The sequence below is a fragment of the Ekhidna sp. genome (assembly GCF_040220215.1).
GTDB lineage: Bacteria > Bacteroidota > Bacteroidia > Cytophagales > Cyclobacteriaceae > Ekhidna.
In genome coordinates, this window is sequence record NZ_JAVJTR010000020.1 from 1 (window position 1) to 57671 (window position 57671).

General features: G+C 40.7%; 46 protein-coding genes and 1 tRNA gene (1 of these 47 running past the window's edge). 31 read left to right on the top strand and 16 right to left on the bottom strand.

The features are described from left to right. Positions 1–11767: T9SS type A sorting domain-containing protein (locus tag RIC88_RS13885; protein WP_350218154.1), on the top strand; the 11767-nt coding region annotated here is incomplete at its 5' end. Between the two features lie 144 nt (positions 11768–11911). Here RIC88_RS13885 and leuS read toward each other — a convergent pair. Then, a complete protein-coding gene (leuS, locus tag RIC88_RS13890) occupies positions 11912–14677 on the bottom strand; it encodes a leucine--tRNA ligase (RefSeq protein ID WP_350218155.1) in 2766 nt (921 codons plus the stop codon). 123 nt (positions 14678–14800) lie between these two features. Between leuS and RIC88_RS13895 the strand changes: the two genes are divergently transcribed. After that, entirely contained in the window at positions 14801–15565 is a 765-nt protein-coding gene (locus tag RIC88_RS13895) for a hypothetical protein (RefSeq protein WP_350218156.1), read from the top strand. 20 nt (positions 15566–15585) lie between these two features. Here the strand turns inward: RIC88_RS13895 and RIC88_RS13900 are convergent, their stop codons facing one another. The 5 genes from RIC88_RS13900 to RIC88_RS13920 all read right to left on the bottom strand — a co-directional run bounded on the left by RIC88_RS13900 (position 15586) and on the right by RIC88_RS13920 (position 21182). Beyond that, positions 15586–15945: an SdpI family protein gene (locus RIC88_RS13900; RefSeq protein WP_350218157.1), complete on the bottom strand. Its 360-nt coding sequence runs from the start codon at positions 15943–15945 to the stop codon at positions 15586–15588. Then, positions 15946–16713 carry a patatin-like phospholipase family protein gene (locus RIC88_RS13905; protein WP_350218158.1) on the bottom strand — a complete coding sequence of 256 codons (768 nt, stop codon included), beginning with the start codon at positions 16711–16713 and terminating at the stop codon, positions 15946–15948. It abuts the gene before it with no gap. Between the two features lie 87 nt (positions 16714–16800). Then, complete coding sequence (locus RIC88_RS13910) at positions 16801–18096, bottom strand: amidohydrolase family protein (protein ID WP_350218159.1); 1296 nt, start codon at positions 18094–18096, stop codon at positions 16801–16803. Between the two features lie 6 nt (positions 18097–18102). Next, positions 18103–19455: an amidohydrolase gene (locus RIC88_RS13915; RefSeq protein ID WP_350218160.1), complete on the bottom strand. Its 1353-nt coding sequence runs from the start codon at positions 19453–19455 to the stop codon at positions 18103–18105. A gap of 8 nt (positions 19456–19463) precedes the next feature. Beyond that, positions 19464–21182 carry an amidohydrolase family protein gene (locus RIC88_RS13920; protein ID WP_350218161.1) on the bottom strand — a complete coding sequence of 573 codons (1719 nt, stop codon included), beginning with the start codon at positions 21180–21182 and terminating at the stop codon, positions 19464–19466. A 258-nt stretch (positions 21183–21440) separates the two neighbouring features. On the opposite strand from RIC88_RS13920, the gene bshB1 reads away from it, so the two are divergent. Both bshB1 and RIC88_RS13930 read left to right on the top strand, forming a co-directional pair. Beyond that, the gene (bshB1, locus tag RIC88_RS13925; RefSeq protein WP_350218162.1) at positions 21441–22157 is read left to right on the top strand and encodes a bacillithiol biosynthesis deacetylase BshB1; all 717 of its coding nucleotides are present in this window, start codon (positions 21441–21443) and stop codon (positions 22155–22157) included. 110 nt (positions 22158–22267) lie between these two features. Then, complete coding sequence (locus RIC88_RS13930; protein WP_350218163.1) at positions 22268–23506, top strand: carbohydrate porin; 1239 nt, start codon at positions 22268–22270, stop codon at positions 23504–23506. A 5-nt stretch (positions 23507–23511) separates the two neighbouring features. On the opposite strand, the gene RIC88_RS13935 is transcribed toward RIC88_RS13930, so the two are convergent. After that, positions 23512–24702 (bottom strand): glycosyltransferase family 2 protein, encoded by a 1191-nt coding sequence (locus RIC88_RS13935; protein WP_350218164.1) that lies wholly within the window; start codon positions 24700–24702, stop codon positions 23512–23514. After that, entirely contained in the window at positions 24702–25346 is a 645-nt protein-coding gene (gene pdxH / locus RIC88_RS13940) for a pyridoxamine 5'-phosphate oxidase (RefSeq protein ID WP_350218165.1), read from the bottom strand. Before pdxH ends, RIC88_RS13935 begins: the two co-directional genes overlap by 1 nt. A gap of 67 nt (positions 25347–25413) precedes the next feature. Between pdxH and RIC88_RS13945 the strand changes: the two genes are divergently transcribed. From RIC88_RS13945 to RIC88_RS13960, 4 genes are all read left to right on the top strand, one after another. Further along, positions 25414–25998, top strand: coding sequence for a MiaE family protein (locus tag RIC88_RS13945; protein ID WP_350218166.1), 585 nt, complete (start codon positions 25414–25416; stop codon positions 25996–25998). Continuing rightward, the gene (locus RIC88_RS13950) at positions 25998–26576 is read left to right on the top strand and encodes a YqgE/AlgH family protein (protein WP_350218167.1); all 579 of its coding nucleotides are present in this window, start codon (positions 25998–26000) and stop codon (positions 26574–26576) included. Before RIC88_RS13945 ends, RIC88_RS13950 begins: the two co-directional genes overlap by 1 nt. A 51-nt stretch (positions 26577–26627) precedes the next feature. Continuing rightward, entirely contained in the window at positions 26628–28640 is a 2013-nt protein-coding gene (locus RIC88_RS13955) for a DUF349 domain-containing protein (protein ID WP_350218168.1), read from the top strand. A gap of 167 nt (positions 28641–28807) precedes the next feature. Next, positions 28808–28881: transfer RNA gene (locus RIC88_RS13960), tRNA-Thr, on the top strand. Positions 28882–28998: 117 nt separating this feature from the next. Here RIC88_RS13960 and RIC88_RS13965 read toward each other — a convergent pair. Further along, entirely contained in the window at positions 28999–29223 is a 225-nt protein-coding gene (locus tag RIC88_RS13965; protein ID WP_350218169.1) for a helix-turn-helix domain-containing protein, read from the bottom strand. Between the two features lie 45 nt (positions 29224–29268). On the opposite strand from RIC88_RS13965, the gene RIC88_RS13970 reads away from it, so the two are divergent. Further along, positions 29269–29850: a hypothetical protein gene (locus RIC88_RS13970; protein ID WP_350218170.1), complete on the top strand. Its 582-nt coding sequence runs from the start codon at positions 29269–29271 to the stop codon at positions 29848–29850. Beyond that, positions 29847–30626, top strand: coding sequence for a metallophosphoesterase (locus tag RIC88_RS13975; protein ID WP_350218171.1), 780 nt, complete (start codon positions 29847–29849; stop codon positions 30624–30626). The genes RIC88_RS13970 and RIC88_RS13975 overlap by 4 nt, the downstream gene beginning before the upstream one ends. Here the strand turns inward: RIC88_RS13975 and RIC88_RS13980 are convergent. Next, positions 30623–31093, bottom strand: coding sequence for a 5' nucleotidase, NT5C type (locus tag RIC88_RS13980; RefSeq protein WP_350218172.1), 471 nt, complete (start codon positions 31091–31093; stop codon positions 30623–30625). The two genes, RIC88_RS13975 and RIC88_RS13980, sit on opposite strands and share 4 nt — an antisense overlap. 335 nt (positions 31094–31428) lie before the next feature. On the opposite strand from RIC88_RS13980, the gene RIC88_RS13985 reads away from it, so the two are divergent. Beyond that, complete coding sequence (locus tag RIC88_RS13985; RefSeq protein WP_350218173.1) at positions 31429–32427, top strand: DNA/RNA non-specific endonuclease; 999 nt, start codon at positions 31429–31431, stop codon at positions 32425–32427. On the opposite strand, the gene RIC88_RS13990 is transcribed toward RIC88_RS13985, so the two are convergent. Beyond that, positions 32421–32552: a hypothetical protein gene (locus RIC88_RS13990; RefSeq protein WP_350218174.1), complete on the bottom strand. Its 132-nt coding sequence runs from the start codon at positions 32550–32552 to the stop codon at positions 32421–32423. The two genes, RIC88_RS13985 and RIC88_RS13990, sit on opposite strands and share 7 nt — an antisense overlap. A 91-nt stretch (positions 32553–32643) precedes the next feature. Between RIC88_RS13990 and RIC88_RS13995 the strand changes: the two genes are divergently transcribed. The 19 genes from RIC88_RS13995 (at position 32644) to RIC88_RS14085 (ending at position 50444) form a co-directional block, all read left to right on the top strand. Next, positions 32644–33219 (top strand): restriction endonuclease subunit S, encoded by a 576-nt coding sequence (locus RIC88_RS13995; RefSeq protein ID WP_350218175.1) that lies wholly within the window; start codon positions 32644–32646, stop codon positions 33217–33219. Between the two features lie 4 nt (positions 33220–33223). Then, positions 33224–33562: a hypothetical protein gene (locus RIC88_RS14000; RefSeq protein ID WP_350218176.1), complete on the top strand. Its 339-nt coding sequence runs from the start codon at positions 33224–33226 to the stop codon at positions 33560–33562. Next, the gene (locus tag RIC88_RS14005) at positions 33562–35076 is read left to right on the top strand and encodes a type I restriction-modification system subunit M (RefSeq protein WP_350218177.1); all 1515 of its coding nucleotides are present in this window, start codon (positions 33562–33564) and stop codon (positions 35074–35076) included. Before RIC88_RS14000 ends, RIC88_RS14005 begins: the two co-directional genes overlap by 1 nt. Further along, a complete protein-coding gene (locus RIC88_RS14010; RefSeq protein WP_350218178.1) occupies positions 35073–36509 on the top strand; it encodes a Fic family protein in 1437 nt (478 codons plus the stop codon). The genes RIC88_RS14005 and RIC88_RS14010 overlap by 4 nt, the downstream gene beginning before the upstream one ends. 25 nt (positions 36510–36534) lie before the next feature. Further along, positions 36535–37806, top strand: a complete 1272-nt coding sequence (locus tag RIC88_RS14015) for a restriction endonuclease subunit S (RefSeq protein ID WP_350218179.1) — start codon at positions 36535–36537, stop codon at positions 37804–37806. A gap of 2 nt (positions 37807–37808) precedes the next feature. Beyond that, complete coding sequence (locus RIC88_RS14020; RefSeq protein WP_350218180.1) at positions 37809–39074, top strand: AlbA family DNA-binding domain-containing protein; 1266 nt, start codon at positions 37809–37811, stop codon at positions 39072–39074. A gap of 16 nt (positions 39075–39090) precedes the next feature. After that, positions 39091–39636: a hypothetical protein gene (locus tag RIC88_RS14025; protein WP_350218181.1), complete on the top strand. Its 546-nt coding sequence runs from the start codon at positions 39091–39093 to the stop codon at positions 39634–39636. Between the two features lie 5 nt (positions 39637–39641). Further along, on the top strand, positions 39642–40427 hold the full coding sequence (locus tag RIC88_RS14030; RefSeq protein WP_350218182.1) for a hypothetical protein: 786 nt from the start codon (positions 39642–39644) through the stop codon (positions 40425–40427). Further along, a complete protein-coding gene (locus tag RIC88_RS14035) occupies positions 40420–43542 on the top strand; it encodes a type I restriction endonuclease subunit R (RefSeq protein WP_350218183.1) in 3123 nt (1040 codons plus the stop codon). Before RIC88_RS14030 ends, RIC88_RS14035 begins: the two co-directional genes overlap by 8 nt. Before the next feature lies 1 nt (position 43543). Continuing rightward, positions 43544–44242: a M48 family metallopeptidase gene (locus RIC88_RS14040; RefSeq protein ID WP_350218184.1), complete on the top strand. Its 699-nt coding sequence runs from the start codon at positions 43544–43546 to the stop codon at positions 44240–44242. Beyond that, positions 44243–45070 carry a hypothetical protein gene (locus RIC88_RS14045; protein WP_350218185.1) on the top strand — a complete coding sequence of 276 codons (828 nt, stop codon included), beginning with the start codon at positions 44243–44245 and terminating at the stop codon, positions 45068–45070. A gap of 79 nt (positions 45071–45149) precedes the next feature. Beyond that, positions 45150–45398 (top strand): hypothetical protein, encoded by a 249-nt coding sequence (locus RIC88_RS14050; protein ID WP_350218186.1) that lies wholly within the window; start codon positions 45150–45152, stop codon positions 45396–45398. 108 nt (positions 45399–45506) lie between these two features. Then, positions 45507–46400: a hypothetical protein gene (locus RIC88_RS14055; RefSeq protein WP_350218187.1), complete on the top strand. Its 894-nt coding sequence runs from the start codon at positions 45507–45509 to the stop codon at positions 46398–46400. Beyond that, positions 46397–47026: a hypothetical protein gene (locus RIC88_RS14060; RefSeq protein WP_350218188.1), complete on the top strand. Its 630-nt coding sequence runs from the start codon at positions 46397–46399 to the stop codon at positions 47024–47026. Before RIC88_RS14055 ends, RIC88_RS14060 begins: the two co-directional genes overlap by 4 nt. Further along, positions 47016–47909, top strand: a complete 894-nt coding sequence (locus RIC88_RS14065; protein WP_350218189.1) for a DUF8464 domain-containing protein — start codon at positions 47016–47018, stop codon at positions 47907–47909. The genes RIC88_RS14060 and RIC88_RS14065 overlap by 11 nt, the downstream gene beginning before the upstream one ends. 84 nt (positions 47910–47993) lie before the next feature. Further along, positions 47994–48308, top strand: a complete 315-nt coding sequence (locus RIC88_RS14070) for a plasmid mobilization protein (RefSeq protein WP_502880006.1) — start codon at positions 47994–47996, stop codon at positions 48306–48308. Beyond that, on the top strand, positions 48305–49021 hold the full coding sequence (locus tag RIC88_RS14075; protein WP_350218191.1) for a relaxase/mobilization nuclease domain-containing protein: 717 nt from the start codon (positions 48305–48307) through the stop codon (positions 49019–49021). Before RIC88_RS14070 ends, RIC88_RS14075 begins: the two co-directional genes overlap by 4 nt. After that, positions 49021–49572 carry a hypothetical protein gene (locus RIC88_RS14080; RefSeq protein WP_350218192.1) on the top strand — a complete coding sequence of 184 codons (552 nt, stop codon included), beginning with the start codon at positions 49021–49023 and terminating at the stop codon, positions 49570–49572. The genes RIC88_RS14075 and RIC88_RS14080 overlap by 1 nt, the downstream gene beginning before the upstream one ends. Before the next feature lie 182 nt (positions 49573–49754). Beyond that, positions 49755–50444 (top strand): GIY-YIG nuclease family protein, encoded by a 690-nt coding sequence (locus RIC88_RS14085; protein ID WP_350218193.1) that lies wholly within the window; start codon positions 49755–49757, stop codon positions 50442–50444. Positions 50445–50726: 282 nt separating this feature from the next. Here the strand turns inward: RIC88_RS14085 and RIC88_RS14090 are convergent, their stop codons facing one another. Both RIC88_RS14090 and RIC88_RS14095 read right to left on the bottom strand, forming a co-directional pair. Continuing rightward, positions 50727–51404, bottom strand: coding sequence for a thioesterase II family protein (locus RIC88_RS14090; protein WP_350218194.1), 678 nt, complete (start codon positions 51402–51404; stop codon positions 50727–50729). Between the two features lie 65 nt (positions 51405–51469). Then, complete coding sequence (locus RIC88_RS14095; RefSeq protein WP_350218195.1) at positions 51470–52081, bottom strand: 4'-phosphopantetheinyl transferase family protein; 612 nt, start codon at positions 52079–52081, stop codon at positions 51470–51472. A gap of 233 nt (positions 52082–52314) precedes the next feature. Here RIC88_RS14095 and RIC88_RS14100 point away from each other — a divergent pair, with 233 nt between their 5' ends. Continuing rightward, positions 52315–53295: a TauD/TfdA family dioxygenase gene (locus RIC88_RS14100; RefSeq protein WP_350218196.1), complete on the top strand. Its 981-nt coding sequence runs from the start codon at positions 52315–52317 to the stop codon at positions 53293–53295. A gap of 1 nt (position 53296) precedes the next feature. On the opposite strand, the gene RIC88_RS14105 is transcribed toward RIC88_RS14100, so the two are convergent. The 3 genes in view from RIC88_RS14105 to RIC88_RS14115 are tightly spaced (at most 31 nt apart) and all read right to left on the bottom strand, a layout consistent with a single transcriptional unit that may run on beyond the window. After that, positions 53297–54913: an MBL fold metallo-hydrolase gene (locus tag RIC88_RS14105; protein WP_350218197.1), complete on the bottom strand. Its 1617-nt coding sequence runs from the start codon at positions 54911–54913 to the stop codon at positions 53297–53299. A gap of 31 nt (positions 54914–54944) precedes the next feature. Then, positions 54945–56219 carry a diaminobutyrate--2-oxoglutarate transaminase gene (locus tag RIC88_RS14110; RefSeq protein ID WP_350218198.1) on the bottom strand — a complete coding sequence of 425 codons (1275 nt, stop codon included), beginning with the start codon at positions 56217–56219 and terminating at the stop codon, positions 54945–54947. Between the two features lie 19 nt (positions 56220–56238). Next, positions 56239–57671 carry the end of a non-ribosomal peptide synthetase gene (locus RIC88_RS14115; protein ID WP_350218199.1) on the bottom strand. It continues 12973 nt past the right edge of the window, so only the last 1433 of its 14406 coding nucleotides appear in the window; its start codon lies beyond the right edge, outside the window; its stop codon occupies positions 56239–56241.

Here is a 57671-nt window from a genome sequence, read left to right on the forward strand (position 1 = left end):
AACAGGATCGGTTTCCAGTGTAATAGTTGTTTTAGGAACAGAGTCAACAGTTGTTGATACAGAAGAGAATTCAGCTACTATAGCTGTTAATACTCAAAATGCATTCAGTCTTACTGATGGTACGAACACCAACAATACGCTAGGAGCTCAGGCTCAGGCTACATTCACAGATGGCGCAGCACCAATAGTAGCAGATCTTGAAATTTTTGATACCACTCTTGATGGCTTTATTGATCGGATTGATATCACATTCAGTGAAAATATTGATACAGATAATGGCGCAGCACCAATAACCTTAGATCTTGGAACATTGACATTGCCGGATGGAGAGGTGGTAAGCGAAGCAATTTCAGCCCCAACCATCTCTGTTCCTGCCGGGGCAACAAATATCGTTTCTGTGACCGGTATAGCAGACCAACTCACTGAAAACACCAGTATAGGATCTCTTGGTATAGACGGTTTGACAGGCCTGTGGGAAGATGCAAGCGGTAATGCAATTACTGCATCAGGAGATGATTTTGAAACGCTTACTGATGGTGCAAGTCCTGCACTTGTTAGTTCTTTCCCGGCTGATAATTCAGCCAGCTTTCCACCAGCCAACAATCTAACATTAACCTTTTCTGAGGATGTTGTTTTTGGTAGTGGAAACATTGACTTAAACAACATTACAACTCCTGCTTCATCTGTTTCATATGATGTGACTTCAGCTACAGAATTAAGCCTTGCTACAAATACGGTCACTATTGATCCGGCCACTAACTTGACATTAACAAATGAGTATGCTATTCAAGTTGCAGCAAGCGCTATTGATGATGCAGTTGGCAACTCATACCCTGGTATTTTGAATAATGATGACCTTGACTTTATAGCCAATAATACAGCACCTGTTGAGTGTACGTTCGATTATCAGACCACCTATGATGAACCAAATTCAGGGAGTGATAATGGCCATCTGGCTGCTTCACAATGTAATACAGATCCCGGAGTGATATCGAGTTTGATTGATTCCCAAACAGAAGCTGTGAGTGTTTTTCACTATCACTTACTTAATGGAAGCAATGGAAGGGAAAATGTAACCAGTGTTACATTCAGAAGAGGATCTGGAGATGACGTTGACTGGTCTGTCGCACTTGCAGGTGCCATACTTATAGATGAAAATGGCCAATCACAAGCCGGGGTTATCAATTCAGATAATATCGCATTTACTTCAATTCCTCATGGCAATGGTCAGCTGGGGGATTTACCAGGAAATGATGACGGGGACGATGGAACATATCTAGGTAAGGAATATGCTTTAAGAATTTGGTTTAACACCAACTTAGGCGTAGAAGCTGTTGATATTGATGGCAAGGACTTGATATTTGAGCTAAGCACGGCTGACATGGCTAATGTGGATAGGGTTTCATTGGCAGGAGCCCCTTATACCACTAGCAGTACACCAATTACAACATCAGTAACTGTAAATGTTGTAGCAACAGAATATGCATTTTTACAACAACCATCAGATGTGAGCGCAACAGCGGTAATGACACCAGCTGTAACATTGGAGGCCATCGATGAGAATGGCAATAGAGATCTTGACTATGACAATGTTGCTGATGCTGTTCAGATTACTTCAACAGGAACTCTATCGCCTGTTTACGCCACACCAAGTGTGGCTAACGCCTCAGATTGGGTTAATGGTGTTGGTACCGTAAGTGAAATTGTACACAATTTACCTGCTTCAGGCAGAGAGCTTAATACGACAGCCGGAGCTTTGACTGACGCGCCAACCAGTAGTACATTCGAAGTAACGGCGGATATGTCACCACCTGTATTTTTGAATGCCTATTATTATGATACCGATGGTGATGGTGATATTGATGAGGTAGCCGTAGAAATGGGAGAGGAGATCGACGAAACATCCGCTGATGAAAATAATTTTACCATAGGATCCGGAACAGTAGATGCAGCTGTTTTGAGTCTAGCTGCAGTTAACCCGTTAGATGCTACTGACAATGACCAATACTTTACGCTTCAGGTGACTGTACCTGGTACACAAGCAACCACATTAGCATACACGCAAGGCACCCTCGCAGATATATCTGCAAACCTGGCAAATTCCAATGCATCCATAACAACCGTGGATGTTGCCGATCCAATCTTTGTGGCAGCACATTTCTTTGATTCCGAAACAGTTAATGGAGTGATTGATGAAGTGGTCATTGAGATGAGTGAGCCGATTGAAGATGGCTCTATTGTTGCTGCAGATTTCAGTATTGACGGTGCAGCACCGACACTTGATGCATCCATATCAAATTCTCTGGACCCTGACGCAACAGATGACCAATATTTCACTCTCCAGGTAAGTCTGGTAGGAACGTCCACATTTTCAACTTCGTATAGTGCAGGGTCGTTGGCGGATATTGCCACCAACGCAGCTGCCTCAGATGCATCTATTACCGAAAGTGATATGGCATCACCGATCATAATTAATTCCCTTTCAATCGACTCAGATGGTAATGGAAATACGGATGCCATTGAACTGGAATTTTCTGAAAATGTGAAAGACATTACATTCGCTCTCTCTTTAAGCGATTGGATAGTTTCCTCTGATAATTTTGTGTCAGGACTTCAGGATGATGTGATTACTGGATTTTCTTCTGAAGTTACAGATTTAGCTGCTGTAAATGCATTTGATGATGAATATGTTCGGTTAGAATGGACTCCATCAAATACTTCAGGAACTGGAGCCTATCATTTGGAATATACCAATGGGGGTGACGATATCACCGATAATTCATCCAATCTAAATGCAATCGCTGATTTTTCTAATCTTGCAATTACGGATGGAGCGCTTCCAATTTTACTTTCGGCTAGTACTATTGACGATGGCAATGGATATCTGGATGGTATTCTGGTAAGGTTTTCTGATGTAATAGATGTAGCAGGGACTCTTGATGAAGATCCTACGGGAGGATTTGATGATTTTTTAGTCACCGGTGGCTATACCATTACGGCAGTTACCCCAGTTGCAGGGGCAGGGATAAATGATGATGAAATAATATTAACGGTTGCTGAAATGGGAGCTTTCGATACGGATGCCACACCAGACGTAACCGTGAATGGTGGAGAACTGGATGATACTGATGCAAACACCATTCCGGGAGCCACCTTAACGGCCTCTGACAATGCCGATCCAGTATTCATCTCTGCAACTACTGCTGATTCTGACTCAGATGGTCAAATTGACGAAATCACAATTCTATTCTCGGAAGATGTAGATGCAGGTACTATTGATGAAATTTCTGCTGGCGGATTTGACGATTTTTCAGTTGCCGGCTTCACCATAAGTGCTGTGACACCTGCTGCGGGTTCCGGAGTTGATGACGATGAAATTATACTTACAATCACTCAGAGCGGAAGTAATGATACAGGTGCAACGCCTGATGTAACCCTGAATGCAAGTCAGGTGAACGATTTAGTAGCTAATACAGCCTCTACAGCAACTTTAACATCCATAGATGGGGCTCCAATTTTGATTACAGATGCTACCTGGAATGATGTCAACACTGTGGACGGTAACATTGATCAGGTAGTATTAACGTTTAGTGAACCAGTAGATATTAGTGACGCTTTGTTAGGTACTGATGGGTTTGATGGAGTTCAAATTAACGGTGGAGCTAATGCCATAGATCTGGGCAATTATTCAGCAGATGGTGTAACCTCATTAACATTAAATTTTGACGGATCACCAATTACCGGTACAGGAATATCAGGACACACAGTAGCATATGTTGCAGCTGGTCTCAATGATATCATAGAGGATGGTGTTTCGGCCAACGAAATGCAAGATGCGCTAGCACCGATTGATTATACGGATAATGCAACCCCGATTGCCAATACAATATCAATTTCATCAAACAATGCAACAAATAGTACGCATGCCGTTACCGGAAATACGGTGACGTTAGCCTTTACGATTGATGATGATTTTAGTACCGATCCCACAGTGACTTTTAGAAGTGGAGGGGCTACTGTAGACAATGCAGTGACAATTGATAATTCATCAGCCCCTAACTATGAGGCAACTTATGATGTTAGCGCAATTGATAGAGACGGGAATGTGACTTTCACCTTAAACTTTACGGATGATGGTGGCAATGCAGGAACAACTGTAACTGCAGTTTCAGATGCAAGTTCGGTAACAGTAGATAATACCATCCCAACGTTAACAATTACAAGAAATGCACCTGCAGCTGGAACGGTAAATGGCACAAATAGCAATTCTGTTTCATTTGATCTTGCTTTTAGTGAAGTGATGGATGCAGGATTTACTTTCAATGATATTACTTTGAACACGAGTGGAGTCACTGCGAATGCATTGGTTGGTGGGGATTTGGTAGATGATGGCGGAGGCAACTATACGCTTACGGTATCGGGCATAACTGGTGATGGCACACTAGGAATCACTGTTTCAGGAACGGGCTCTCCTGACCCTGCCGGCAACACGCTGGCCGCTAATGTGGTATCCAGTGTCTTCGCCATTGATAACACAGCCCCTACAGCTACGATTACTAGAAATGCAGTAAGCAGCGGGTCATTTACCGGTACCAATGATGCTTCGATCTCTTTTGATATTGCATTTAGTACTGCCATTGACAATAGCACTTTTGTATTGGGAGATGTGACTATCAATAATCCGGGTGGTGTTACCCTTGGTGCTGCGTCCCTTACATCAGATGGAGACAATCAGAATTACACCTTTACTATTCCAATTACCAGTGGTAATGGAAACATAAGTATTTCGATGGCCGCCGGTTCTGTTGCTGATGCAGCCACAAATGGACTTGGTAGTGCAGCATCTTCAGGAACCATTACGATAGACAACACAGCACCTACAGCATCGAATGTGACGCTTACGTCAAACAATGCAGATGATACCCAAGCTGTTACCGGTAATACGGTTACGCTTTCATTCACTGTGGACGATAACCTGACCGGAAACCCTGCGGTTGTTTTCCGAAGTGGTGGTGTGGCTGTAGCCGGGACAGTAACTATAGGGGGATCAAATCCGAATTACACGGCAAGTTATATTGTGGACGCAAGCGATAGAGACGGTAACGTAACCTTCACGCTGAATTTCACAGATGATGCAGGTAATGCGGCCACACAGGTCACAAGTGTATCGGGATCGGGCGCAGGCACCAGTGTGAATGTTGACAATACGATTCCTACCCTGACGATCACAAGAAATGCTCCCGGAACCGGAAGCGTAAGTGGAACGAACAGTAATTCCGTTTCGTTTGACCTTGCTTTCAGTGAGGTAATGGATACAGGATTCACTTTCGCTGATATCAGCAGAAATCTGTCGGGTGTTACTACTAACGCATTGAATGCCGGTAGTTTGGTAGATAATGGAGGAGGCAATTACACATTGACAGTTTCCGGAATTGCGGGAAATGGTACATTGGGCATTACGGTTTCCGGTGCTGGATCGCCGGATCCTGCTGGTAACACGCTGGCCGCAAACGTGGTTTCTGAGCTGTTTACGATAGATAACACCGCACCGACCGCAACCATCACTAGAAATGCCGTAAGCAGTGGATCGTTTACCGGTACCAATGATGCTTCGATCTCTTTTGATATTGCATTTAGTACTGCCATTGACAATAGCACTTTTGTGTTGGGAGATGTGACTATCAATAATCCGGGTGGTGTTACCCTTGGTGCTGCTTCCCTTACACCAGATGGAGACAATCAGAATTATACCTATACCATACCGATCACAAGTGGTAATGGAGATATCAGCATATCGCTGGCTGCCAATTCTGTTGAGGATGCCGCCACAAACGGGCTAGGCAGTCTGGCTTCTTCAGGAACAATTACGATAGACAATGCAGCACCTACAGCTTCGAATGTGACGATTGTATCAAACAATGGCACGAATACAGATCAGGCGATTACGGGGAATACGGTTACGCTTTCATTCACAGTAAATGATGACCTGACCGGAAATCCAACAGTTGCCTTCCGAAGTGGAGGAGTATCAGTGGCTGGGACGGTGACCATCGGGGGATCAAACCCTAATTATACTGCAAGCTATAATGTGGACGCTGGTGACAAGGAAGGGAATGTGACTTTCACCCTAAATTTCACAGATGATGCAGGCAATGCGGCCACACAAGTCACAAGTGTATCAGGATCGGGTGCAGGCACAAGTGTGAATGTAGACAACACTATCCCAACGCTTACGATTACAAGAAATGCCCCGGCAGCAGGAACAGCAGATGGAACAAACAGCAATTCTGTTTCATTTGATCTTGCTTTCAGTGAGGTAATGGATGCGGGATTCACTTTCGCTGATATCAGCACAAACCTGACGGGTGTTACTGCTAGCGCATTGACTGCCGGTAGTTTGGTAAACGATGGAGGTGGCAATTACACATTGACAGTTTCCGGAATTGCAGGTGATGGCACATTGGGCGTTACGGTTTCAGGAGCAGGTTCTCCGGATCCTGCCGGTAATACGCTGGCTGCAAATGTGGTTTCCAACCTGTTTACAATAGATAATACCGCTCCTACTCTTCAAACTGCAACGGTGAACAGTTCAACCTCCATAACTGTCGCGTTTAGCGATAACATGCAGATTTTAAGTAACACACCAGGAGATTTCAGTATATCAGATGCACAGGGTACTGCTTTTACAGTAACAGGTGTTTCGGATGGAACTGCCGGAGATGCCAATTTGATTTTGACGGTCAATAATTTTTCAGGTTCTGTAGGCGATCTTACATTGACTTATGCTTCTAGCTCAAGTAATTATGCGGATCTCTCCACCAATTCACTTGCCGATGATGCAACAGGATTGTTGATAGAACGAGACCTCAATCTAACTCCCGCGCTATCTGAAAACTCAACCGGATTGACAGAAGATGTTGATTCTGACGTTGCTATGTACCGTACCAATACTAGTGGGGTAGAGACATCAACGCCGATCACAATTACACCAAATATTACCGGCACGAGTACCATTACGATTTATTCTGATGCTGCACTATCAACGGTAGTTTATCAGGAAACAAACGTGGCTGCAACCACTTCTCCAACGCTTGCAGACTTTTTCCCTGCCGTGGATTTCTCTGATGGCACTGAGGATCATGGAATCTACACTTTCTACATAACAGAGACGGCCACCAATAGTGTGGATAGCGAAGGACCTTCAGCTAAGTACTCGATTGCTTTACTGGATGCTGTTGAGCTTAGTCCAAACCTGACCGCCTTTAGTGAAGATGATAATAGCGGCACAACACTAACAGTAAGAAATCATCCATCTGATCAAACCCTGACTTTCTCAGGAAATGGGTTGACGGATTTTGATTATGGAACGACAGTTTCTGATGTACGATTTGTCCCGAGCAGTGCGGGTAATACAAATTCTCCACATAATATAAGATTGGAATTTGAGAATGCAGATGGAGAAAAGGCAAGGTTTATTGCGCAAACTCTTGTGGTGAACTCAGCAAATAATGTTTTCAATGCCGGACAGACCACCAGTTTTTGTCGGGTAGATGGTATTGAGGTGATCAATGTTAATAGCAATCCGTCCGGTATAGATACAGGCGAAGATGGAGATACTTCACAACCCGACTTCTATGATGTAGAGGTATACTACGTTAAAAATGGCAGTGCTTATACGAATTGGAAACCAAATAGTGCAATCACCACCGGAATAGCAGATGCAGGAAATATTGCAAGAATAATACTACCTTATGATAGAGATGGTGATGATGCAGATGATCGTGATGATGTTACATTGGGAATTACTTCGGGGATTCCAACTTTTGCATTGAATGGCATTTGGAAAATTGATCCTTCAGCATTAACCGATGATCTTTTTGATGTATCTACTGACAGATCTTCGGTTGACACACTTAGATTTATATATTATGCAACAAATAATTCGGGATCAGTATCTCAACGGATTAGTCAAGTTGATGTGTATTTCTACCCAGATCCGGTTGTGGAGATAACGAGTCCTAACGATGTAGTATGTGAAGACGAAGACCCATTTGCACTGTCTGCTACTTTGAATGGACTCTCCGTTACTGTTGATAGCTATGAGATTTCGCTGGGTGGAAGTTCTGCCACCATCACTGGAAACTTGTTTGATCCTGCGAACCCACTAGGTATGGCAACTGCTCCTGATGATCCATCTGGTGATTACCAAATTGTTTATACATCGGACTTGAGTGATGGTGGGAATGGCTGCACGGATACGGATACGATTAATGTTGAGGTACTTGCCAAACCGGATATTAGAACTCTTGATACTGATATCTCCGGAAGAGGAGAATTGGTGGGGAATGTTTATACACTGGAATATTGTGAGGGAGAAACTTTCGATGAGTTATCAATTACGATTGGTTTAAATGAGGAAATTAGATGGTTTACCAATCCATCTCTAACTACTTCACTAGATATTGTAGATGGAAATGCGGATGGTTCTTCAGTCACTGCAACTGATTTCTTCGGTTACTCCCAAGTTCAGGGTGGTGAAGATGAAGACTTCTTTTATGTATTAGTAGACAACACTGATAAAGGGGGTGTATGTCAATCAGATGCCATTCAGGTGAGGTTTATCGGACATAGTACGCCGGATATTCCAGAAGCTGACCTAACATCATCTACTGCTGGTGGATTAATCAACTCTTCTTCAGTAGAATACAATTATTGTGTGAACACCGGGGCTAGTGCCACAATCGAGGACATAGTTCTTAATCCACTTCCTGCCTCCGGAGAATCGTATTTTACTGTGCTGGCTGACGATACTGTACTGTTCGCTCAGTTGACCAACACAACCATGCAATTTGATTCGCTTTTGTCAGACCTGTCACCAGGGGCTTCTTATGAATTCGAAATCCTGATTGTGGATCACGATAATTCCTTCCCGGCGACTGAACCAGCGGAAGGCAGGGAATTTACCGGTTGCGCAAGCGATAAACTGACAATAACCATCAATGTTTTTGAGATACCAAATAAACCGGATCTTTCAGAATTTTCAGATAATCCAAATGACGTTAGTGGAGTTGTCGCGTACTATATGTGTGAAGGGGAGTCATTGCCGGATATTAGTATTAACCCACCAGATGGTGTCAATGAATATTTGTATGACTGGTTCCTCAATAGCGATGGTACCAATCAGGTAACGCTAAATGACACACAGGATGACCGGATTGTTGCTTCAGATTACAATAATGCCTTTGGTGTAGACGTACGTAACACTCCGGGGACATACACTTTATACATGCGATTAAATTCTAATGTTAGAGATGATGCCGGGTTTACAGGTTGTACATCAGGACTTACACAGGTTGACTTGATTGTATATCCAATCCCCGACACCCCAACAGTGAGTGCGCCAACAAACACGTCAACCGGGGCTTTAACAGGAGGTTTTGACTATTCATTCAATTATTGTGTGGATGCGAGTGCAGGTTTAGCATCAAACACCCCGTTTAACGTATCCGTGCTTAGCTCGCCAGCTGCAGGTAATGATGATCGGGTCATTTGGTTTACTGCCAGCGATGATGGGACGGCCATAGTTAATGCCAATCCTGTTGCATTCGGTACTAATGTAACAGCCGCGAATTTGGGTTTGTCCGGTGCTACCAATGAAACGTTCCAGTTTGCTTTAATCCATAATACGGATCTTGTGCCGGGATATGATGATTTTGAAGGATGTTTCAGTGATACCGTGTTTATGGAAGTATTGGTAAGTACCATTCCTGCAACTCAATTTAGAATAGATGGCATTACCGCCGGAGAGCCTACCACTTTTAGTTTTTTCGACGTGAATGCATCTACTATCGCAACAGATGGGGTTGTTTTTGAGGTTCGGGATGCATCAAATACTTTGGTAAATAGTGTGACACAGGATGATTTAACACCTGCTACCTTTTCCATTCCTACAGCCGGAACATTTACGGCCAGTTTGAGTATTAGCTCAGAAGCAGGCTGTGAATTGACGGAAACAAGAACCTTCCAGATTCTGGAAAAGATCACGGTAACAGGAATTTACAGCCAGGATTTTGAATCCTCCGATGGAGGCTGGTTAGGAGAGTTCCAAAGTGACGATGGTTTGACAGGCGACCTGAACACCCCTGCAAGGCAAAATAGCTGGGCATGGGGGGCTAAAACCAATGCCGGTGAGCCGGATATTGTCAATTTTACCAGTGGTGCTAATGGTACATCACGTGGATGGCATACCAATTTATCAGGAACCTATCAGGGAGGAGAAGAGTCTTATGTATACTCACCAACCTTTGACATATCAGCATTGGTAAACCCTGCTTTATCCCTTTATACATTTAGAAGCCTGGATAGCTCTAAGGATGGAGTAGTGATGCAATATTCTACGGACGGTGGTGAAATCTGGAAGAATATTGGTGATTATAATCCTGCAAATACAGTTCCATCTACCGGCAACAACTGGTACACTGAAAACGGTATCTCAAGTGCGCCTGGTGATCTGACAGTGGGGTGGGGTGCAGGGTTGAGCACAGATTATAATGATGGAGATGTGGGGTGGGCAAATCAGGAACCAAACCCTCAAAATCAAACTTGGCTGGAAAGTGTCCATGCATTGGAATTTGATGGAGTAGATGATCTTTCAAATGTACGGTTCAGGTTTGCTTTAGGAGCCTCCGGAGCAGTGACCGATGTTAAAGACGGATTGGGTTTCTCTTTTGATGAATTCACAATCTTCCAATTGGACAGAAATGTGCTAGTTGAGCAATTTTCAAGCTTACTCTCTGCAACCAGCAGAACAGTCAGTAATGCTGTAGAACAGTCTACTCCAAATATTCTAACCATTAACTATTTCACTGGTCTATCCAACAGTGGTACACGGTTTGATCAATTGAATAGAAGAAGTAAAGCGGGTCCTGCGGCCAGGTCTTCGTACTATGGCATTGATCAGGTTCCAAGTTCTGTTTTAGATGGCGAGCTTTATCCTCAGTCAGACCAGCTAAACTGGGATGAAAATGACATTGAGGTTAAATCCATTCAGCCAACCAAGTTTTTATTGCCACTTGGAGCAAGGGGTGTGCGGATTGATAATGATGGCACGGATGACCAGCGAATAGAAGCCTCAATTTCGTTTGTAGCGCAAAACTCTGTAGCTGAAAACCTTGATCTTACTTTCCATTTTGCAGTAGTGGAGAAAGAGGTTTTAATCGCAGACATAATTGCCGATGATCCCAATTTTGATATTGGGGTTTATCAACCGAACGATACCCTAAGGAATGTGCTGCGGGTCATGCTACCGGATGCTGCAGGCTATAGTTACAAGGGTGTAGTAAACCCTGGCCAATCATTCGATTATACAATTGAATGGGATATTACCAATGTTTATTCGCCGGATGAACTGAGGGTAATTGCCTTTGTTCAGAACAGAAAAACGAAGCAAATTTTACAGGCCGGATGGGGTGAAGTGAATGGTAAGTCCCAGTTGGCTCTTGGTCTGGAAGATCAGCTTGCTGAGATGGATATTTATCCTAATCCGGCAGATGGAGAAGTAACATTAGATTTTAAAGATCCTATTTTGGAGAATACAGAGTGGATTGTATTCGATCAGTCCGGTAGGGAAGTACTGAAAGGGCAGATAGTCAAAGGCACAAGAACCTTGACAGTTGAAACAAAAGATGTTCCTTCAGGACTATACTTCATCTATCTCTACGCAGAAGAACGAAAACGGCAGTCCAGAAGGATATTAATCGTACATTAAGGTTTGCAAATAGAAAAGAGAACCCCCTGATGAATTTCATCAGGGGGTTTGTTTAATTGTTATGCCGGACTTGATCCGGCATCTTCCAGCGTTTTTTGGATAATAAGTAGATTCTTTACTTCGTTCAAGGATGTCACTAAAAAATTAAACCACAATATTCACAATCTTCTTAGGCACTACGATCACCTTTCGAGGTTCTTTGCCGTCCATCCATTTCTGGATGGTTTCATTTGCCAAAGCTCCCGATTCCACTTCTTCTTTGCTGGCGTCAGCTGCAAAGCTGATTTTTGCCCGCATCTTTCCATTTACTGAAACCGGATATTCGATGGAATCTTCCACAAGGTACTTTTCCTCAAAAGCCGGGTAGGCTGCATCAACGACAGAAGTTTCATGACCTAGCAAATGCCAAAGTTCCTCCGCAATGTGAGGAGCGAAAGGAGAGAGGATGATCGTCATTGGTTCCAGAATCGCTCGCTTATTGCATTTCATTGAAGACAGTTCATTCACAGCAATCATGAAGGTACTCACCGAAGTGTTCAAAGAAAGTTTCTCCGCATCATCGGCTACCTTCTTGATCGTGCCATGAAGGACTTTAAGTTCTTCTTTTGTTGGTTTTTCTTCTGAAATGCTGAATGTATCGCCATCATGGAAAAGTGACCAGAATTTTCTTAAAAACTTGTAAACCCCTTCAATACCATTGGTATTCCATGGTTTACTTTGTTCGATGGGACCCAGGAACATTTCGTACATTCTTAATGTGTCAGCGCCGTATCGTTCGACCAGCTCATCCGGATTGACCACATTGAATTTGGACTTGGACATTTTCTCCACTTCCCATCCGCAGATATACTTGCCATCCTCAAGGATGAATTCAGCATTTGTTGCATCCTGTCTTGATTCTTTAAACGCTTCAATATCCAGAATATCGTCTTTAACAATATTCACATCCACGTGTATAGGAGTGGTATCGTATTGGTTCTTCAGTCCTTTCGAAACATACTTGTTCTCGCCGTTTATGCGATAGGCAAAATTCGAGCGCCCCTGAATCATTCCCTGATTGATGAGCTTTTTAGCAAATTCATCCACTTCAATGATTCCCATATCACAAAGGAACTTCGTCCAGAAGCGGGAGTATAGCAGGTGGCCGGTGGCATGTTCACTTCCACCCATGTAGAAGTCTACATCCTGCCAGTAGGCTCTGGCATTCTCACCGCAAAACTCATCTTCATTATGCGCATCCATGTAGCGGAAGAAATACCAACTACTGCCGGCCCAACCAGGCATGGTAGATAGCTCATACGGATGTCCATTGTAGTTCCAGTCTTTAGCTCTACCCAATGGCGGATCACCATCCTCCGTAGGAAGGTACTCATCTACTTTTGGAAGATTTAGAGGTAGATCTTCATCAGGAATGAGTTTTGGAATACCATCTTCATAGTATACAGGGATAGGTTCCCCCCAGTATCGCTGACGACCGAAAATGGCATCCCGAAGTTTGTAATTGACTTTTCTTACACCAATACCTCGCTTTTCTACTTCCTGGATTCCTCTTTCCATTGCTTCTGTCGGAGTGATGCCATTCAGAAAATCTGAATTGATGATTTTCCCATCCCTGGTTGGATCAGCTTCGGTTTCGGTTAGCTTTTGCGCATCGTTAATCAGAGGAATCGGTAGATCAAACTTTTTCGCAAAGTCAAAATCCCGTTGATCACCACTAGGAACGGCCATTACTGCACCTGTTCCGTATCCGGCAAGGACATAATCTGCGATATATATCGGAATTTTTTCCTCCGTAAAAGGATGTAATGCATAGCTTCCGGTAAACACCCCGGTTACGTTTTTCGCATCACTCATCCGTTCTCGTTCCGAACGATTCTTCGCAACGCTCACATATTCATCTACTTCTTTCTTTTGATCATCAGTTACCAACTCATTTACGAGTTCACTCTCAGGTGCAATGACCATAAATGAAACTCCGAATATGGTGTCTATTCGTGTGGTGAAGACTCGTATATTTTGTTCTGAATTTTCAACTTTGAAATCAACTTCTGCCCCATAGGATTTACCTATCCAATTGCGCTGCATTTCTTTGATTGGCTCAGGCCAGTCAATTTTGTCCAAGCCGGTCAATAGCCGATCAGCATAGGCAGTAATCCGCATGCTCCACTGAGGCATGGTTTTTTTGACCACTGGGTGTCCTCCGCGCTCCGAGTAACCATCTTTTACTTCGTCGTTGGATAACACAGTTCCTAATGCAGGGCACCAGTTAACCGTGGTTTCTGCCTGATAGGTCAATCTGTACTTGAGAAGGAATAGTTGCTGCTCTTTTTCAGAGAAGTTATTCCATTCTTCTGCCGTTATGATTGGTGTATGGGCATCACATGCCGCATCGATATTAACATTCCCTTCCTTTTCAAGAATAGCAATCAATACATCAATATGCTCCGCTTTGTCAGTTTCATTGCTGTACCAGCTGTTGTAAATGAGTTTGAAAATCCATTGCGTCCATTTATAGAATTTAGGATCGCTTGTTCGCAATTCTCTGGACCAGTCATAAGAAAAGCCAAGGGCCTTTAGTTGCTCTTTATATCTGGCGATGTTTTCGTCGGTGGTTATTGCGGGATGCTGGCCTGTTTGAATGGCATATTGCTCGGCGGGCAATCCGAAACTATCAAATCCCATTGGGTGTAGGACGTTAAACCCCTTTAGCCGTTTGTATCGTGAAACAATGTCAGAGGCTATGTAGCCCAGTGGATGACCAACATGTAGTCCGGCCCCTGACGGATAGGGGAACATGTCGAGCATGTAATATTTTGGTTTGTCGGATTCGTTGGGCACTTCATATACTTTCTGGTTTTTCCAGTATTGTTGCCATTTTTTTTCGATTCCCTGAAAATTGTATTCCGCCATTGTACAATTAAAATTTAAAGCTGGCAAAGGTAAAAGATGCAAATAAGAAATAGGTTTACAAAACGAGGAAACCATTCATTGTTTTTACTGTCTTTACCCCAAACACACTCAATTAAAAAAGGAATGAAGCATATTTTGATTTTGGCAATTGTTTTAATGACTGGTACAGCAATTGCCCAGGAAAGTGACAGTACAAAGACAGAACATAAACCAATACCTGCTGATACCATCCCAAAACCTTCACAAGAAGTGAAAAGTACGCCTGAAAGTGGGAATGACACACCTAAGATCATTTATTATCAAAGCTCAGAGCCGGATAGAAAGCGAGAGCGAAGACAAGACATTAAAACACTTAGTGGTTCCATGAGCCATAGCGGTGGTTTTGGTGCATTATCGTTTAGAAGCACGAAATTTCGAGAAGAGTCAATGGTTTTAGCAGGGCTAAGAGGTGGTTGGATCATTAACCGGACACTCGGGATTGGACTGGAAGGACATGGTGTAATTCCTACAGCAAAGTTCGATGACATTGAAACGGGGCAGGAAGTTAATATCCTGGGAGGGTATGGTGGAATGTTTCTAGAGTTGATCTTTTTTTCCAACGAGGTTGTCCATGTTACTTTTCCTGTATCCGGAGGTGCTGGATGGCTGGGATATCATAGAATTAATGAAGACAACACCATGCCCGGACCAATCGATAGTGAAGTTGATGGAGATGTGTTTTGGTACATAGAACCGGGAGCCGATCTTGAATTCAATATTAGCAGAAACTTTCGTTTAGCATTCGGGGTGAGTAAACGGTTTACCCAAGATTTAGAGCTGATAAATACGGAATCAGATTCCTTTGATGAACTTAACTATTTCATCACGCTAAAAATTGGCGGTTTTTGAAAGAATGAGAAACTTCAATTTTAAGGACTCTTTCGTTTTCCTTCCTGATCAAAGTTTTCTTTTAAGAATTTCTCTACTACAATAAGACTTAAAACCAGTAAAATACACATTAGACCGCAAGAAGTAAGTACTGCTATTTCTCTGGGAAAGATAAAATATAGAATTATCTGAGAAATTATGGTAATAATCGCCACATACATCATTAAATCATTAGCATACTTATTAGCAGCATTCCATGATTCCTGAGACTTCATGGATCGAGGAGTTCTGTAGCCATAAAGCCAATTGATCTTTTTTGGTGGAAAAGCCTTAAACAATAGTGCAAAGACTAATAATAGTGGTCCAATGACAAGATTGCTGATTAAAACGGCGGTATTCATTTAAAGATCTATCTCCATATTCTTCACATACTCATAGCCTATATCAAATATTTCCTGAGCATGTTTGGTATCCATGATGTCATAGTTGCAAAGGTCCGGCGGCTCTATAAATACATCACATTGCTTTTCTAATTCCTTTGTACTTGGGTTGACTGCCAGTTGAAACATACGGGTAGTTACCTGAATGAGACTGGTCAACTCTTTGATTTCCTGAATGGGGCTTATACTCACGCCGATTACTTTTTTGCAATGATTTTTGAGAGGTCTGATGGGGACATTATCAAAAATACCTCCGTCTGAATACAGCTTATCATTTATTTCGACAGGGCTGAAGAGTACGGGAATGGAAGCTGAGGCCTGAATGATGTCAGCCAAAGGGCCTTCAGTCAGGTATTCTGGTTTTCCATCCAGCATATTACTCACACATATAACAAGTGGGATTTCAAGGTCTTCCAGGTTTTTAGTCGGAATTTTTTTTAGCAGCCTTGACTTCATCTTGGCAGAACTTAGAAGGCCTGTTTTTGGAATATTCAGTTCTGAAATGCCGGTGAACCGGTACTGCTTAATAATGTCGAATGCTTCTTTTGGCGAGTGCCCTGATGCAATAAATGCCCCTGCGATAGCCCCGGCACTAACCCCTGAGATTGCATCAGGTTTGATCCCTTTTTCATGAAGAGCTTCCAACACACCTAAGTGAGCAAACCCTCTTGCACCACCACCGCCTAGTGCAATACCTAAATCATACTTTTTATCTCCCGATCCAAACATTCACCTAAATTAGATATACCTGATAAACAAATAAATATAAAACCCCTCGAAAATCTTCGAGGGGTTCAGTCTTGGATTGGTTAATTCCTATTTTTCAACTCCTGGCGCTCGTTCAAGGTACTCTTCATAGAGTTGAGTATGTCTGCTCACCATCGGAATGTTCCATCCTTCAATGAACACATATTTTACCTGCGTTCTGGTTTCGAAAGGATCCCCATCCGTCACAAACAAATTTGCTATTTTCCCTTTCTCCAGTGATCCTAGCTGATCCGAAACTCCAAAAATTTCTGCAGGAACGATAGTGACTGCTTTCAGCGCTTCGTCTTTGCCCATTCCATAAGTTGCTGCGAATCCTGCATGGTAGGGAAGGTTACGGGCATTTTCCACTTCATTGGTTCGTAAAGCTACTTTAACGCCCGCCTTTTGCATTGCTCCAGCATTAGCATATGGGCGATCATAGCGATCATAATCCCGGGTGGGGTTGCTGAGAACAGGTCCGGTTATCACAGGCACTCCTGCTTCAGCTATTTCATCTGCCACTCTCCAGCCTTCAGAAACGCCACAAAGAATTGCATCAACGCCATTTTCATCCAACCACTTCAGTGCCTCTTTGATATCGGCAGAGGAATTCACATTAACCAACATTTTCATTTCTCCCCTTACAACTGGTAGCAAAGCTTCCATTTCCGGATAATAGGGTTGATCTTTTCCACCGCTGGCAGAATCAATCTTGTGATATTGAATAGCTTTTGTCCAAACTTCATTCAGTTGTTTCAGTGCTTTCTCTGCAGCTTTTTTGATATCATCATCTGAACGTCGATCCCATCGACCTCTTCTTCCTGTTGTTGGAAAGTTCAAAACAACTCCTTTGAATCCAGCATACATTTGGTCTGGGGTGTAACCATGCAGGTTAATCAATGCGGCTGTTCCCGGAAATAAACCACCAGAAGGCATAGTCAAAGCAGTTGTAACACCATTCACTCGTGTTACCGGATGAATGGCTGAACTCGGGTTGACCGCAGTTAATGCCTGAATGTGAGGGATAACCTCGCCAATTTCATTGTTATCTCTGGTTCTTGGATCAGAGCTCACCTCAACCAAACCGAGTTGAGTACCTCCGTCGATCATTCCGGGATAGATAGTCAGTCCTGAGCAATCGATGGTTTTAGCACCTTGTGGAATGGATACTCCGGTTCCTACCTCGGCAATTTTACCATCAGAGATAATCAATGTGCCATTCTGAATGGTTCCGTTCGTTACTGTTTCAATGGTTGCATTCGTCAATGCGAACACTCCTGTTTCTGCACTTGGGATCTGAGCAAAGGTGAACCCGGCTACAGTGATAAGTGCGAGAGTTAATATGTTTTTTATGTTCTTTATCATGATATCTTATTTATCAGTGAACAAAAATTCAGTGTTTGCCATGCATCTGTCGTGATCCTCTGCTTCCCAAAGGGTCACGTCGATTTTCTCTTCGGGATCTGGATAGATACGTATATCGGCCGGGTCATTTTCCCGATCAAATCGAACGATTCCGTCTACAATCGTTACCATTGGAATAGCGTAGATGGATAGTGGGTGATTTTTGAAAATCGCCACATCACCTTCTTTTCCTACTTCTAGTGACCCCACACGATCTGAGATTCCAAGCTGCTTGGCCGGGTTGATTGTGATAAGCGAAAGTGCCTCATCATCTGTCAAGCCTCCATATTTCTGCGACTTAGCTGCCTCATGGTAAAGGTGTCTGATCAATTCACCGGAATCTGAATTTATTGAAGTAGTCACACCATTCTTGGTAAGAATAGCTGCATTATATGCGGTGCTATAATAAACCTCAAATTTGTATGCCCACCAGTCTGCAAATACCGAAGCACCAGCCCCAAACTTTGCAAGTTCAGGTGCTACTTTGAATCCTTCATTCACATGCTGAAACACCAATCTGTCAATACCAAAATCCTTACATACCTGCATTAGCATGTAGATTTCATCTGCACGATAGGAGTGACAATGAATGATAATATCGCCTCGCAGTATATCAGCCAATGTTTCCAGTCTTAGGTCATAAGCCGGAGCTTTGCCCTTAAAGCGTTTGTCATTCTTTTGAGCGTTATATGAATCCCATGCTTCCATGTATTCTTTTGCTTGTTGAAATGAACTTCTGATAACATGCTCAACCCCCATTCTGGTTCGAGGAAGAATTCCGTTTCCGCTACCATGTACACGGGTAGGATTTTCTCCCAGAGCAAATTTGATAGTACGCGGAGCGCCTTGCATACGCATTTTATCCGGATCAATCACTCCGTATCTAAACTTCACCGTTTCGCATTGTCCACCAATTGCATTGGCCGATCCATGCATAGAATGTGCTGATGTAACTCCACCTGCTAATGCCTGATAGATGCCTACATCCAAAGGATCTATTGCATCTCCCACCCAAACCTCGGCTGTAACCGGATTAGTAGCCTCATTCACTGCATCCAATGCTAAATGTGAGTGCGCGTCAATAATGCCGGGCATCACATACATGCCATTAGCATCAATGGTCTTTGCTCCACTCGGAGCGCTTAATCCTTGTCCGATCCTGGAGATTTTTCCATCTCTGATCAGGACATCTGTATTATCTAGTGTGCCATTGGTAACAGTGATAACTGTTCCGTTTTTTATTAGCACACTTCCTGTTTCCTGTGCCATCACAAATGTGATAGACAGAAGCATTGCTAGGTATATATTAAGTTTTTTCATGTCTAATCTCATTTTTGTGGTTCTCTAGATCCTTCCATCGGAAAACTACCGAAAGCTGCCACAGATAAGGTTCCTTCGAATGAATCACCATCAATATCCATACTGATATCAACTGTGATTTCTTCACCCATATTCATTTTGAAGGAGAAAGAAACATTGTTCCCATCTACTACTACATTTTCAAGATCGTTGGTACTTCCATTGAAACTCACTGTGATGGTTCCGCTGTAATCTCCTGGCGTACCTTTAATGGTAATCACACCACTACCATTTCCCTGAGGAGTTTCAGTTGTGTAGTTCCACACACCAGATGCATCGACCGCTTCATCACCGTTGCTTTTCTTTTTCTTCTTTGCTTTGGCCTCATAATCGTACTTCACACCATCCACAAAAACATACCGTACATTGGCATCTTTAGTGAAATAGGCAGTATCTGAAACGATCAGGTTGGCCATTTTACCTGACTCGATGGTCCCCATCTGACTCGATACCCCCAGAATACTTGCAGGCTCAGTTGTTAAAGCAGCAAGTGCTTTATCCTCTGAAAGACCATTTTCAATGACTTTCAAAAGGTTGGTTTTAAAATCCTTTGATTTTACCTCCAGGGTAGAGAAGCCAAACTTGATTCCATTATTATTGAATTTACCCGCTTGGGTATAATAATTTTTTATCATGGCATTTTGTCTTTCTTTCAAAGCCTTCTCTTCCAGCTCTGCTTCCGTAGGCTCTTTTTCTTCCTTCTCGCTTTCTTCTTCACCATCCTTTTTCTCTTCTTCTTTTTTCTCTTCTTCTTTCCATTCCGGATAATCTAAGGAAAGGAATACAGGTGCTCCTGCTCCCTTGATTGCTGGGATTGCATCCCAGCCCTGCTTTACTTCACCTAGCATCATTCTGAAACCAAGATCTCTTTGAAGGGCAATCACACGCATAATGTCTTTCACGCTTTCTGCTTTGAAAGCAACTGTCATCTGCTTTGAAACAACCGGATAAAGGGCCTCTAGTGTGGCATCTGTTGCCGGACGTTCCATTCCATTTGGATTGCTGTTGTATTTGGTTTGATAATCACGGGCCTGACTTGCCTTTCGGTAAAGGTCGCGATATTTAGCCATCACGCCGATCACGGTGTTTGGGTACACTCCATCAGCACCTGACAATTGAGAAAACATCGAAGTTTGATCTTTAACGACCATACTTTCACCATTGCTTCCTCCCAACAAGATGATTGCTCCCATACCAGGAAGCATGCCATTATGTGGTACACTGTGAGATGCTGTAAAGCCTAATTTTCTAAAATCCTCAACTGATTTTTCATCAGCCTTCAACATTTCTCTGGCAGTGCTTCCAGGAGTTATTCCAGCTCTTTCATAGGAAGGATTACCAGTTAACTTTCTGTCATCATTTTTATCCTCTTCTTTGGGCTTATCCACCCCGATGTTGGATAATCCACTAATGAATCCTGCATACACAAACATGGAATCTGCATCTACAACCCAGGCATCCGCCGGTATCGATACATTGGCACCTACGGCCTTAATTATTCCGTTTTCAATCAGGACGGTACCATTCTGTATGGTTTTTCCTGGTGCCTGCACAATGGTAGCATTCTTAATCGCATACTTATTGGTTACAGGCTTCAGGTCAGTATCCTGGGCCAAACCGATCATTGGAATTACACTGATCAGCAAAAGCCAAAGGACAGACCTGAACAAGCTGTCACATTTTTGCATTGGTTATTTACTTTAGGTTTAAATAAATCGAGCTGGAATTTAGGAAATTCTCAGGGTTAGAAAACCAATATTATATGAGTGGTGTTTCATGTGTTTTATTAGCTATTTTTCTAATAGGCCACATGGAATGCCAGGTTATTCTTATAATTAAAGGGAATGATTATGTTGGAGATTAGAACAGCCTAGAATGATCATATTAAATTTAAGGCATTTCTTTGCAGCATACGGCCAAAGTACTTTTGTAAATCACGACCATAAATGAAACTAGATATTCTCGCCATAGTAGCCCATCCGGATGATGTAGAACTATCGTTTGGAGGTACGTTGCTAACTCATCAAAAGCAAGGATTTAAAACCGGAGTTCTGGATCTTACTAAAGGAGAACTTGGAACTCGTGGCACACCAGAGATACGAGCGAAAGAAGCTGAAGATGCAGCCAAAATCCTAAAGCTCTCTGCACGGGAAAATTTGGGTCTGGCAGATGGTTTCTTTGAAAACACTAAAGAAAACCAACTAAAAGTAGCAGAGCAGATCAGACGCTTTCAGCCAAAGATTGTCATTGCCAATTCCATTTATGATCGTCATCCGGATCATACCCGTGGAGCACAACTGGTAGAAACTGCCTGTTTCATTGCTGGTTTGAAAGCTGTAGAAACAGAATGGGATGGGAAAAAACAGCAGGCTTTCCGCCCTGAAAAGCTGTATTTCTGCATTCAGAGTACGGCACATGAGCCGGATATATTGGTGGATATCTCAGATGTGATGGAGGAAAGAAGAGCAGCTATCAATGCATTCAAGTCACAGTTTTATGATCCTAATAGCAAAGAGCCGGAAACATTCATAAGCTCAAAAGGCTTCATGAGCATGCTAGAGTCACGCACCAGAGAGTGGGGCCAGCGAATAGGCGTGGAGTATGCTGAGGGATTTAAGGTTAAGCATTTTCTTGGGGTAAAGAGCTTTTTTGATTTGGTTTAATATTCCTGTTCAGTTCAGGTGTGGATGAAGGGGATTTTAGTCATAAACAAACAGTTTAAAATGTAATTAGGTTGTATATTCCTTAAGCAAGAATTTTAACCTATCCGCCATTGTATCAAAGAATTCTTATCAGCTTTATTGCTATTTACAGCCTTAACCTAAAAGCCCAATCGGACTCTACTAAATCCTGGCTGGAATTTGAAGCGGTGTATTCTGCTTTACCTTGGTATAATGCCAGTGGAGGAATAGAGACTGGCTTTGTCTACATAGATAATGCTGACGTAACAGCTAAGATTAACTTCGATCAGATTTTTAACCTAAAAGAGAATCTGACACTGTTTGTTTATGGATTAGGCAATCATGGAGGCAGGGCTACAGACCTGATGGGAGACTTTCAGGTTGCCAGCAATATTGAAGCGGTGGAGGCATGGAGGATTTTTGAGTTATGGTTTCAGCACAATTTCATCAATGATCGGATTTCAGTTTTAGCGGGATTGTATGATTTAAATTCCGAATTTGATGTGCTAAGACCTGGCACACTGTTTATAAATAGCTCATTTGGAATAGGCGCGGAATATGCGCAAAGTGGAGTCAATGGCCCTTCCATTTTTCCCATCTCTTCATTGGGTGTTCGCTTTTCCACGTTTGTTGGAGATAGAACAAGGGTACGATTAGCAATTCTGGATGCAGTTTCTGGAAACCCGAATGATCTGACGAGTAACGAAATTCACCTTTCCAAAAAAGAAGGAGCTCTTATTGCGGGAGAGGTATCTGTATATACAAGTAGTGATTTTAGTGAAGATGAACGAAATGTAGATCGTTCCTATGTGACCAGGCGAAGAAAAGTGGGACGCCAGCATGATGTATACAAAAAAGATAAGATCAATATCGGAGGGTGGTATTACACATCTGACTTTCAGTCTATGGATGGATCGGAACCGGAGAAAGGTAATTCAGGCATTTATTTTGGGATTCAAAAATATATTCCACTGGATGCAGAAGACGACTACATAGCTTTCTTTGGAAGGTATGGAATTGCGAACCATCAAATCAATCGCTATGGATCAGCGCTTTCCGGTGGCTTTGTTATGAGTAACCCAATCTCAGGTTTTGATGATAACTTTGGACTAGCCTTTTCATCCGGTTTGAATGGAGAAAGTTTCCAAGAATTGCAGGAGAGTAGCGAGAATGCAGAAACTGTATTTGAGTTTACCTATTCACTCCCATTGGCATCTTGGTTTTTATTGCAGCCAGATGTACAATATGTGGTCAATCCTTCAACTAAAGAAGAACTGGATAACCCGCTTTCTTTTGCATTGTTGATACAGTTTTCTATTCAGAATTTATAGAATAATCACCCTTTCCACTCCCGATCCAAATACCTCAACTGGACCAAATAGGATTCTTTAGTGCCATTGAGTAGAAAATGTTTTTGTCTGAGCCAGTCAAGAGCTTCTTCCAGTTCCACGTTTTGGTAAAACTCATCCCTACAGAAGTGTACAAACTTCAAAATCTTAAACGCGTCAAACCAGTGAAAGAAGCGCTTTCTGAATTGTTCCTGTGAGCTTACTTTGCTTTTCACTTCAGCAATCTGATCCTGCCATTCATCTCCCAGAAATATGGCCAGCGTACGTGGGATTTTCCAATCTTCTTCCGTCCAAAAAATGTCCAGCTTACTGAAAAATAGTTTTAGATCCTCAAAGATGTTTGGATGATACACGGAGTATTCTTCTGAATCATTGAGCATATCATTCACTGCCTTGCCTGTCCCAAAAGGTACACGGTCAGATACCCGATCAGATGGACGGATCGTAGTGGAATTGATCTCCACAAATCCTCCCTGTGGAATGGTTTTGTTAAGGAAATAGAAGTCTTCGCCTGCTTTCCGGGTGTTCATTCCTCCAACTTTCTCATACATGGATGCTCGTACTGTGATGCATGAACCCAAAGTTTGGTGTGCATAAGGAAAGCCTGCAAAACGCAAAGCGTCGATGTAATACCTCAGATACAGTTCATAATCTAAAATAGCTTCATGATGCTCTCGGTGTAGGTGGTGCTCGTAGAAGACAATTCCAGACTGGGTCTCAGGTCTGGAATAGGCTAACTCAATTTCATCCAGATAATTAGCATCACATCGACAATCTGCATCGTAGCATACAATAGCCCCATCGTTTCCTGCCTTTCTGAAAATTCGGACAGCTTCATCCATTCCCACTTTTCTGGCTAGGCCGACACCTGCTTTTTTCGCAGGAAGTTTTTGATAACTAATCAACAAATGGTATTTACTACGATAGTTTTTAAGCTGTTGAAGCGTGGTTTTGTTAGCTGTTTTAATTTCTTGGGGGGCACTCTCAGACTCGTTTATCACGATGATAACAAGTACTTCACCTTGGGGATAATCACATCCGTTGAGGGATTCTAATGCACCTATAAGATCAGGTTCCTTAAAGCACGGGATAACCACAATGAGTGATAAATTCTCGGGTGGTTGGTAATCAGGAAAGAGCTTATGCGGCCAGGCGTACCGCTCCAGGTATATTGACATCAGGGTGACAGTCGGCTAATTTTCCACGTTCCTTCCATTTCATCCTGATAGTATATTCGGTCATGCAGGCGACTAGCTCTTCCTTGCCAAAACTCAAACGATTCAGGTATTACAAGGTAACCTCCCCAGTTTTCTGGCAGTGGAATTTCTTTATTGAGAAAGCGTTCCTCCAGCATTTTAAGCTTTTCTTCCAGTATTGACCGGTCAGCTATTTCGTTACTCTGCTGAGAAGCCCATGCCCCCAACTGGCTTTCTCTTGGACGCGAATGGAAATAGTTGACTGAAGTTTCTTTCGAAACTTTTTGTGCTTTCCCTGTAATGATTATTTGTCTTTCCAGATCATACCAGGGAAAAAGTAGGCTTACGTGCGGATTTCTTTCAATTTCCCGACCTTTTTTACTGTCATAATTGGTGTAAAAAGTATAGCCTTCCTTATTAGCGTCTTTAAGTAGTACGGTCCGTTGAGAAGGGATTCCGTTTTTGCTTACGGTACTGAGCACCATGGCATTTGGTTCAAGTATTTCAGATGCCACCGCTTCGGTAAACCATTTCTCAAATTGATTGAAAGGATTGACATCTATGGTTCCCTCATTCAACTCAGCCTGTGTGTATTCATTTCGTAAGGATGCGATATCTTCTCTCATGTTACCTATTCCGTTTACTTTTGAAACTCATCTAAAGCGAAGGTAAAAAGGTTAAAATCAAAAATCGATGAAGTTTAGAATAGACTTGACGGTAGACTCAAAAAAGGAGTGGGTAGAGGCAGTATTGAATGATTTTGATGCGTTCCTACAGGATCATGCAGATTGTGAAAGAAAAGCTTCAGGCATGGCACTAAGCTTAGTGGCAAAGTATCCAAACAGAACCGAGATCATTCCAGAATTGATAGATACTTCGGTTGAGGAGCTGGAGCATTTTAGGGATGTGTATGAAATAATGGAGAATCGAGGAATCCAGCTTAATCATGAGATACCCAAAGACATGTATATTCAAAAATTACTGAAGATTTGTCGGGATGGGAGAGAAGAGCGATTTATGGACAGACTTCTGTTAGCATCCTTGGTTGAGACCAGAGGTGCCGAGCGTTTTAGGTTGATATATGAGGCATTAGGGGACGGTGATATGAAGCAGTTTTACCATAGATTGTGGGCATCTGAGGCCAGACATGGAGAAGTATTTGTGAAAATGGCCCTCAACTATTTTGAAGAGGAAGATGTTTACAATAGATTGGAAGAAATGAAACAACTGGAGGGTGATATTTTGAATGACCTTCCCATTAGACCCGCTTTACATTAATGGACTTTTTTTCATCAGATCAAATTATTGAACCCGAAAAGGGGGACTTACTCATTTCTGAGCCGTATCTCCCGGACCCCAACTTTGATCGTACGGTAATATTCCTGTGTGAACACGATGAGAATGGAACTTTCGGGTTTGTTTTAAACAAAAAGGCGAATATTGGCCTAAGTGAGATTGTGGATGAGGTAGGAAACTACCCTGCCAAACTTTTTGTGGGTGGACCTGTGGAGCATGATACTTTACATTTTATACATCGTGAGCATGAATTGGCAGGCTCATCCAGAGAGGTAATCAATGGTGCATATTGGGGTGGTGATTTTAATAAGCTTACGGAGATGATGAACACCAGATCCATTCAAACAGAAGATATCAGATTCTTCATAGGTTACTCGGGTTGGGCAGCAGGGCAGCTTATGGATGAGATGCGTGCCAAGTCATGGATTGTCTTGAAAAACACCACTGCGGAAATGATTTTCGATTGGGACAACCAAGACCTATGGAAAGCGTGTCTACAAACCATGGGTGGTAAGTATCGCCTAATTTCTAACTATCCAAAAGATCCTCGATTGAATTAGGGTATTTGGTTAGTTTTGTGTCTTACTAGAGAAATAGAAATAGGTTCCATAATGGATAACGAGAAATTGCAGGACGTTTCAGGGCAAACCAATGAAACTCCTGAGGAAGTTCAGGATCAAGCTGAATTACGAGATGAAAATCAACCAGAAGTAGCAGAAAAAGCAGACGGTGATAAAGGATCAGAAGAACAACCTCAGGAAGAAGAAAAAGAGCAGCCACGGGAAGAGGTAAAAGCCAAGGAAAAACCCGTAGAAGAGAGCAAGGAGAAAACCGATGAGAAAGCGGAAGAAGCTCCGGCCACTGATTCTGAAGAAGAGGATCATGATGCTGAGGAGGATCATGAAGAAGAAGAGGAATTGGATTTTGATCATGCATCCAAGGAGGAGCTAGTTGTTAAAATCCGTGAAATAAGAAATGAAGAAAATATTCGCTCTCTCGACCGGGTATTGAAAGCCATCAAGCCTAGATTTGATGAGCTATATGAAATCTCCAAAAATGAAGCATTACAGAAGTTCGTTTCCGATGGAAATGAGGCTGATGCATTTGAATATCATGGAGATGAAATAGATAAAGAATTTACAACGCTATACGGCCAACTCAGAGCCAGGCGAAATAAGCACTACAAAGACTTAGAAAGTCAAAAGGAGAGTAACCTCAAAAAAAAGGAAGGTATTCTAGAGCAGCTTCGTGAGATAGTGGATGGAGTGGAGTCTGCCAATAGTATCAACGCTGTTAGAGATCTTCAATCCGAGTGGAAAAAAACAGGCCCTGTTCCGGGTGCTCAGAACAAGACTTTATGGGCGAATTATAATGCTCTTCTTGACAGATATTATGATAATAGAAGTATCTACTTCGAACTAAAAGACCTGGACAGGAAGAAAAACATGAAGCTGAAAGAAGAGCTTTGTGAAAGGGCAGAAGCGCTGAATGAATTGGAGGACATGAAAACCGCCATTATTCAGTTGAATGACCTGCACGAGGAATACAAACACATTGGTCCAGTTCCCAAAGAAAATCAAGAGCCATTGTGGCAAAGATTTAAAGCGGCTTCAGACGCTATCTATGCCAAGCGTAAGGAATACTTCGAACACCTTAAGGAAGAATTTGAAGCAAACCTTGTTAAGAAGGAAGAACTTATTGCAAAGGTAGAAGAGCTTTCAAAATTCAACTCTGATCGCATTACTGAGTGGAATGGAAAAACGAAAGAGTTGCTGGATGTTCAAAAACAATGGGAAGCTATAGGTGGTGTGCCCAGAGAAAAGGCCAAAGCTACCAATAAGGCATTTTGGAATTCTTTTAAGGCATTCTTCGCAAACAAGAATCAGTTTTTTAAAGAGCTTGAATCCAAGCGAGAAGAAAACCTTCAAAAGAAGCATGAACTCATAGCAAAAGCAGAAGAACTAAAGGATAGTGAAGAGTGGAATTCTACTGCTGACAAACTAAAGCATTTGCAGGCGCAGTGGAAGGATATCGGACCGGTTCCGGAAAAAGTCAGGAACGAAACGTATAAGAAGTTCAAAACTGCTTGCGATCATTTCTTTAATAAAAGAAGGGAACAGAATCAGGAGCAATTCAAGGAATTTGAGGAAAACCTTCAGTTGAAATTGAAGATTTGTGATCAACTGGAAGAAGCGGGCAGTGGTGACGATGTGAATCTGGATGATCTATATGATTTGATCGATAACTATACCTCTATTGGGTTTGTGCCGAAAAATACGATCAAGAAAATCAGGAATCGGTTTGATAAAGTGAAGGAAGTAATTCTTAATAATGAATCAATTCATGAGGACGATAGAACTGATTTGAGAAATCATATCTCGATGGGACGGTTGAAGAATACTCCCGGTGGTGAGCGGAAGCTTCACAGAAAAGAACATTCTATCAAGCGAAAGATTTCTTCTATCGAAAATGACATCTCGACCTGGAACACCAATATGGAATTTTTCGCAGATTCTGCTACAGCAGACAAGCTAAAAGCTGAAATGCAAGAGAAGATAGACGAGGCGGAGAGTGAGCTTGAAGAATTAAGATCACAACTTGCAGCAATTTCTGCACAAAATTGAGAAATACATTTGCGAAATAGCGAGACACTGCTATTTTTGCAAACCGATTTTCAGCCTCGCTGAAAAGTCCTCCATAGCTCAGTTGCGGTTCGACGTTTCGACCAGAGCAGTGCACTTGGAATTATCCCACCGCAAAAGAGAGGTGGTATTTTTTAAAAATAAACTTAGCCTCCATAGCTCAGTTGGCCAGAGCAGCGCACTTGTAATGCGCGGGTCGTTGGTTCGAATCCGACTGGAGGCTCATGTGAATAATAAAAACCCGTTTCAAATTAAATGAAGCGGGTTTTTTTATTTTAGGTCAAGTTATAGGTCAAGTTATTTGCAGTATGTTGACGTGCTTTATGGGAATTGAAGATTTCTATCTAAAAAAATCAGCAACAGTACACTTCAATATTTGTGAAAGTTTATACAGCGTAAGACTTGTTGGATTTGTCTTACCGGTTTCAATACGTGTATAATTTCCCCTGTCCATATGCATTCTTCGAGCAACTTCTGCACTGCTTAAGCCAGACTGTTCCCTTAACTCTCGAACCCGCATTGCAAGAGCTTGAATGAACGCATTTTCAGAAGGTGTTTCCTGCATTGAAATGCAAGAAATGAATAGGGCTTTACTATATTGCTATCATATATGACAGCTACTGATTTTAACCTTATAAATTCAATTAGTGGGTACAGAAGCATTGATGAATTTGATTTTGATAAATCAAAAGAGTGGTGTGAACGAAGGATTAAGGGAAAGATATGTGAAATCCTAGTCGAGGAGATGTTCAAGTCGATGGGATTTAAAGTAACTCCCTTAGGAGTGGAGAGCATGATGCCGCATTTATTGGGTGAGCTAAAAAACAGATATGATGAGCAGTCATTGCTCTTCAAACAGGTTCCGGATTTTAGTGTCTTTGACCCTAGGAATAATGAAATGTTTATCATAGATGTCAAATACCGATCGGACGGGAATTTTAACAAGAGCAGATTAAATGGAAACCCTTATAAGAATGCGTATATCGTATTAGTTACTCCACATCATATTAAGTGTGCTTTGGTAAGTGAAATATATAATGGTAAGCATATTAAGCCTGGTAGAAATAAGTTACTTGGAGATAGAAAGGAATTCAACTTCGAGACAAAACATAAACGAATCATTCATAAGTATCTTAGGCTCTGTAATAATGTCTTTGAGAAGGAGCCTTTTACAGATAAAGTAGACAAATGACAATACAATACGCCTCAGATTTACATCTTGAATTCGAAGACAATAAAAGGTTTCTGGAATCAAATCCAATTAAAAAAGTCGGTGATATCCTGATATTGGCTGGCGATATTATCTATATGAAAGACTACTATTTTGACCTACCAATTTTTGATCAATGGTCGAAGTTGTTTGAGAGAGTTTATATGATTCCCGGAAATCATGAATTCTATCAACGCTCCTTTCCCATTTCAAAGATCTTTCCTTCTTTTAAGAAAAAAATTCGTGACAATATTTTCTTAGTCAACAATTACACCGAGGTTATTGAAGGTTGTCATTTTATTTTCTCAACACTATTCACTCGGCTTGATCCAATCAAGTCCAAAAGGATTAGGCAAAGTTTAGGTGATTTTAGCCAATCCAGATTCAATGAAAATGCGATACTATTCACAGTAGATGAATACCAATTCTGTCACACAAAATCAAAGTCATATGTAGAAATTGAACTGGAAGAGTCTGGTGGTAAATCGTCAGTACTTGTGACTCATCATGTTCCATATAGTAATAGGTTTATTCCAGAGTATCCATATGAACATGATGGTTTACTTAGCAGTGCTTTTCATGTGGATTTATCATACTGGATGAGAAATTATGATATTAAGTATTGCATTTCAGGACACACTCATGTGAATCATGAGCCAATTAGGATTCACGATACAACATGCTTAACAAATCAGTTGGGTTATGTTGGTTATGGGGAACACCACAAGTTCAATCACAAAGCAACGTTCGATATTTAGTAAGTAGAACTTTTAATTTTCGATTTAAGATAATCTGATATCGTATTCCAGTTTGGAAACTTGACTGAGCCGTAATGAAGCAATTCGCCTTCAAAGTTTTCCTGACCTCTACCCTCCGTCCAATCATCTACCAAATAGTCACCTTTCACCAATCCCTTGTTCATAGTCAGAATTAGCTTTTCGATATAGTCTGTTCCAAGATGCTCTTCAATCCATATTCTTTTCTCTGTATAAGAGTGCGGATTCAATGGAGATGGGCAGGAAAGTATGTAAATGTCATAACCATACTCTTCAATCTCCTTGATGGTAACAATGGCACCTTGGATAGGCATTAGGTTTCTGTAGAAGTCAATTTGAGACTGAGGGTACTTGATTTCAAGATTATGCCTAAGTGCTTCTTCTATGGCAGGAGTGTAATGCAGGATGGTGTCATCCATATCGATATGAAGGATCGGTTTCTCTTTCATTCTTTATTTGATTGTTTTTTAAGTTTCTTGATGAAGTCCTTAACATCAGGATAAAAGACAACTAGTGCTATAAACATAAAGCCTATACCCATTGTGAAAAATATTGTATCTATATCAAAACTCATTTTGATAATTAGGTCTGGATATAACGCATAAGTCCTATAGGTATAACGTATATGAATTTAAAGAGTGCTAAATTTATTATCAAGTTTAATGGAATCGGGAAAGCCGGGCTAACACCTAGGAGGGTGATGGGGGCTGGACTGCCTGCATGAACAGTGATTTCAGGGAATTAACCCTCTTCTTAATCACCGCAAAATTGGTATTGGCTAAAAATGAAAAAGGCACTCCTCTTAGTTTCAATATTGATTTCTATTCTTGCCTATAGTCAAGACAGTAAATATCTACCAGTTTCAAACCTGCCCTTGGAAATCGTTAGCCATTCACATTATGTCTTAGGTTATTCAGAGGATTATGAACAAGCTCTTTGGGTAGCATATGAACTTACCTCAGACGAGTTAGTTGCTCGCTTTGAAAGAACTGATAACTTTCGAGAAGACCCTGAGGTAAGTACAGGATCCGCTTCACTTTCAGATTATAAAGGTTCAGGATATGATCGCGGACACCTTGCTCCTGCTGCCGATATGTCCTTCAGCTCAACGGCAATGACTGAATCATTCTATCTATCGAATATGAGCCCTCAGGTGCCGGGTTTTAATCGAGGGGTGTGGAAACGACTGGAAGAGCAGGTCAGAAGCTGGGCTGAATCTAAAGGCTCGATTTATGTAGTCACGGGTTCTATAATAAGCAGCAGTGATTTGGAAATAGGAGTTAATGGAGTAGAGATACCTTCACAATATTATAAAGTCCTACTTGATGAAGAATCCCAACAAGCCATTGGTTTTGTGCTGAAGAATGAAAGTAGTTCTGGAGAGTTACTCTCTTTTGCTGTAACGGTAGATGAAGTTGAGCTTTTAACCAGTCTCGACTTCTTTTCTCAGTTAGATGATTCCCTGGAAGAAGCAATAGAAAGCGCTTATTCTTCTGATACTTGGCAACCGGTTAAGTTCACAAAAACCACTAATTATCAAAATAGCACAATTACTTCACAGCAGTGTAAAGGCATAGCAAAAAGCACCGGAGTAAGATGTCGCAACAATACAAAGAATGACAGTGGGTATTGCTACCATCATACCGATCAGGCTGGGAGTAAAGATGTGGAGAAAGTGAATCAACCTGCTTCTAGCGGTCGATGCATGGCTACTACTAAAGCTGGATCACAATGCAAACGGAATGCTTCATCAGGAAGCAGCTATTGCTGGCAACATCAATAACTTTTCCATTTCCATATTTTGTCAGCAGCATCATTAAGGTCAGCAATTACCTCTTCAGACAATTCCTGTGTCATCTCGACTTTAAATTTTACTTCGTCATTATTAAGGTTTTGATAATTGTTCATTTCTTTAAAGTCTAACATTTATACATCCTAATCATTATGTAACTAATATTAGTTATTTTCGTTATATTTGCATCATAGCTATTATGTAATAATGAGTAAAGTTAATATTAAAGAGTTATTACTGGATCTTTTTTCGGGTTATTCCTTTCGAACGAAGGTGAAGCATGATCCGGAGGGAGAGGTTTCAGTTATCCAATTGAAGGATTTGGATAGTGATTATACTGAGATTGGGTCAAGTATGTCCCTTGTTTCTTCTGATTCAATATCTTCTAAATACTTCCTAAAAGCCGGAGACGTCTTATTTATATCAAAAGGATCTAACAATTATGCTATTCATTTTGATAAAGACGGATCGTATGTAGCAGCATCTGCATTTTTCGTACTTAGGCCCAAAGTTGACAAAGTAGATTCCAGATATCTAGCCTGGTATCTAAATCAAAAGCATATCCAACAATATATTAAGGATAACAGAGCAGGAACCTATGTTCCAAATGTCAATAAAGGAACCATTGAGTCATTGCAAATAGATATCCCTCCAATAAATATTCAAAAAATTATTGCCAGAATCAGTTTTTTGCAAAATCGGGAGTATTTATTAATGAATGAGCTGATGGCTAAACGAGAACAGCTGATTTCAAATCAATTACTTGAGTTTTTAAAAGACTAAAATTATGAATGAAGAAAACAGGACTAAAATTGATAAACTTATAGAAGACCTCAAATCCAAAAGTAAAAGGATACTTAATCTGATCGAGGAGAAATATCTTGAATCGGACAAATCTGGTGGCTTTCTAAATCCCGGAGAATCGATGGATATCGATTACGACAATTTAAGATTAAAGAATGAACATCTTGCGCTTTATAAATCAGTAGAAGGAGAGATCAACTCCTTTCTTAATAAGATTGAAATTGCTATGCAGGATTTTGATTTTAATCCCGAATCTTCTTGGCTGAGGGATAAGGAAAAGATCGCTGAGGAGTATGCAAATAAACTAAATAAATTGCTGTAATGGATACAAACAATCGGATAACACAAGACCAAATAAACAATACCCTTTGGGCGGCTTGCGACACTTTTCGAGGAGCATTCGATTCATCTGAATATAAGAACTACATACTTGTATTCATGTTTCTCAAGTACCTCAGTGATGTATGGAAAGACAAGCTTGATGAATATAGAGTTCAGTATGGTGATGATGAAGAGTTGTTGAAGCGAAAGATGAAGCGTGAGCGCTTCGTCCTGCCGGAAGATTGTACATTCGATTACATCTATGATCATCGAAATGATGCAGATATTGGAGAGAAGATAGATAAGGTGCTCGCCAGGATTGAAGATCAAAACCTTGAGAAACTGGAAGGAGTCTTCCGTAATATCAGTTTCAACTCGGAGAAGCTCGGTCAAACCAAAGACAGAAACAGAAGACTTAAAAACCTCATTGCAGATTTTGCCAATCCAATTCTGGATTTTCGTCCTTCGGTATTAGGTAGAAAGGAAGACCTGATTGGCAATGCCTACATGTACCTGATTGAGCGATTTGCTTCTGGAGCAGGTAAAAAGGGAGGAGAGTTTTACACACCGCATGAGGTGTCTGAACTACTGGCCAAACTTGTTTCTCCCAAAGCAGGTGCGAGGATATGTGATCCAACTTGTGGTTCCGGTTCGTTATTGATTACGGTAGCAGAGGAAGTAAAAGATAAGAATGGAAAGGCATCAAATGATTTTTCCTTGTACGGTCAGGAAAGCAATGGTGATACCTGGGCACTTGCGAAGCTTAATATGTTTCTGCATAGCATGGATTCTGCCGACATAGAGTGGGGCGACACGATTAACAATCCTTTACTGCTGGAAGGAGATAACCTTATGAAGTTTGATGTGGTGGTTGCCAATCCTCCTTTCTCCTTGGACAAGTGGGGACATGAAGATGCTGAAGCTGATCGCTTCAAGCGATTCTTGAGAGGGGTCCCCCCAAAGAGCAAGGGCGACTATGCTTTTATTCTTCACATGATTGATACTGCATTGCCAACTGGGAAGGTAGGTGTGATTGTATCACATGGAGTATTGTTTAGAGGGAGTGCAGAAGGTAAAATCAGGCAGAAGCTTATTGAGGAAAACTTGCTAGAGGCAGTCATAGGCCTTCCAACCAATCTATTCTTTGGAACGGGTATTCCTGCCGCTATTCTAATTTTTAATAAAGCTAAGAAACACCAAGATGTATTATTCATAGATGCCAGTAAGGAATATCAGGAAGGAAAGAAGCAAAACAAATTTCGCAACGAAGATATTGCTCGCATTGCGGCCACCTATCAGTCATTTGAAACGGTAGAGAAATATGCTTATCGAGCAAAGTTGGAGGAGATTAATGAGAATGATTTTAACCTCAACATCCCACGTTATGTGGACACTTTCGAAGAGGAAGAACCAATTGATATTCCAAAAGTACAAGAGGAGATCAAGCAACTTGAAGCTGAACTTATAGAGGTGCGAAAGGAAATGGATGGATACCTAAAAGAGCTTGGATTTTGATAAGTATCGATAAAAAATATCATGCACTCGAAGGCGTCAAGAGGGCTCATAAACTCCTGAAGGAGTTAAAGAATCTACCTGAACCAAAAGCGGAGAAGAGAAAGGAGCTGTTTGATAAATATCGTTTGCTGTGGAACTACCATTCCAATCACATAGAGGGCAATACACTTACCTATGGCGAAACGCAACTTTTACTTTTAAAGGATCGGGTTTCTGGAAATCATGAACATCGGTTTATTAAGGAAATGAAAGCTCATGATTTGGCCGTTGAAATGATATATGAAAGAGTCGGGGACAAAGATCGGGAGCTGACTGAGACGGACATTCGCCAGTTAAATAAAATTATTTTGGTAGAGCCATTTTGGAAAAGAGCAGGTACTATCGATGGTCAACCAACACGAAAAGTAATTCAACCTGGAGAATATAAAAGCACACCTAATTCAGTACTTCAAAAGGATGGAAATATACATGAGTATGTGGCTCCTGAAGAGACACCTGCATTGATGAAGGAACTTTTTGATTGGTACAGGACAAATATGAATGAAGATTCGATTGTGCTTGCAGCCCTTGTCCATCACCGGTTTACCGAAATACACCCTTTCGATGATGGGAATGGAAGATTAGCCAGACTGTGGATGAACTACATTATTCAAAGAGCTGGATTTCCTCCGGTTATAATTCCAACAGAGAAGAAAGAACAATACTTGAATGCATTAACCAAAGCCGATCATGGGGAATATGAGGATTTCATTTCCTTCATTGCCGAAGAAGTGATTTGGTCAGTTCAGCTAGCCATGAAAGCAGCCAAAGGTGAGTCATTGAAAGAGCCTAATGACTTAGATAAGCGATTAGCAGTGATCAAACGAGAAATAGATGCTGAAGATGATGAAAACGAGATCAAACGACTTACACAGGTTTCATTAGAAGATACACTTGAATTGTTTGGTTTCCAGCTACTAGACTCTTTGACAGATACCCTCATTAAACTTAATTCATTTTATGACAAGCCTGAACATCGATTAGGTATTAATATCGACGGCCAAAGTACTTCCTTACCTGTAGGAGGAAAGTTTCCTAGAAATGAACTTCGCAAGTTCATGGATGAATACTTTGAAAAGGACCATAGAGACTATTTAAATGAAGTGAAGCTTTCACTCCAGACAAATTATGGTATGTATATAAAAGGGGGGATAAATTCCTTTGGGTGTAGCTATCGGGTGGAGCTTAACTTCACCTCTCATTATTACCAGCTAGCTATTTCAGAGTTTGACCCGGAGGCACAAGGGCAGAATCTGAAAGAGTACACCAAGCGATTGCTTCACAAGCCGCTTCTCGAGGAAGAGATTGAACAAATAGCCATGGACTTTGGAGAAACACTAGTGAATCATCTGGAGTATCATCGTAGCAATCTAAAGACAACTACCGATGACTGAGGTAATGGAAAATAGCGCAAAAACCATGGACCAAAAGCCAGGCTACAAGCTCACCAAATTGGGGTGGATTCCAGAGGATTGGGAGATGGAACAACTTGACTTTGTAACTCCAAATGGTGAAAAGTATGGGATAGTAGATGGACCTTTTGGATCAAATCTGAAGACCATTCATTATAGGAATTCAGGAGTTCCAATTATTACAAGTGGATATGTTACTGAGGGAGTATTTCATGCCGACGAATATTTATATGTTGATCAGGAGCTCTTCGAAAGGGAAAAAAGAAGCTCTGTAAAAGGAGGTGATATAGTGATGGCTAAGATTGGAGCAAGATGTGGAGCGAGTGCCATTTTGCCAAAAGATCACCAAACCGGAATTCTATCTGGTAACGCATTAAAGATTTCTGTTGATGAAACTAGACATTCAAATTTTTATGTCTGGAGTTGGCTATGGTATTTATATCAAACTAGAAAGATAGAATTACTAAAAACAGTGGGTGCACAGCCTGCAATTTCAATGTCTAGTCTGAAAAAATATAAACTTCCAATTCCCCCACTCCCCGAACAACAAAAAATAGCCCAAATCCTCAGTACCTGGGACAAGGCCATCACCAAAACCGAAGAGCTGATAAAACAAAATCAAAAGCGCAAGCAAGGCCTTATGCAGCAATTGCTGACGGGAAAGAAGCGGTTTAGGGAGTTTGATAAATCATGGCAAGTGTTAAAAGTCAAGGAGGTGGCCGATGTTGACAAGGAAAGCTTAGGCTCTAATACCGCAACGAGTTATAGCTTTCGATATATATCCTTATCAGACGTTGAGGATGGTAGAGTTAGTAATTCACTTCCGACACTTGAATTTGGATTAGCTCCTTCAAGAGCGAGAAGAATAGTTAAAAAAGGAAGTGTGATAATGGCAACAGTTCGTCCGAACCTGCAAGGTTTCGCGAAAATTAAAAGTGATGAAAATGATCTTATTGCCTCAACAGGATTCGCGGTTTTAGATGTAAGAGAGAATTTCTCTTCTAATTATTTATTTCATTATTTATTCAGTCATCACATGACTAAGCAGATAGATTCATTGATTGTAGGATCAAACTATCCTGCTATTAATAGCAAAGAAGTAAAGAATCTCAAGATCAATATTCCATCGTATTCCGAGCAACAAAAAATTGCTTCAGTCCTTTCATCAGCTGATCAGGAAATCAACTCGCTTCAAAATCAGCTAGGGAAACTCAAAGAACAGAAAAAGGGCTTAATGCAGAAGCTTTTGACAGGAGAGGTGAGGGTTAAAATTGATTGATTATGCAGGAGTACTTGACTGAAGATATGATCAAAGAAGCGATTAAAACTCGTCAAGACGGCACCTTGATAAAACGAGAATCATATACACTTGAATTTAAAGAGACATTTGATTGGACAAATAGAGCCTCAAGAATCAAATACTTAAAATCAATTGCTGCTTTTGCAAACAATCGAGGTGGATTGATGGTCTTTGGTATTTCTGATGGTCCAAGGAAAGTTGTAGGAATTGATAATCTTTTCATTGATTTAGATGATTCGGAGTTGGGACAGTTTATGGGCCAATATTTTTCTCCAACTCCTGAATATGAGAGAAGAGAAGTAGCGATACGCAATAAAAAGATAGGAGCATTATATATCCATCCTGCTGAAAATAAGCCAGTAGTATGTACCAAGAGCTATGGTGATTTAATTATCGAGGCTTCAATTTATTACAGGTACCATAGTAGAAGTGATAAGATTAAGTCAGGTGATTTGATTTACCTCATTAAGCAAGCAAAAGAGGATGAGACACGCAGGTGGATGGAGCTTTTTTCAAGAGTCTCAACAATCGGAATCCAAAATGCTGGAATTTTCAATGTCCAATCGGGAGAGATTAAGACTTCAGCGGGAAACAAGTTCATCTTAGACGAACGATTAATTAAGGATCTCAAAGTATTAGATAAATACTCCTTGCAGGAAGACGGTGCAGAGGCTGTTAAAATAATTGGTCAAATTGATGAGGCAGGAGCAGTTATCCATAGGTCATTTGCGATTCACGATGATGATATTCTAAAAGCATTTTTAACTGGTCAAGTTGTTGATGAGCCATTTGAATACCTTGAAGCTATTTGTTATCAAAGTTCAGGCATTTTCCCAGCTCGCTATTTTGTGAATTTGCTAGGTGTATCCATCGATGATGCAATTGATCGTCTTAAGGGTGTTAATACAAGGACACAAGCAAAATCACGCCTAATATCCTTGCTTTCTGATGAGGCATATCTAGAGGAGTTAAAAAACAATTGTCGGTTGGATGCAGATACAGCTACAGGAGAATTAAGGCGTGAGTACCATGATAATATGGTAAATGGCAATGCAATTGAAATAGAGAATGAAGGTCAAGCAAAGAGGGTATTGGAGGCTGTGCTTAACCTTGAAAGAGATAATTATGATCAACAAGTTGTGAAGGAAACATTGTTGGAAATTGTCGAAAGGTTCTATGCGACAACAATAAGGACTCAGATAAGACAAGCAATCTCTTATTTGGATTTATTGGAAAATGGAGATTGATTAATTCACCTTGCTTATGGGAAATACTAGAAAAATACCACAAACAATTCAGAACCTTATTGGAGAAGTAGGGGAAGGACTGGTACTATTTAAGTTGTATGAGTTATGCCAGGATTCTAAGAAACTTGAGGTATTCAAAAATTACTCAGAGCCGGGATACGATTGTGGAATTAGAATTATGGATCCATTAAAAAAAGGGAAAAGTGACAAGGTTAAAATTGAAGTAAAAGCGCGTCAGCGGCTCATTTCAGTGTCGGAAAGTAAAAACTCAGCCCATTTTACCCTGACGGAGAATGAAAGAAAGTGTGCCGATTTTCTAGTGGGTTACTGGCTTGAATACAATCATTTTTTCATTGTCCCGGTGAATGATTTAAATAAGGTGAAAAGCGGAGAAAAAGATGGAAAGGCCAAATATGTTTATAAACATATTGCAACAAGGAGTGCTTCCAAAAAAGTCAAGTTTGAGTCGGAGATAGATCGCTATACACAAAAGAGTCATGGTTATTTCGATAAGTGGGACTTGATTCTGGAGGAGATAAAACTCAGGAGGTTAGAAAAATAGAAGCTATGCAGGATCAAATAGTAGTTCTTAAAAATACCAAGCAAGGAATTCAAGTCGATACGGTTTATTCAAGTAATGATACCTTATTCATTGATTTTAATGGGAAGACAACCCTCGAAATTCCGGAAAAAAGGTTGGAAGTAAGCACATTTCCTCCTGAAAAGAGTGATCTAGAAATATTCGTTTCTTGGGCCTCAATTATAGGAGGTATTGCTGGATTTATTGCAGTAGCCATTGCCCTATATAAGCTTTTCCAAAAGGACAAAGACAAACAAGAACAACTTAATAAAATGACTGGATTAGTTGGAGCCTTGGAAGCTCAGAATGAACTTATTAAAGAGGGTAATGACAATATGAGAAATTATCTAATTGAAATGACCAAGGGGTCAAACAATGACCTAAGTGATCGTTTAATCGAGCTTGAAGAACAGCGGTTAAGGCTGGTAACTAAGCCAGCAATATGGAGTAATGGTGGGGGTTATAAGGGCTATGAAGGAAGTGTTAATATTTCAGTTGATAATCGAGGGGAAATATGTTTTATTGATGATTTTGAGATAGTTGAAGGTGATGAGATTGATTTAAATAAATGGAGTAGGCCAGTCCCTCTTGAAAAGAATGGTCATGTTAGAATAACTGGAGATGTGATCGGTGGTAAGCATCCCAAAGAAGTTAGGTTCAAGATTAGATTAGATTATCATGATCAAGAAAACTATAGATATCAGACGATAATAGAGTGGGTTGGAGGTATTACCAATGTACTAGAAACAATTGATTTGCCTAAAAATGACTAATTACACCGAATGGACCGATTCACAAAAACCAGCACTTGATCTACTCAAGAAGCTCGGTTGGCAATACCTCTCTCCAGAACAAGCTGAGAAAGAACGAAGTGGTATTCTTTCCAACGTGATACAGGAGAACATTCTTGAAAAGCAACTTCATGCAATCAATGAGTTCGAATACAAAGGAAAGGCCTGTAAGTTTTCCCAAAGTAGTATACAATCTGCAATCAATGCACTAAAGAATACTCCAGATGAGGGGCTAGTTCGAACAAATGAAAATATCTATGATCTTTTGACGCTAGGGAAAAGCTTTACCGAAACAGTTCAAGGAGATCAGAAAGCGTTTACTCTCAAATTTATTGATTGGAAGAACATGGAGAATAATGTCTTCCATGTTTCGGATGAATATGTAGTAGAAGGCTCAAAAGGTTCTCGCCGACCGGACATAGTGTTATTTGTCAATGGTATTCCTTTCGTAGTGCTGGAAAACAAACGAAGGGATAAAAATGAATCACTGGAAGAAGCTATTTCGCAGCACTTGCGAAATCAAAAGAAGGAATTGGGAGTCCCGCGCCTTTTTCATTATGCGCAGCTTCTCCTGGCTGTCCAACCCAATGAAGTGAAGTATGCTGCAACCGGCACACCCCAAAAGTTCTGGTCAGTTTGGAAAGAAGATAATCTGAAGGAGGTTGAGCATATCATAAAGCATGAAGGTAATGGAGTTGTAGCTGAGAATCGATTAGGTACTCATCAGGATCAGTCCATCCTTGCCCTTTGTCATCCGCTGCGACTCATGGAGCTGGTCTACAAGTTCATTGTCTTTGATGGCCCGGACAAAAAAATCGCTCGCTATCAGCAGTTCTTTGCTGTGAAAGAGGCACTAGGAAGAGTAAAACAAACGGATGAAGAAGGTGTAAGGAAGGGTGGAGTTATCTGGCATACACAAGGAAGTGGGAAATCGCTTACCATGGTCATGCTTTCCAAGTCGATTGCCTTGGAGGAATCAATCAAGGATCCAAGAGTGATCATCGTAACAGACAGGATAAGTCTTGACAAGCAGATTTATAAGACCTTTTTGAATTGTGGTAAGAATGTAAAGAAGGCTAAGTCTGGCAATGATCTGATCGAGTTGCTTAAGGATAAAGGTATTGAAAACATCACGACCATCTTAGATAAGTTCCAAACCGCGCTTAAGCGAAAGGACTTTAAAGACCATTCCAAAAACCTCTTCGTCCTTGTAGATGAAAGCCATCGAGGGCAATATGGTTCGGCACATGCAAAAATGAAGGCAATGCTTCCTCATGCATCATACATTGGTTTTACAGGAACTCCATTGCTAAAATCTGAGAAGAGCACAGCACGAAAGTTCGGAGGATTCATACACAAATACACCATTGATCAGGCGGTAGAAGATGAAGCTGTACTTCCATTATTGTATGAGGGACGCTCAGCAAAATTGAGCGTGAACAAGCAACAGATTGACAAAGGCTTTGAGCGGCTTTCTGCCCCGCTATCGGAAGATGCACAAAAGGACTTGAAGAAGAAGTTTGCGACTATATCCAGGATTTATGAATCTGATCAAGTCGTTGAAGAGATCGCTTACGATATATCTAAACACTTTTGTCAGAACTGGCAAGGGACAGGATTTAAAGCACAGTTAGCAGTACCGAAAATTGATACCGCGATTCGGTATCAGAAGTATTTTGAGAATCAAACAGACCCGAATTTAAAAATCAATACTCGGGTTGTATTTACGCCACCCGATAGTCGAACAGACTATGAGGATGTTTGGCAGGAAGCCAGCAGTGAAGCCAAAAATTATTGGAATGCTTTAATGGATAAGTTTCGGGGACAAGAGGAGTACGAGACAGACGCTATTGAGAGATTCAAAGATGAATCACATGAAGTGGAGCTAATCATTGTGGTGAGCAAGTTGCTAACCGGTTTTGATGCACCACGAAATACTGTATTGTACTTAGCAAAACCTTTGGTGGAGCACAATTTGCTTCAGGCCATTGCCAGGGTCAATCGCTTGTTTGATGGGAAAGACTTTGGTTACATCATTGACTATGTGGGCATTCTGGGTAAACTGGATGAAGCACTTACCAAATACAGTGCATTCGAAGGGTTTGACGAAGAAGACCTGAAGGGTTCGGTTTTGGATATCCAATCGGAGATTGGGAAGGTACCCGCAAGGCTTGCCGATATCTGGGATTTATTCAAAGGAGTTCCTAAAGTAGACATTGAGGCGTTGGAGCGTCATTTAAGTCCTAAAGATGTTAGAGACCAGTTTTATGCTCGGCTATCTACCTATGCCCGAGTATTGCAAATCGCACTTTCGTCGGACGAGTTTTATCGGGAAAACACCGATGACCAAATTCAGCATTACAAAAAGGAGCTCAAATTCTTTCAAAAAATGAGAGTCTCTGTACAGAATCGGTATGCTGAGGTAGTTAGTTATAAAGAATATGAACCTAGAGTACGTAAGCTTTTGGACACCTACGTTGGTGCAGACTATGTCGAAAAGCTCACTGAGGAAGTAAACATTTTTGATCAAAGCATGGTGCATGAAGCACTCGAAGCATATGGCAAAAGCCCAGCATCAAAAGCTGATATGATAGCTCATCAGATGAAGAAGGTCATTTCGGAAAATATGGAGAAGGATGAAGCTTTCTACAAAAAATTTTCAGACCTAATTGAAGAAACCATCGCAGCATTTAGGGAAGGAAGAATTGATGAGAAAGAGTATTTAGAGAAAGTCCTGAGCACACGAAATGATCTTGAGTCTGGGCATCAGGAAGGTTTGCCGGAGATACTAAAATCCAATAATGAGGGACGAGCATTTTATGGTGCTTTGATATCGATTTTGCCCCCCTCGATAGAGCAAAATCAGGTTGAGTCAATCAAAAAGCAAATGGCTATTGCTGGGTTAGAAATTGCCAAGATTGTTGAGAAGCTTACCATAAGGGATTGGAAGAGAAATATTGATGTCCAAAATAAAATGGAGAATGAGATTGAGGATTATTTGATCGATCACCGAAAATCTATGGGTATGGAAATCACATTTGATAAGATCGATGAAATACTGGTGAAGTGTTTGAAAATAGCTAAAAATAACTACTAAGATGGAGCAAGTTGAATACGGAAATACTCAGCTTGAATTTGAACTTGATCGATCAGGTAGAAAATCTCTAGCAATAGAAGTGCACCCGGATCTATCCATTTATGTCAAAGCACCAATTGATTCTAGCTTGGACGATATCAAAGAACGTGTCATAAAAAAGGGTAAGTGGATAGCTAAGCAGAAGATTTACTTTGAGCAGTTTCTACCTCGCACTCCTGAAAGGGAGTATGTTTCAGGGGAGACCCATCTCTATCTGGGAAAGCGCTATGTTCTGAAGCTTCGAAAGTCAGATAGGAAAAGTGTAAAGCTCAAAGGTGGGCAATTGATTGTGACAGGTCCTAAGCAAGACCCTTTGTCCATCAAAAGTGAACTATCATCCTGGTACTACACCAAAGCTAAAACGAGGTTTAGAGAGAGCATCATTTCGAATGTGATCAAGTTTAAAAAGTTTGGTACCGAACAGCCACCATTGGTTGTGAAGCGGATGTCAAAGCGATGGGGGAGTTGTACACCGAACGGGCGAATCGTTCTAAATCCGGAAATTATCAAAACTCCTGGCAGATGCATTGATTACGTAGTGATCCATGAACTATGTCATCTGATTCACCCCAATCATAGTAAAGACTTTTATGACATTCAAACAGAGATGATGCCGGATTGGGAGCGTTGGAAGTTGAAATTGGAGAAGACCTTGATTTAGATGATTGAATTATTTTCCATTCTTGGATATATAATAGTGCCTCTATCAATAATCTATTTGATAGTGGTCAGCCCTTTTTATTTCTTAATATTTAAAGATTTTGATAAAAAAATTCCTCAAAACAAGTTTTTAATAAGGGCAGAATTTGACCTTATTCAACAAAAAATTGATAGGATAACTACAACCTTTAGTTCTGCAATTGTTGAAGGTAAAAATGTTAGCGTAGAGCACATTGATACTGAAAAAAGGAATATGCTTCGTCAGTTCAATAGAAAAACATTTCTTAAGATTAAGAAAAACATTTCTAAAATGAGCTTGGAAGAGGTAAACAACGTGGCTACTTATATTAGGCAATGCCAGCAAAATGCGGAGGTTCATCTTAGTCAAAGAAATCCGCTCAAAATGCAAAGCAATGCTTGGATCCTCTATTTAAAGTATTACAATCATGCATTAAATCTTTTAGTAAATAGAAAGCATTTTCTGAGTTTTCGTGGGTACCTATCTGATAGGGCAATTAAAATATTAGATAACTACAAAAAGGCTGGAATTCTACTAGGGGAGAAAGAAACATATCAATATCATAAGTTTCGTGAGTCACAGTCTTACATAGCATCACTCTTGAGGTATATCTGGGATAATAAACTTGTTAATAAAGAAGGATTCTATCATAACCGAGAAAAGTACTTTTATGAGTTTTTTGAATTCATAAATTATTACTCAGAATCACAATATGAAAACTGGGATAATCAAGCTAAAAATAGAAACAACATACCGGATAATCATTTATCGGTTTTGATTGATGGAAAACTTTTAAATCCCTTGAAATAAAGGGACAAAAGGGACACGCTTGATTAGTCGCTGTTAAAGATCATTGAGGGAAATTATTGGTAATTAAAACCCCTTAATGATGGATAAACAATTAACAGAACAAATTCAGACTGACCTGCACAATGGCTTTCCTTATCGGTCGTATCACCAGACCTTACTCATCTTAAATTGCTCTAAGTTCTATCTGGAGAAACTCGTGAGAAATGGTATAGTCAATAAATACTACTTCGAGTTTAAAAATGGGAAAGGGTGCGGGAAGCCTTACTTTCAGCTTTCTGAGCTTTCCAGGGCATTAACTAAAGATTCTGATTTAGATCAAAGTATCTAAAAACACAAAGACCCTGAATCGCTTCAGGGCCCATGATTTCTTATTGATCTGCAAATCAAAGATAAGGATCATGGCTTCAATAAGCTAACAATCATAAAACGAATTGACATGATCTTTAACGCATCATACAAGGATTACTATATCCAATGCATCCGTAAACATAAGGAGCAATACCAACTCAAAGACCAATACTATACCCTCTTTCGTCATTTGGTAATCTGCTGTTGTCAGAACGGTGGGTCGCCTGAACTAAAGACAAATGTCCGGGCGATTGGGAAGGAGTTTGGTGTAAGGGAAAGAACGATTTACAATAGAATCAACGTCTTACTGGACAAAGAGCTAATACTTGAAAAAAGGCGTCTTCCTTATGGGATTTTATTGCATTTGAACACCTCACCTTTTGAGACTGATCGGAAAAATTTACCGCCTTTAATCTCTTCAGGAAGTAATAGAAAGAATTATAATAATAGAATTGAACCTAATCCTGTGGATAATCTTCCGGCTGATTTTTGTGGTGACCAAAGTGAATATGTCATCAAAACAGTTTGGTATCTGATCCAGGTTATCTATCCAGATCAAGCGTTTAGCAAATCAACCATCATCGAAGCTACGAAGGAGATTTATATTGACTATTTCTCATTCTTAAAGTCTAAATCACAAACACGGAATACCTACTTCAACCTGTGTCAGTTGATAGATAATGTTCGAGGTTGGCTGATGGATAAGCCGGAGTTTAAGATGCCCGGTCTTCTTCGCTACCTAAAAGAAAAAAATAGCTTCGGGTTTTATCAGCTAGTGGTTGCTCAGAATCAAAGGAACAACTCGAAAAAGATCCGAACACTACGTATCCAAATAGCTAGAGAGGCAAAGCAGAATGGAATGGATCGTCAGGAAGCCATGCATGAACAAGTGGCCCGTCATGCAGCACTTGTGAGACAATGTAATTCTCGGGCTTTCAATGAATGGTTTGTTCGAAACGCTTCAAATCTCTATAACCTATGAATGCCATCGCATCATTTCTTACCGGTTTTGGAGCGACGGTTTTAGGACTGCTGGTGTTTGTGGCTTATCGGTTCTTCGAGGTACAATCGCTATTTGAGCGATACCTTCCTTTGGATGGGTCTGTAAAAGTGTTGGCTTCTTATTTGATTGCATTTGTAGTCGTATTCTCTTTGCTAATCTTCTCGGCCAATCTGGATAAGTTCAAACTGAACCGATTCGAAGATTCTGGCGCCTGGATAAAATGGGTGCTCTTTCTCTTTACTATTGTGATCAATGCTTATTTCTGGGACGTTACTAAGGGGGACAATCAAACTATATTTTTTAAGTCTGTACTAGTTGTTTTCCTCGGCATAACCGACTATGCCTATAACCATCTGTTTGTATCCTCATGGATGGATAAGCAATCACTAAACAGAGCTTTTACTTCTCTTAGCCAGCTTCAAGCTAAGGAGAGCGATCTCCGAGCCAAGGTGAGCAAACTGTCAACAAGCTTGAGCGAACTCATAGCCAGACAAGACCCAAAAGTCTGCCCACGATGTGGTAAAGCATTCGATAACTCAAATCAGAGAAATGGCCATCTACGGTCGTGTCAAAAAACACTTAAAATCTCAAATAATGAATTGTGAACAATTGAATAATATGGATCCTGAGCTTTTACTCAAAGAACTAGGATGCAGACCTGTGCATAGAAATGGAGCTGAGCTATTATACAGTGCTCCTTATCGCAAGGATAATCATCCTTCACTATCCGTGAATAAAACAAAGAAGGTGTGGATGGATCATGGTACAGGAGAAGGTGGAACAATGGTCGATCTGGCTATGCGAATTATGAATGAAAGTTCTGTTCAAAGCATGCTTCAGCGTATCAAATCGAATAGAATAATACCTTCGGTTTTATCCAAGATGCAACCTGTATATTCTACTAGTCCTGCCTATGAAATTCTGACTGTAACCAAAGTAAAGTCAAAGCCTTTAATTCAGTATCTAAACAAACGTGGAATATCGCTGAAGAAGGTAAATGAGCTAATCCATGAGGTACACTACAAAAATCCAAAAGGCACATTCTATTCCCTTGGTTTTGAAAATCGGAGTGGGGGATATGAGTTGAGAAATGCCCTAATGAAAAAGCCTATTTGTCTGGGGAGTAAGGACATTTCAATCGTAAATAGAACGGGATCAGACACAGCTATTTTCGAGGGTTTCTTCGACTTCTTTTCCTATCTGGAATTGTACCCGGATAAGGCAGGCGCAACTCATGTAATTCTGAACTCAGTAGCGATGATAGATCGCGCTATTCTATTCCTTAGAGAGCAGGATATCAATGGGAAAATCGAGTTGTATTTAGATCATGATTCAGCTGGGCGGAGAGCGTCTGAAAAGCTGATAAAAGCTTTTGGTGATCGGGTGGTTGATCAATCAGAGAGCTATCGTTTGAGTAAGGATTTGAATGATCATTTGGTCAAGCTAAGAGCGAATTCTGTACAGCATGAAAGAGGTTTTGATTTTTAAGGAGCCAGATGTGTTTTCCGCATCTCAAAACGAGGTTTTGAGCGCTACAAACAATCTGGTTTTGCTCACTTAAGGTTCGCAAAAGTGGCCCGCCCGAAGAAGACCATCACAAAGAAGAAACGGCATACTGTTCATTGTACAGTGTCCGAATCCCTGACCATAAAGGGGAAGGCAAAATTGTGCAAAATGACAGTTAGTGAATACCTATTAAAGGTTGGGTTAGGTAAGCAAGTAAAAGCAAGATTAACTGAGGAAGAAGTAAGGATCTTCAGGGAGTTAACAGCTCAAGGTAACAACTTAAATCAGATAGCAAGAGGAGTCAATCAAACAGGTTTATTGAGTCCTTCAGACATTGATGATCTTATGAAAATCAAGGAGCTAATTAAGAGACTATTATGATAGGAAAAGCAATCAATGGAAAGAGTTTTGGAGGATGCGTGAACTACTGCTTGGACGAAAAGAAATCACCCGAAATTCTGGATACAAATGGAATCATGATTGGAAGTAAAAATGAGATTACCCAACAATTCAATGCCATCAGAAAGCTTCGTCCCCAGGTATCGAAAGCAGTCTGGCATACACCCATTGCTTTTGCTATTTCTGATAAAGTAGATAACCAGTTAATGCAGATAATCGCGAGAGATTACATGAAGGAAATGAAACTAGTAAATAACCAGTATTTGGTTGTAAGGCACAATGACACCAGGCATCCTCATATGCATTTGATCATTAACCGGATCGGCTATAATGGCGAGGCTCTGAGTGATGGATTTAATAGTGTCAGGACAATGAAAGTCATGCAAAAGTTCGAAAAGAAATATGGATTGACTGTTGCCATCGAGCAGGGTAATATTCGGAAGATGACTATCAAAAATGAAATTGAAACAGCCATAAAAAGGAGAGAGTCATTTGATCAAACCATGACAAGAATCAAGACAATGGGATATGAGATAACCATCAACAAAACAAGTAAAGGCGAGCTCAACGGCGTTTCATTTAAACACCCTGATGATAAGATCATCTACAAAGCAAGTCAGATTAATCGAAGCTTGCCTAAGATGCTTAAAACCCTTCATCGAGCTTTAGAACAACAACATGAAATGACACGATAATGGATAATGATCAGGTATTATTAGAAGCATTAGCAGAAGATCAGGAAAGCCTTAAGAAGAAGGTGAAACAGCTAGAAGCAGTTATCAATGAAGAAACTAAAGGAGCTCTACATGATGAGCAAATGGATAAGCTTGTCAAGCTATTCAATCACTTATCAGCTCGACTTAAGAAATTGGAAAATCAGAATGATGCTTCAGTGGAATTAGATAAGCCCAACGAAACAAAAATCACCAGAGTTAGAATCAACCGTAAAATGGTAGTGGCTTTCATGCTGATTGGTAGTCTTCTTTGGTATTGTGCAATACTTATAAATAGAGGCATTAAGTATGAAGAGCCATACTATAAATATCAATCAATGGATCTGTTTGGTCTGAGTAAGAACGAAGTAGACTATCACTATCAGCTGAATGAAGATAGTATGATACAAGTGGTTGAAGATTCAATCAATCATATCCATAAAAGGCGGAAGGCTCAGAATGAAATCGAAGAATACCATCAGCGAATTAACAGTCTTAAGGAAGAGTTTAAACTTAATTCGAAAAATGAATGAATTGAGTAAAGGTCGGTCACGCCCCCAGCACTCCCCACCAAATCGGTTCTTCACTTCTCGGTTTAACCTAACAAAATCAGCCCGCCTTAAATCCTCGGCACTCAGACTTCCATTTGGTTTACACACTCTCGTGACCGGGTACATGACTCAATTAATCATTGTTTCATGTAACCTTAAATCAGATGAAAAACCAAAGCGCAGATGAGATCTTCATCTATGTTTTACGACTTGAAAACGGGAAGTACTATGTTGGACAGACAAACGATCTACCAAGACGTTTCAGAAATCATCTTTCCAAATCATCAGGAGCTGAGTGGACCCGACTTCACCGACCGATTGAAATTCTTAGGCGTTTCAGAACAGGATTGAATGATCCTGACTTAGCACTCAAGTATGAGAATGAATGCACGCTCCAGTGTATCGAAGAGTTTGGATGGCAGCATGTCAGGGGTGGAGACTATATCTATGTGGATGAGGAGCAGCACTACCTTCATCTCATTCAGGAAAGCAACCTCGGAAATCACATCTGTCCAGTTGAAGTTGAAGATGGTATTGACATATCAACTATTGAAAGGTGTGTATTTACGTTGGAGCTGGAAAAAGAGAAATATTTTGTAAGTACCACTAAGAATCTAAACCTGGCAATTCTAAGTGAGCTGAACGGGAGAGGAGCAGACTGGACCAAGATATTTAAACCTAAGAGATTGATACGTATAGTCTCAGTTAATAATGATCAGGAGTTTGAGGCCATGCACCTCCAGGAACTCAAGCGAGCATTTCTGAGGTATCGTTGTGAGGATGTGAGGGGAGGGAGGTTTAATTTGATCCATCCGGAGAGTCATTGGCGGATGATAGAGAAGAAACTGATATGAATAGCCACTATTTGATCTGACGATTAAGAAGTTACCCTACACTCTCATGATTATCCTAAATATATTGCTTTCTAAACTTGAATTGAGGATTTTTTACTTCGCTGAAGTCAAAATTAATTTTTCATAAAATTTTATCTAATAAAAATATTAATTTAAGAATTAATGTTGTTTAGGTAAGAATGGAGTCAATTCTCTTGAGGTCATTCTGAACTCATTTCAGAATCCATTTTCAAAGAATGATTGCCGCTGAGAGATTCTGAAATAAATCAAAATTATATTGATTTAAGAATGGTTTATCTCCAAAGCGATCTCATTCAGATGCTGATTAATAAAGAAATGTCCGCCTTCAAGATGATTAACCAAAACTTTTCCAAAGGAAAATTTTTTCCAATTCTCAATAAAAGATGCATGCTTTTCATTATTACCCATGATTGCTAGAACATCAGTTTTGATATATTCATTGGGTAGATCAAATTCCTCCAATATTTGGAAATCAGATCGAAGAATTGGATTAAAAAAATTGAAGAGTGAATCGTCACTTAAAACCTCTTCAGGCATTCCACCGAAACTTCTTAAAACTTCCTTAAACTCATTATCAGATGATAGGTATTCTTTCTTGTATGATGCAATTCCAGGACCAGCACTTCCTGTCACAATAATTCTACGGGGGGCATCAAATCGACTTTCAAGTTGAAGTGTAAGATAGAACGCCATAATCGCACCCATGCTATGCCCGAAAATTAAATATGGCTTACCATTTCTCAATCTCATAATTTGATAAAGATAATCTCGAATAGCTGCTTCTCGATTTCGTATTAAATCTTCACTAGTTCTTTTTCCTCTTCCCGGAAGTTCAAGTGTGAAAATGTCGTAATCTTTTGAAATATAATTCGTTAGCGATCTATATGAATAGCAATTACCTCCTGCAAAAGGCAGTAGAAAAATCTGTTTTGACGACATAATTGATTAAGTATAATTCCCTGAGCTTGCTAAAAGTTTATTGACCAAACTTTTTAAAATCTTCTTCACATGGTGAGATTACGAACAACTATTTCTCTTTTCTTCACATCTTCACATTTTATTTTCTGATGAGAAGTAGCAATATGACAGATATATTCTTTATCCAAAAAGATTTCAGTGACAAAAAATGTTTCACTGTCAAAGCAAGTTTTTCCGTCTTCAATTTCAAAGGATTTTAGTGGAATAGACAAACCTTTACCATTTGCCTTTAAAATAGCTTCTTTTTGGGTCCAATGTTCAAGAAACGCCGTTTCCCTATTTATGGAATTAAGGACTTTATTTTGTTCAGATAGGGTCATATGATTTTTGAAGTCTTCGATTTTTATGGGATGATATTTCTCAATATCAATGCCAAGACTAGCACGTTGATTTGCAACTATTACCCCTACTAATTCTCCAGAATGAGATGTGTTGAATTGAACATCAGAGCCTTCTAAATACGGTTTGTCAAATTGAGTTAATCGTAAATTTCTGAGGTCTACTTCTTCATTTAAATATTCCAATCCTTTCTTTAACAGTAGCCTACCAAGCAAAGATAGTTGGGCGTCTTGCCACCTTTTATATTTCTGCAGCTTTTCCTGGTACTCGATTGAAAATGAGCACGAAAAATTTTTCATTAATGAATGGTGTGATTTTTCACATATTTTGGAATATAATAAGACCACTGATCTCTAGAAATTGAAATATATTTATTGTACTATGAACTTATCTCCATATTATCAAATATATGGCCTCTTTGTTAAATGTATTCTTCACTCGGGTAAAATATGATGGTTTCTTACTGAATACCTTGGCTGATTTTGATAAATTGAATTAATTTAACTTCTGTTTCTTTCACTTCAAAAATGCAATGAGCTTAGCAACGAACGATAGAATTTCAGCTTTGAAGAACGTCAATGTTCAGGTTCCGGCTAGTGATTTCACGCTACCATTTATGATTTCTCCAAAAGGAGGAGAAGATTTGGTCAAATGGGCCATCAATCATCAAAATTTACTATTTGATCTTCTTATCGAACATGGAGCTATCCTATTTCGTGGAATGAAAATTGGATCAGCTTCGGCTTTTGACGAGTTGTTTTCCAAACTATGTGGGGGATCAATTGAATATATCAATCGGACTTCTCCCAGGGATAAGGTAGTCAATAATGTCTACACCTCTACAACCTACCCCAAGGAGCACCCTATCCATATGCACACGGAGAATTCCTATTCACCTGAGTTCAATAGAATTATCGGCTTTTTTTGCCTAAAGCCACCTATGAAAGGTGGCGAGACTCCCATCGCTGAAGAGCGACTTTTATTAAAAGAACTTCCTGCAGAAACTGTATCAAAGTTTCGAGACAAGAAAATCCTTTATGTCAGAAATCTGGTAGATGGGATTGGTATAGACTGGCAAACGGCTTACCAAACTTCGGATAGAAATGAAGTAAACCGGAGACTGGAATCAAGCAACATCAGCTACGAGTGGATCAGTGAAGATCATTTGCGCACCAAATGGGTTTTGCCGGCAGTGATTAACCATCCTATCACTGGCGAAGAGGTGTGGTTCAACCACATGTATTTCTATCATAAATCGCTTTATGATCCTTCTATTTTGGAATACTTCGAGGATGAGGATTTACCATTTTCCAGCTATTATGGAGATGGAAGCAAAATTGAGGACGAAGTAATCAACGCCATCAGGCAGTTTTATCAGAGGTACTCTATTGTTTTCAAGTGGGAAAAGGATGATTTTCTCTTGATTGACAACCTAATTTTCTCACACGGAAGAAATCCCTTTGAAGGAGAACGAATGATATTAACTGCTATGTCTGACCTTCTCACTTACTGATTCAGTCCAGGATCATCATGTCTTTTTTATTGTAAAGGATTTCTTTCTCTCCAAAAAGTCGTTCGGCCATGATGCCGCTAGCCTTACACTTTTCAACCAGCTTGTTCGATTGTACAATAGGGTTGGATTCGTCGGTGTATTTGATACTGGAAATAAACTCCACCCATGGTTCTTGTCCCATGGCATAGACATATACTTCACTAGGTTTGAAAATATCAATGAGTTGCATACCTTCTTGGCAGTTAGACCCGCTCAGCCTTCGGCTCTGATCCTGGGAGTGACTCACCTCTTTGGAGAACAAAGGTCCATATAACCATGATAGGGGAGCACCGTCACACTCCATGCCCATGAAGATCACATCAACAACACCTATCTGCTTGGATACGTGCTCGTACAGCCTTGGTTCTATGATCCTGGAATCGGCTGTGAAGAGCAATTTGAAATCTGAAATAGAGATCGTGTAGCACGATTTAGACATGATATTCAGGTCACAATGTTCACCTGTGAATGGCAGAGAGGTGATTTCCACGTCCGAGAATCGAATGGACTCCATTTCCAGTATGGAGGTCACATTTTTAAATCCGATGGTGTTGAGTAATAATTTCATGTCCACGTCTTCGAGCCTTCCACTTCTTGATCCTGGCACAATGATATTTTTGATACGGTGCCTGAGCGGTAGTAATGTTTCAAACAGGATGTGGTCTTGATGATTATGGGTGATGAGGACATAATCGATGAACTCAGGAAGGTCTGCATCTGAAAAATGTTCTAGGTCGGTTTGATACCCGTAATAGCTTACAAGCGGATCGACAAGGATAGAAACCTCACTGGTCTCCAAAAGGATACAGGCATGTCCGAAGTATCTCATTCTGATTTTATCACCATGGTATTCCTTGTAAGGGGGTGGTGCTTCTGTTGTGAATAATGTTCGGAAGTGAGGTTCCTGCTCAGGGGTGATCCCAAGCAATTGAGCAATTTGATGGTAAGAGTCTGCTGTTCTCCTCATACGAGACAAACGATCTATTCCTTCATGATCAAAAGAGATCGGCAAATGCAGTTTATCCGTTTCCCCAACAAAAGGTGTGCTTAGACAAAATGGTCTTTCGTCATTTTCTGTTAACCATACGGCGATACTCTGTAAGTTTTTATTATAGTACTCACTTTTGTACCAAAGCGGTTCAAAAAACCTGAAACCGGGGTTATTTCTTCTGTCATAGTACAGCTCTACGAATCCTTTCAATGGGTCAGGTACCTTTTCATAAACCTCCTGTAAGCTATGTCCATCGGTGTTTTCAGTCAGCATTTCATCCAAATCATGGATGGCATTCGATAGCTCCAGTAATTTGTCCAACCCTAATGTGCTTTCTTTCAATCGGTTGACATCGGCTGACCTGTCTTCACCACCAAAATCCATGAAAGGCCCTCCACGCATGGAGGGAAGCTTAAGTGCTCTTCTGTGCACTTCTGGTTCTTCAATGTAAGACTCAATGATCTTGAGTTGCCTGTTGGCAATCTCCATGGCTAGCGTGGGAGGGTAAATGAGGTGGGTCCAGGCATACCAATTGTTCACCATAGGTTCGATCACCACATTTTGTTTTAGGAAAACTTGATTTTGCATATTAATCAGATTGAGGTCGTTTGAATATTTTTTAGTTAAGCGTCTGTAATTTCTTTTTCTGCCCAACATGTTCATGAACCAAATGTGCAATGACTTTCAGCCCCTGGGTCAGATCTGCGCTAGTGATGTTGATTGGAGGCATTATTTTTATTACGTCACTATTTCCGCAGATATCTACTAAAATGCCATTGTTAAATATGGCTTTCTGCAAAATAGAGGTAGTTTCTTGCGTTTCGAACCTAAACCCTCGCATCACACCCTTGCCCTTCAATTCACAGTATTTTCCCAAATTGTGATGGATGAAAGCTTCTTCAAGTGATGTAGCAAGCTCTCCGATCGTTTCGCGCTGCATGTTGGGCTCAGACCACAGTTCGCTCATGCATCCGGCAGCCACAAATGCCATGTTATTCCCACGAAAGGTCCCGTTGTGTTCACCAGGATTCCAACAATCTATTTCCGGCTTGATCAGGTTCATAGCAAAAGGGATGCCAAGGCCTGACAACGACTTGGACATACAAATGATGTCGGGATCAATAGCTGCGTCTTCAAAGCTGAAGAAAGTACCTACACGACCTACTCCTGTTTGTATGTCGTCTATTACCAGTAAGATTTCATAATCCTTGGCCAATTGATCCACAGCTTCAAGCCACTCTCTGGTTGCAACTTTCATACCCCCCTCTGCTTGTATTGTTTCGAGTATGATCGCTGCTGGCAGTTCACTGGTTTTACAATTGCTAAGAAATGTTTTCAGACTCAACAAGTAATTATCTTCCGTTGCGAACGGGAACCCCAATGCATGCTGGACATGGTCTTTATGAATGTTTGGACGGAGCTTTCCCGAGATCGACATCGAGCCATATGTCATGCCATGAAAGGAATCATGAAAGAACACCACATTTTCCCGACCCGTAAATTTTCGAGACAACTTTATCGCAGCTTCAATGCTATTGGTTCCTGTGGGGCCCGTAAATTGGAATTTGTAAGTCATTTGTCGAGGCCCAAGGATGTTATGCGTAAAATCTTCAATAAACTGCCATTTGGCTGACGTCATTTGATCCAAAGAATTGACAATGCCATTCTCATGGAGGTAGGTGGTCAGGCGCTCGATGATTTTGGGATGATTATGGCCGTAGTTGAGTGATCCTGATCCACAAAAAAAATCAAGGTACTTTACTCCATTTTGGTCATACAGAAAGCTGCCTTTTGCTTTGGCAAACACCTCGGGAAATATCCTATTGTAGAAGCTTACATCGGATTCTGAAGGATGTTTTGCCTCTGCACTTACATTGTTAAATTGTTTATTCATTGAAGTCAAATCTAACCATTCAATTTATTTTTTCACTAATAGTGTTTTTGTCTGATATTGAGAGTTCATTAGCCTTCCACTTATCAATTTGATTTCGAAGAATCTTACTTGTTTCAATTGGGTTGTGGCTTATGAACAAGTGATGAGCTTTAGGAATAACCGTCATTTCTAATTCATCCGAAACAGCGTTCCAGCTTTTGTATTTTGATTCATAATTTTCAAGATGGAAATCACTGTCTCCATACACGGTATGTACGGGAACTTGGAGTTTGTAATTGCTTTGTAGTAGTTCAAGCAAAGTTGCATTTAGCGTATGGGTCAATCGCGTTTCTCTCTTCACATTGTCGAGCACCTGCTGCCTAGAGGCAGCGTCTGCATTGGTCAAGTATTCCTCGCCAGTACTCACGTAGCTCCAGATTTCCTCATCGCTCATATTGTTGAGGCTGGAAACCCTTTCCTGTAGCTCAGTTTCGGTGAGTAAGAAATTTGCTCCAAGAATTAGGCCTTTCAATTGGTGGTTCTGCCGCAATTTAAAAGATAACCAGGTGGCGATTAAAGTCCCGGAGCTATGACCGTAGAAGATGATCTCACCTGTTACCTCACCCTTGATTTCCAGAAGCAGTAAGTCCAGTACCTCAAATAAGTCCTGATGATGATCTTCTTCCAAGTCGTAGGTTCTCCATGGGAGGTTTGCGATGTATACGTTGCTATGGAGGGCAAGTTCGCGAGCCATCTGCCTGTAAATACCTTCAACAGCACCGATGTACGGTATAAGAATAACACTCTGGTCGAATTGAGGTGAGAAAAAGAAGTTTTGTAAGTAACAATTCGTGGAAGAATCACCATACACTTGCGCGGACGGCGGTGTCACCTTGCTCCTTTGTTTCAGACTGAGGGAATAAAGTTGATCGATCAGGGACTTCAGATATTTCTCATAGGCTGAAGTAAGCTGCTTCATTTTGTCAACTTCAAAATCATCTGTATTGTAACTGATAGACAATCGCAACCGACCTGCAACAATCATCCCTGAGACGCTAATTGGTAATTCATATCCATTGAGTTCATTGGTATTGGCTCCAAGTGTCTCGTCCGCATATTCAAAAATGGTATGATGCTTTTTACTGTGGGTTAACTGATGGCCAAAGTCACCCAGGTAATTAAATTCAATGGAGGCCTGATGCGAAGGCATCTTTTCGTCGGTAAGGTGTTTGATCACCCCATGGTCAAAGCCTTTGTTGGGTATTTTTCGTAGGGCTTGACGTACGTGTTTTAGCACCTCCAATGCCTGCCCCGAGCGGACAGAAAGCAAGAATGGATACACTGAAGTAAACCAACCCACGGTGCGGTTGACATCCACTTCCGGAATCACCTCTTCTCTGCCGTGTCCCTCCATCTGAACGATGGACTGGTTAATATCAAAGACGTCTTTTAGAGCCAAGCCTAGCCCAGCTA

Excerpts from the sequence above, each read along its gene's own strand:
- RIC88_RS14035 (WP_350218183.1), top strand. The coding sequence starts at position 40,420 with ATGACTAATTACACCGAATGGACCGATTCACAAAAACCAGCACTTGAT.
- RIC88_RS13990 (WP_350218174.1), bottom strand. The coding sequence starts at position 32,552 with ATGAACAATTATCAAAACCTTAATAATGACGAAGTAAAATTTAAAGTC.
- RIC88_RS14030 (WP_350218182.1), top strand. The coding sequence starts at position 39,642 with ATGCAGGATCAAATAGTAGTTCTTAAAAATACCAAGCAAGGAATTCAA.
- RIC88_RS14085 (WP_350218193.1), top strand. The coding sequence starts at position 49,755 with ATGAAAAACCAAAGCGCAGATGAGATCTTCATCTATGTTTTACGACTT.
- RIC88_RS13975 (WP_350218171.1), top strand. The coding sequence starts at position 29,847 with ATGACAATACAATACGCCTCAGATTTACATCTTGAATTCGAAGACAAT.
- RIC88_RS14040 (WP_350218184.1), top strand. The coding sequence starts at position 43,544 with ATGGAGCAAGTTGAATACGGAAATACTCAGCTTGAATTTGAACTTGAT.
- RIC88_RS13970 (WP_350218170.1), top strand. The coding sequence starts at position 29,269 with ATGACAGCTACTGATTTTAACCTTATAAATTCAATTAGTGGGTACAGA.
- RIC88_RS14095 (WP_350218195.1), bottom strand. The coding sequence starts at position 52,081 with ATGAAAAATTTTTCGTGCTCATTTTCAATCGAGTACCAGGAAAAGCTG.
- RIC88_RS14055 (WP_350218187.1), top strand. The coding sequence starts at position 45,507 with ATGATCTTTAACGCATCATACAAGGATTACTATATCCAATGCATCCGT.
- pdxH (WP_350218165.1), bottom strand. The coding sequence starts at position 25,346 with ATGAGAGAAGATATCGCATCCTTACGAAATGAATACACACAGGCTGAG.
- RIC88_RS13965 (WP_350218169.1), bottom strand. The coding sequence starts at position 29,223 with ATGCAGGAAACACCTTCTGAAAATGCGTTCATTCAAGCTCTTGCAATG.
- RIC88_RS13900 (WP_350218157.1), bottom strand. The coding sequence starts at position 15,945 with ATGAATACCGCCGTTTTAATCAGCAATCTTGTCATTGGACCACTATTA.
- RIC88_RS14000 (WP_350218176.1), top strand. The coding sequence starts at position 33,224 with ATGAATGAAGAAAACAGGACTAAAATTGATAAACTTATAGAAGACCTC.
- leuS (WP_350218155.1), bottom strand. The coding sequence starts at position 14,677 with ATGGCGGAATACAATTTTCAGGGAATCGAAAAAAAATGGCAACAATAC.
- RIC88_RS13950 (WP_350218167.1), top strand. The coding sequence starts at position 25,998 with ATGGACTTTTTTTCATCAGATCAAATTATTGAACCCGAAAAGGGGGAC.
- RIC88_RS14025 (WP_350218181.1), top strand. The coding sequence starts at position 39,091 with ATGGGAAATACTAGAAAAATACCACAAACAATTCAGAACCTTATTGGA.
- RIC88_RS13985 (WP_350218173.1), top strand. The coding sequence starts at position 31,429 with ATGAAAAAGGCACTCCTCTTAGTTTCAATATTGATTTCTATTCTTGCC.
- RIC88_RS14065 (WP_350218189.1), top strand. The coding sequence starts at position 47,016 with ATGAATTGTGAACAATTGAATAATATGGATCCTGAGCTTTTACTCAAA.
- RIC88_RS13955 (WP_350218168.1), top strand. The coding sequence starts at position 26,628 with ATGGATAACGAGAAATTGCAGGACGTTTCAGGGCAAACCAATGAAACT.
- RIC88_RS14105 (WP_350218197.1), bottom strand. The coding sequence starts at position 54,913 with ATGCAAAATCAAGTTTTCCTAAAACAAAATGTGGTGATCGAACCTATG.
- RIC88_RS13915 (WP_350218160.1), bottom strand. The coding sequence starts at position 19,455 with ATGAAAAAACTTAATATATACCTAGCAATGCTTCTGTCTATCACATTT.
- RIC88_RS13945 (WP_350218166.1), top strand. The coding sequence starts at position 25,414 with ATGAAGTTTAGAATAGACTTGACGGTAGACTCAAAAAAGGAGTGGGTA.
- bshB1 (WP_350218162.1), top strand. The coding sequence starts at position 21,441 with ATGAAACTAGATATTCTCGCCATAGTAGCCCATCCGGATGATGTAGAA.
- RIC88_RS13920 (WP_350218161.1), bottom strand. The coding sequence starts at position 21,182 with ATGCAAAAATGTGACAGCTTGTTCAGGTCTGTCCTTTGGCTTTTGCTG.
- RIC88_RS13895 (WP_350218156.1), top strand. The coding sequence starts at position 14,801 with ATGAAGCATATTTTGATTTTGGCAATTGTTTTAATGACTGGTACAGCA.
- RIC88_RS14080 (WP_350218192.1), top strand. The coding sequence starts at position 49,021 with ATGGATAATGATCAGGTATTATTAGAAGCATTAGCAGAAGATCAGGAA.
- RIC88_RS13935 (WP_350218164.1), bottom strand. The coding sequence starts at position 24,702 with ATGTCAATATACCTGGAGCGGTACGCCTGGCCGCATAAGCTCTTTCCT.
- RIC88_RS14100 (WP_350218196.1), top strand. The coding sequence starts at position 52,315 with ATGAGCTTAGCAACGAACGATAGAATTTCAGCTTTGAAGAACGTCAAT.
- RIC88_RS13905 (WP_350218158.1), bottom strand. The coding sequence starts at position 16,713 with ATGTTTGGATCGGGAGATAAAAAGTATGATTTAGGTATTGCACTAGGC.
- RIC88_RS14020 (WP_350218180.1), top strand. The coding sequence starts at position 37,809 with ATGCAGGAGTACTTGACTGAAGATATGATCAAAGAAGCGATTAAAACT.
- RIC88_RS14015 (WP_350218179.1), top strand. The coding sequence starts at position 36,535 with ATGGACCAAAAGCCAGGCTACAAGCTCACCAAATTGGGGTGGATTCCA.
- RIC88_RS14060 (WP_350218188.1), top strand. The coding sequence starts at position 46,397 with ATGAATGCCATCGCATCATTTCTTACCGGTTTTGGAGCGACGGTTTTA.
- RIC88_RS14110 (WP_350218198.1), bottom strand. The coding sequence starts at position 56,219 with ATGAATAAACAATTTAACAATGTAAGTGCAGAGGCAAAACATCCTTCA.
- RIC88_RS14075 (WP_350218191.1), top strand. The coding sequence starts at position 48,305 with ATGATAGGAAAAGCAATCAATGGAAAGAGTTTTGGAGGATGCGTGAAC.
- RIC88_RS14045 (WP_350218185.1), top strand. The coding sequence starts at position 44,243 with ATGATTGAATTATTTTCCATTCTTGGATATATAATAGTGCCTCTATCA.
- RIC88_RS14005 (WP_350218177.1), top strand. The coding sequence starts at position 33,562 with ATGGATACAAACAATCGGATAACACAAGACCAAATAAACAATACCCTT.
- RIC88_RS13995 (WP_350218175.1), top strand. The coding sequence starts at position 32,644 with ATGAGTAAAGTTAATATTAAAGAGTTATTACTGGATCTTTTTTCGGGT.
- RIC88_RS13910 (WP_350218159.1), bottom strand. The coding sequence starts at position 18,096 with ATGATAAAGAACATAAAAAACATATTAACTCTCGCACTTATCACTGTA.
- RIC88_RS14090 (WP_350218194.1), bottom strand. The coding sequence starts at position 51,404 with ATGTCGTCAAAACAGATTTTTCTACTGCCTTTTGCAGGAGGTAATTGC.
- RIC88_RS14050 (WP_350218186.1), top strand. The coding sequence starts at position 45,150 with ATGGATAAACAATTAACAGAACAAATTCAGACTGACCTGCACAATGGC.
- RIC88_RS13980 (WP_350218172.1), bottom strand. The coding sequence starts at position 31,093 with ATGAAAGAGAAACCGATCCTTCATATCGATATGGATGACACCATCCTG.